This window comes from Pseudomonas sp. BNK-7 (assembly GCF_048072025.1).
Classification (GTDB): domain Bacteria; phylum Pseudomonadota; class Gammaproteobacteria; order Pseudomonadales; family Pseudomonadaceae; genus Aquipseudomonas; species Aquipseudomonas danubii.
This window is the reverse complement of record NZ_CP182252.1, coordinates 1-55,894: the sequence shown is the minus strand read 5'-3', so window position 1 is coordinate 55,894 and position 55,894 is coordinate 1. Positions and strand designations below refer to the sequence as shown.

Below are 55,894 nucleotides of genomic sequence, written 5' to 3'. Positions count from 1 at the left end.
CGTCCGTCGGGAGGCTGATCAGGGCTTTGTCGATGATGGATTGCAGTTCCGAATCGCTTCGCCTCAGGGCAAAGCTGGCGGTCGCCTGCCGGGTGTGAATCAGATCGGCAACAGCCAGGCGATTCTGGAACAGGCGGACAATGTAGTAACGCGAGGCCGGCAATGACACCACCGCGGCATCGGCGCCGCCGGTATAGACCATGTTCATGGCGTCCAGCGAGGTGCCGACTTCGATGACTTCGGCTTGCGGGTAGCGCTCGCGCACATGCTGCAGTGTCACGTGTCCGGAAGGGATGGCCAGGCGCTTGTTTGCCAGGTCTCCAGGCCGCTGTGCCATGCCTTTCTTGTCGGTCTGGGTCACGAGGACGAAGGGACTGGTCAGGAAGGAGCGAGTGAAGCGCAGGTTGTCTTCGCGTTGTGCACTGGCAGTCATGATGGCCAGGTCGGCCTCTGATTGGCGCAAGGCTTCAATCTGTTCCGGGTAGCCGCCGTTGCGAGCGGTGACCTGGAAGTCGAGTCCGGTGCGCAGTGATAGCTCGTCCAGCAGTTCAGCGGTGACACCCGAGAAAACGCCATTGGCGTCGAAGAAGGCAATGGGCGCCAGATCGTCATTGATCACCAGGCGTATGACTGGGTTGCGGGCTATCCAACGCGACTCTTCCGGCGTCAGTGCCATCCTTTGGTCCGACGTAATGAAGCCGCTACCCACCCAGCGCCGACTCAGATTGAGGAGTTTTTCCTTACCGATCGCCTCAATGCTCTGGTTGATAATCCGCAGCAGGCGCTGGTTATCCTCTTGGAGCGCATAGCCGTAGCCGCCTTGGGAAAAGTCGGCGAAGCGCTCGAACTTGAGAAAGCCGTAGTAGGAACGATTGATGCGGAAGTAGGCGCTCAGAACATCGTCCACGTACATGTCGGCATGGCCGAAGGCTGCCGCGGCTATGGCCTCGTCATGGGTGGGATAGACCATCAAGTGGGCCAAGGGAAAGCGCGACTGCAGTTGCGCGCTGTGTTCCTGGGCCACAGAAACTCGTAATCCGTCCAGGTTGGAGGGCGATTTGCGCAATTCATCCTTGCGTTTGAACAGTGCCAGTCGGGCTTCGGCGAAGGGGCGAGTAAACCTGACGGCCTCGGCAGGCTGCTCGGAGCTGTAGCTGCCTAGCAAGTCGATATTGGCAGCCTGTAAGGCTTGCATGGCCTCTGCTCGGGTGGCAAAGGACACGATCTTGATACGAACCCCGAGTATCTGCCCAATCAGAGCGCTGACGTCAGCGGTAATGCCCTCGTAGTGATTGTCGTTGTAGCTGACATTGAAGGGGGACGATTCTGTAGCCACGGCACCGATTTTCAGTTCCGACCTGTGGCGCAGCCAACGCCAGTCTTCATCGTCAAGGGCAAGGTCGTGGTGGTCGAGGCGCGCCGTGCTGTACAGCGTATTGGGCAAACTCGGAAGCTGGGCCGCTGCCGGTTGAACAGCCAATATCGCCAAGCAGATAAAAAGCCAGAAAAGTCGTGAATGCATGATCGCTTCAGATAGTGGGGGGCCAGATGGCTTGATCAACGAGTCACAGCGCAATGAGCGCCGGGCGGGTGGTACAGAACCTGAGCAACGGGTCGCCTCTTTGATCGGCTCTCCCAAGGGACTAACGAATGCAGTAGGCAATGAAATGGCTTTCCGGCATCGGGCGTGCAAACACGAAGCCCTGGGCTATGTCGCATCCCAGTTCCAGTAGGCGTTGCTGCTGCTCGCGGGTTTCCACTCCTTCGATAATCAGCGACATACCCAATGAACGGGCGAGCGCCACCGTGTAGCTAATGATGGCGCTGCTTCTGGGGTGATGCCCCATCTTGCGCACGAAAGTGCCGTCGAGTTTGATCTGACTGAAGGGCAACTCGCAGAGGCGATCCAGGGAGGAGTAGCCCGCACCGAAGTCATCCATGGCCAAGCCGCAGCCCATTACCCGCAGGCGTACCAGATTTTCCAGGCTACTGGCGGGAGCGCTGATCAGACTGGTTTCGGTGATTTCAAAGGTGATGCTGCTGGATGGAACCTGAAACAGCACGAGTAGGGTGGCAATGGATTCAGTCAGGGTCTGGGACGCCAGCTGTGATGGGTGCAGATTGAACGAGAAACTCAAGGGAATGCCTTTTTGCGCCAGTTTGCGGCGCAAGGCCAGGCCCTGGTCGAACAGTTGCCAGAACAGGCGGTCCAGCAAGCAGTGGTGTTCCATGATGTGCAGGAAGTGCGAAGGCGACAGTACTCCCAGCTGTGGATGATTCCAGCGGGCTAGCGCTTCCGCTCCTTGGAGCGACGCGTTGTCGAGTGCCACCTTGGGTTGGTAGTAGGGTTCGAATTCGCCGTTGTCCAGGCCGCGAATCACGTCCGCCAGGGTGGGTAGTTCGGACTGTTTCAGAGCAGTGAGCAGGCCGTGGCGCTGGTTCTTATAACGAGTCAGCAGGGTGGTCAGGCGCTCCAGATTGAAGGGCTTGCCCAGATCACCCAGGAAGTTCAAGCCTAGGCCCCTGATCATCGAGACGGTAGTTTGGCGCAGAATCGGCTCGATCTGGCTGCACAGGATCACGGCGTGCAGTTTGCCGCTTTGGCTGGCGTGGCGCAGGAAGGCCAAACCATCCATTCCGGGCATTTTCAGGTCACAGATGGCAATGTCCATCCTTTCGCAGTGCTCCAGCAGTGCCAGGGCTTCACTACCGCTGGCCGCTTCATGCACCTGCCCAGGCATCACTTTTTTCAGTGCAGTGACGGTAACCAGGCGTTGCAGCGGTTCATCTTCCAGGACCAGAACGTTCAAATTTTGCATTGCCGGCTCATGTCATTATTTGCCGGTCATAGTGCTAAGGCTCTAGAGTTGCAGCCATTAGGCAAATCCTCATGTGCAGTAGGAAATTTCTCATTGAAAAATCAGACTGTCTGATTCCTTAAGGAGGAGTTATTAACCCCTTGTATCCTCTGTTATTTGCCAGGAATCTGAAAATTCTGGACGACATCAAGGTGCTGTGCACGAAACTTCTACATGACATCAGCGTCTTTATACGGATACGTAAGTTGCAGCATACAGGGTGCGGTTACGTGTATTTTCCGGTCGGTCCGGCTCAACCGAAGGCCGGGTTTTTAAGGTGAAGTGACAATATGCACAGCGTATTGATAGTTGACGATCATCCCGTTGTTCGGCTCGCCGTTAAGGTCTTGCTGGAAAAGAACAACATGCGGGTGGTGGCCGAAACAGACAACGGATTGGATGCGCTGGAGTTGGTGCGCGAGCATAGGCCGGATGTGGTAATCCTCGATATCGGTATTCCCAAGTTGGATGGCCTCAAGGTGCTTTCACGTATCAAGGCTCTGGGCTTGCCCACTGAAGTGCTGGTGCTGACCTCGCAGTCGATTGAAAGCTTCTGCAGACGCTGTATTCAGCTGGGAGCTCGGGGTTTCGTCAACAAGGAGGAGGATTTGGGCAATCTGGTGGTGGCTCTGAATGCTGTGTTGGCCGGCTACACTTTTTATCCGTCGATGGCTTTGGATGTTTCCATGCCCACGGCGGAACAACAATCCGAGGCCGAGCAGATAGGCCTGCTGACTGATCGGGAAATGATCGTGTTGCAGTACCTAGCACAGGGACATTCCAACAAGGCTATTGGTGAAAAACTGTTCTTGAGCAACAAGACAGTCAGCACCTACAAGACCCGACTGTTGCAGAAGCTGGGGTTGGGGTCGCAAGTAAGCCTGGCGGAGTTTGCCAAGCGCAATGCTTTGATCCCATAAAGTGAACATGGTCAGTTACTTGTAATGTCGAGTTTTCACTTAGTTGTGTCTGGATCGCTACCGAACGACGGGGCATGCCGTGTTTGCTCGTTGTGCATGACTTAGAAAGTATCCGGGTAGACACCTGAGTGAAATGCATGGCATCTGTTTCTATTGGGTTTCAGGGCTCATCCTGGATAAGCCCTGAAAGCTCTTGTTGCCTAAGCTTTTTCTCGTGGGGTTTCAGAGGTAATCGCTGCAATCTTCACGGCTTGTTGGCTTTGTAGATGCCTGTTGATCAAGAGCGCGTTGAGCATCCCGGTCGAGTGGTCCTGATTGTCTCTTCAGCGACCGATGATGTTGTGCTGTGGTCCGTAGGGCAGCCGGGTGATGTTTTCCGCGCCTTGGGAGTTGACGATCAGAATGTCGTGCTCACGATAACCACCGGCACCTGGGCTGCCTTCGGGTAGCCTGATCATCGGCTCCATGGACACCACCATGCCGGGCTCCAGCACAGTGTCCACGTCCTCGCGAAACTCCAGCCCGGTCTCGCGCCCGTAGTAGTGATTGAGGATGCCGAACGAGTGGCCGTAGCCGAAGGTCCGATATTGCAGCAAGTCGTGTTCCAGGTAGATTTCGTTCAACTGCCGGGCAATGTCGCTGCAGCGGGCTCCGGGCTTGATCAGTTGCAATCCGGCCTCATGCACCTTGAGGTTGATTTCCCACAGTCGCAGATACGCGTCGGGACAATGCCCAAGGAACAGTGTGCGCTCCAGCGCGGTGTAGTAACCGGCGATCATCGGGAAACAGTTGAGGCTGAGTATCTCTCCCGGGCTGATGCGCCGCGAGGTCAGCGGATTGTGTGCGCCGTCGGTATTGATCCCTGATTGAAACCAGGTCCAGGTGTCCATCAATTCGGCTGCGGGAAAGGTCCGGGCGATTTCCCGCACCATGGCCTGTGTGGCGTGCAGGGCCACATCGTATTCCGATACCTGATCCTGCAGGGCATCGATGGCGGCGGCCCCGCCGATGTCGGCGATGCGTGCACCCTGGCGGATCAGTGCCTGTTCTTCGACTGACTTGAGCATGCGCATGCTCATGCACGGGGCAGCGATATCCAGGAGTTGCGCCCGAGGATAGAGCTCGGCGAAGGCCTGGTGGCTGGGCAGGGTCAGTTGATCGAACTCCAGGCCCAGCCGTGCAGCCTGCGGCAAGGCCTGTTTGACCGCGACGAAGAAGTTGCCCCGTTGCCAGTCGGTGTATACCACCTGATCATCGCAGACCGCCCGACGCCCGGGCTGCCCGCCGTCGATATTGGCGCTGATCAGCACGCTACGTTCCCGGGTCACCACCAGGGCGTACTGACGGCCGAAAGAGCAATACAGGAAGTCGGCGTAGTAGTTGATGTTGTGGTAGGAGGTGAACAGCGCCGCGTCGATATCCTGCTGGGCCATATAGGCTCGCAGCGTGCTCAGGCGCTGGGCGTACTCTTTAGGGGAGAAGGTTGAAGGGACTTTTTCACCGTTGTGGATCTGAAGGGTCTTGGGCATCTGCATGGCACGGGTCCTTGTCTGCGATGAACGATGCGCGGCGCCACACTCGGGTGGGCCATGAAACGGCATTGCAGCAGACTGGGGAGGTGTGGGCATGCGTGATACCGACCTTGATGTGGTTGTCAGCGCGGCGGTTCAGAGGGGCAGGAGAGGTTGAAACATGGGCCTCTTTCATGAAGGGCACCGCTAAACCGGGTAGCACAACCTAGTAGTTCTTATAGGTTTTGCCTGGTCGGCTCCTATCGAGCGTGGCATTCTAGGCCCTGCTGTTAAGGATCAGACAGTAAGGAGACTGAACGGATGCAAAGCAGGCTCGCGGAAGTTAACTCTCGTCTTTTGCTCGGAAACACATTGCATGAGCGGATGGCGGGGACCATGGAAGTGGCCTCGGGGTTGGGGTTCGATGCCCTGGTTTACGACTACAGTCCGGTGCCTTTTGATCAGCAGGGCGAACTGATCATTCCCAGTGCAATGGTCTGCAATACCCCAAAGGACTGGCTGGAGCTCTGGTGCGACGAGGGGTATTACCATATCGACCCGGTCCAGCAGGTGGCGCTGGACAGCATTTCTCCCTTTATCTGGTCCTACAGACCCGAAGCGGAAACCGTCTTGCGCCAGGCTATGGGGCAGCAGCACGCGCCGGTATCGAGTTACCTGCAGCATCATCAAATGTCCCATGGCATGACTGTTCCCATTCACTTGCCTGGTGGTGGTTTCGCCAGCCTGACCGGTTTGCGCTCGGGCAGTACCCAGGTGGCCTTGCATGATCTGCAACAGGTCTTGAGGGATTTCACGCTTCTTTCTCATGCTCTGCAGGAACACCTCTACCTACCGCTCAGTAAAAGCATTCGCAGCTATCCGGTTCAACTGACCAAGCGCGAGCGCGAGTGCCTGAAATGGGCGGCCGAGGGCATGACCTCTGGTGAAATTGCTGAACGCCTGCAGCGTTCCGTGGCCACCATCAACCTGCATCTGACCTCGGCGATGCACAAGTTGGGCGCCAAGAATCGGGTTCAGGCCGTGGTTCGAGCCGTTCACTATCGCTTGCTGGAAAACTAAAGCGAGCACAACCGGCCCGGTCTTATCGCTGATATGGGGGCGAGGCCGAAAATGACACAGGGTGATCGTCATCAGGGAGTGATGCGCAATGAAAGCAAGTAAACCACCACAGGAAGGTTATGCCTCCTTTGGCTCCTGGCAGACCTGGTATCGGGTGACGGGGGATCTGCAGAGTGGTCTGACGCCCCTGGTGATATTGCACGGCGGCCCGGGCTGCACTTATGACACCGTTGATGCCTTCAGGGATGTGGCGGCCAGTGGCCGGGCGATCGTTCAGTTCGATCATCTCGGCAGTGGATTTTCCACTCGCCTGGAGGACAAGCCTTCTTCATTCTGGAGCGTCGAGCTGTATCTGGAAGAGCTGAACAATCTTCTGGATCACCTGCGCATCAGTGAGGACTACGCCTTGCTCGGACATTCCTGGGGTGGGGCGCTGGCCAGCGAGCATGCCGTCTTGACCCCTGCGGGCCTGCGAGCCCTGATCATCGCCAATGCCCCGGCCGACATGCGGACCTGGCAGGCTGAAACCCTGGGTTTGCGTGAGGCCTTGCCAGAGGGGGTCTTGCAGACCTTGATCGGCCACGAGCAGGCTGGAACCCTCCATAGCGCCGAGTACGTGCAGGCCTCACAGGTGTATTTTGAGCGGCACGTGTGCCGGCTTCGGCCTTGGCCGGAAGAGGTGGTACGCATTTTTTCCAGGGGATGTTGCGCTACCACGATGGAAAGTGTGCCGCAGCGGGCTAGGAATTTCCCTCTCCTGAGCAACCTGCAGGACTGGAGCGTTGTCGAGCGCCTGCCGCGAATCAAGGTGCCGAGCCTGCTGATCTCAGGGCGTTACGACGAAGCAACCCCTGTAGTGGTCAAACCCTATCTGGACAACGTTCCGAACATTCGCTGGGCACTGTTCGAGAACTCCAGCCACATGCCCCATATCGAGGAGCGGGTTGCCTGTATGGGAACGGTGGTGAGCTTTCTGGATGAGTGTCTGTAGCACACGCTTCGCCCGCCCGTGCACCCCACTACCTTGCGTAGCGGGGCGTACTTTCAGGCGCTTAGTGCAACTTCAAGCGTGGGTCGGTGCCTCGTCCAATCCGGCTGCCGAGCATCAGCATCGCGGTGCGGAACACCCCGTACAGGGCCATTTGGTGCATGCGGTACAGCGAGATGTAGAACATCCTTGCCAGCCAGCCTTCGAGCATCACACTGCCGGTGAGATTGCCCATCAGGTTGCCCACCGCCGAGAAGCGCGAGAGCGAGATCAGCGAGCCGTAGTCGGTGTACTTGTAGGTCGGTAGGTCTTTGCCTTCGATACGCAGTTTCAGCGATTTGGCCAGCAGTGAGGCTTGTTGGTGCGCAGCCTGGGCCCGTGGCGGTACGTTGCGGTCGCTGCCGGGTTGAGGGCAGGCGGCGCAGTCGCCGAAGGCAAAGATGTTCTCGTCACGGGTGGTCTGCAGGGTTGGCAGCACCTGGAGCTGGTTGATGCGGTTGGTTTCCAGGCCGTCGATGTCCTTGAGGAAACCCGGCGCGCGGATGCCGGCAGCCCACACCTTGAGGCTGGCGGGAATGGTCTGGCCATCAGCGGTGATCAGACTGTCGGCGGTCACTTCACTGACTGAAGCGTTGGTCAGCACTTTGACCCCGAGTTTCTCCAGGGTCTTGTGCACCGGCCCGCTGATGCGCTCGGGCAGGGCCGGCAGCACCCGTGGCCCGGCTTCGATCAGGGTGATGTGCATGTTTTCCGGGAGGATCCGATCCAGGCCGTAGGCGGCCAGTTCATGGGCGGCGTTGTGCAGTTCCGCTGCCAGTTCCACACCGGTGGCACCGGCGCCGACGATGGCCACGCTGATCTGTTCCACGGCATCTGTCTGCCCGGCGTGGGCCCGCAGGTAGTGATTGAGCAGTTGCTGGTGGAAGCGTTCGGCCTGCTTGCGGGTGTCGAGGAACAGGCAATGCTGGGCGGCGCCCTGGGTGCCGAAGTCGTTGGTGGTACTGCCCACGGCGATCACCAGGGTGTCGTAGCCCAGTTCACGGGCCGGCAACAGTTCTGTGCCTTCCTCGTCATAGGTGGCAGCCAACTGGATCTTTTTCTGTTGACGATCGAGCCCGCTCATACGGCCCAGCTGGAACTCGAAGTGGTTCCATTTTGCTTGGGCAACGTAGTTGAGTTCGTCTTCGGAGGAGTTCAGTGAGCCGGCGGCCACTTCGTGCAGCAGGGGTTTCCAGATATGGGTCAGGTTGGCGTCCACCAGCATCACACTGGCGGTGCCGCGCTTGCCCAGGGTCTTACCCAGGCGGGTCGCCAACTCCAGGCCGCCGGCGCCGCCGCCAACGATGACAATACGATGAGTCATGGGGATATCTCGCAAGGCTAAAAGAAATCGGTGCAGTCAACCGAGCGAGCGCGATGCAGCTCATAGCGTCAGGTAACTGATAAAACGGCTCAACAGGCCCAGGGCGACCGTCACCACGACCACCACCACAAGGAGCATCCACGGCCGAAAGGGCCGGCGCTCGACTCGGTGCTGGGGCAGTTGCAGGTATTCTTCGACATGGCGTTGGTCGTCGGGGTTCAGGCGGCTGCTCATAAAGGGCCTCGTCAGGTAGACGTCGCAACACAGGGGAATGTTACAGCGCGATGCAATCGAGCATTTACCGAGCATAGCCGCTGCGCGTGGGGGCTCGATGACGAAGTCCCGGCGTTGGCAGGCAAGAGCGCTTTTTTACCATTGCCCGGAACATTGCGCCATGCCCAGGCGAGGCGGATTGACGGACTTTACAAACTGATGCCGACGTCGAAAACGATACTGCGGCCCAGGTTGCTACGCAGGAACTCCGGCGCATCCGGATGGGCGAACAGCACCCGGGCGAAGGTCGGTCCCACCAGGGACAGCGAGCGCCAGCCCTGGCGCAGGTATTCGGTGGGGGGCGGGAAGTGGCTGTTCAGATCCAGCACTTCACGTTTCAGGGCGGCGAAGGCGATGATGTCCAGCTCCCCGAGGTTCATCCCACGCTCCTTGTAGTTGTGGGCCTTCTTGCGCAGGGTCGGCCCCAGGCGCAGCAACAGTTCGTTAGCCGGGATGCGCTTGGGCTTGGCTTCGCGTCGTACCAGTTGGCTCAGGGAAAATGCGCTGCGCCGGCGTTGCAGTTCGTCGCGCCATTCATCATTGAGTCGGCGGCCTTCATCAAGGACGAAGAACACCTCGAAGCTGGCCTCGCGAAACAGCACATCCGGCGGCTCCTGCCCGGCGGCGCTGAATTCGTCGTTGCGATAGGGAATATTCAGGCCTTGCAGCAGGCGCTGGCAGACCCAACGCTCACGCTCCCATTTGCGGGCATTGGACAGAAACGCGTTGGCTTGTTCGGCCTGAATGGTGAGCAGGCGCAAAAAATCTGAGTCATCCATATCTCCAAGCTTAGCGCTCAAATATGACCTTAAAAACCACGCTTCTCGAAAAACCTCTGCACCCGGTGCCTGGCGGTGCTTGCTGGAGCCTGCCCAGGGGCGGTGTAGACTGTTTCCCGTCCTACCCCTCGATAAGGAGTGTGCAGTGAAACGCTGGTCAATTCTGTTGCTGGGCCTGTTGCCCCTGTGGGCCCAGGCCCTTGAAATCGGTGAGCGTCTGGCACCCTGGACCTTGCTGGATCAGTTCGATCAAGCCTACAGCCTCGATTCACAGGCGCAGATCCTGCTGGTGGCGCGCGGTATGGACGCGGCCAAGGTGGTGAACGGGGCGCTCAAGGACAAGCCCAAGGATTATCTGCAGGCGCGTCACGGGGTGTTTGTCGCGGATATCCAGCGCATGCCGGCGCTGATCGCCAAGATGTTCGCAGTTCCGGCCATGCGTGATTATCCCTACCGGGTGATGCTCGACCGCGAAGGGCGTGTGGCCTCTCGTTACCCTGCCGCCGAGGACAAGGTCTTGTGGCTGCAGTTGCAGGACGGCCAATTGGTGTCTCGGCAGGAATTCACCACCGTCGAGCAACTGAAGACTGCGCTGGAGAAAGCCCGGCCATGATCAGCGCGGCGCTGCTGTCACCGGCAAGCCTGAGTATCGGCTGGCTGCTGTATGTGCCGGTTCTGATCTGGGCGGTGTGGCGGGCGCCCTGGGTCGAGCTGTTCACCGACAGTCGCCGTCAGCATCTGCTGTTCGGAACGGTGTTTGCGTTGTTTCTGCTGTGGTTGGTGCGCCGGGATTTCGATACTGGAGTGTCTTATCACTTCATCGGCATGACGGCGGTGACCTTACTGCTGGATTGGCCACTGGCGATTGTCGGTGGCCTGATTGCGCAGCTGGGCTTGCTGGCACTGGGGCGACAGGAGCTGGCGGCAATGGGGGTCAATGGCGCCTTGCTGATCCTGTTGCCGGTGGCGGTAACCGAGGCCTGTGCCGGTCTGGTGGAGCGGGCTCAACCGCGCAATCCCTTCGTCTATATCTTCTGCTCCGGATTCTTCGCCGCGGCCCTGTCGGCGCTGTTGTGCCTGCTTTGTGGCCTGGGGCTCTTGTGGCTTGATGGGCGTTTCGCCATGCCCGAATGGCTGGAGGATTTTGTCGGCTACCTGTGGCTGATCATCTTTCCCGAGGCATTTATCAACGGCATGGTGATCAGCGCCCTGGTGGTGTTCTGCCCGGAATGGCTGGAAACCTTCAATCGCACCCGCTACCTCAGTGCGCCCTGGAAGGATGAGGACCCGCGCCCTTGATCCATATCAACTCCGAGCCTGGGGCCGCGCTGCATGCTCGGCAAAAATCTCAGGAGTGCGGTCATGAGCGTCTATCAGTGGGCCCGGCAAGAAGTGCGCGACAGTCTGCACAGTGCCCAGCAGGAAGGTTTTGAACCGGGTTTGAGCCTGCGGGCGCTGCTCAGCGCGGTGGTGCAGCAGAGCAAGGGCGTACGTAGCATCGAGGATCTGGCTGACGAGTTGCAGTTCCTCGCGGAGAACCTCGACGACGATCAGGACTACAGCTTCATGCGGCCCTGATCGGCGTCGGTGCGAGCACTCAGTGAGCGCGGGGCGGCAGTTCCTCCGAGAACAGTTCGTCCTCGGCATCCGGGCTCACTGGAATCTTGTGTTCCTCGGCGGCCCAGGCCCCCAGGTCGATCAATTTGCAACGGTCGGAACAGAACGGCCGGTTGGTGTTGGTCGCGGTCCATTCCACGGGGGCGCCACAGGTTGGGCATTCGACGGTCAGGGGTTGGCTCATGACTGGCCTCCACGCAAAGTTAGGTAAAAGTGATGCAGGCGTTCGACTTCGCTGCGCAACCAGGCGTGATCGCGGTCGTTGACCAACACATCGTCGGCGTGACGCAGGCGCTCCTCGCGGCTGGCCTGGGCCTGGAGAATTGCCTGGACCTGCTGTTCGCTGATCTGGTCGCGCTGCAAGGTGCGTTCGATCTGCAATTGTTGCGGCACATCGATCACCAGAATCCGTTGGGTCATCCGGAACTGGCCTGACTCGATCAGCAGTGGCGACACCAGGATCGCGTAAGGCGATTCGGCACGGGCCAGATGGCTGACGATCTCCTCGGCAATCAGCGGGTGCAATAGCGCCTCCAGCCAGCGACGCTGTTCGGGGACTTCGAAGATCAACTTGCGCAGTGCCGCGCGATCCAGTTGGCCGTCGGCCTGCAGCACGCTGTCACCAAAGTGCTGGGCAATCTGTTCCAAGGCCGGGCGGCCCGGTTCCACCACCCAGCGAGCGGCGTGATCGGCATCGATCACATGCACGCCCAGGTCGATGAAGTGCTGGGCGGCAGCGCTTTTGCCGCTGCCGATACCGCCGGTGAGGCCGAGGGTCCAGGGTGTGTTTACGGAGCGAGTCATTGGAAACCGACAAACTGCAAATAGAAGTCGGTCATTTGACCACCCCAGAGCAAGGCAATCCAGCCGGCAATGGCCAGAAAGGGGCCGAAGGGGATGGGCGTCGAGGTCTTGGCCCGGTTCAGGCGCAGCATGACAGTGCCGAGAATCGCTCCCACCAGAGAGGACAGGAGCAAGGTCAGCGGCAGGATTTGCCAGCCGCCCCAGGCGCCAAGCATCGCTAGCAGCTTGAAGTCGCCGTGGCCCATGCCGTCCTTGCCGGTCAGCAATTTGAACAGCCAGAACACTGACCACAGGCACAGATAGCCGAGTACCGCGCCCCACAGGGCGTCCTCCAGGCTCACCAGTACCTCGAAGCTGTTGGCAATCAGTCCCAGCCACAGCAGTGGCAACACCAGCACGTCTGGCAGCAGTTGGTGATCGGCATCGATCAGGCTCATGGCCAGTAACCCCCAACTGAGGATCAGCAGCAGGCCCGCGGGCCAGCCAAAACCGAAGTGCCAGGCGACGTACGCCGAGATCAGCCCGCAAGCCAGTTCGGTTAGTGGGTAGCGCAGGCTGATGGCGGTCCTGCAGTGGGCGCAACGACCCCGCAGCCACAGATAGCTGAGCAGGGGAATGTTTTGCCAGGGGCGGATCGGTTGTGCGCAGTGGGGGCATTGGGAGTGGGGCAGCAGCAGGTTGTAGGGCGCCGCCACAGGCTCAGGGGGCAGTCCCAGCACTTCGTGGGCTTGAGCCCGCCAATCGCGTTCAAGCATTTTCGGCAGGCGCCACACCAGCACGTTCAGAAAGCTGCCTACGAGCAGCCCCAGTACCAGGGCCGCAGTCACGAAGGCCAGGGGGTAAAGGGTCATGGCTTCAGTCAAGGACATGTTCAGATCGCTGTGCCGAGTTGAAAGATGGGCAGGTACATGGCAACCACCAGGGCGCCGACGATACTGCCCAGGATGACCATGATCAACGGCTCCATGAGGCTGGTCAGGCTGTCGACCAGGTGGTCCACCTCGACCTCATAATGTGCTGCGACTTTTTCCAGCAGATGATCCAGCATTCCGGATTCTTCACCGATGGCGGTCATCTGGATCGCCATAGTAGGGAAGACGCCGCTGGCGCGCATGGCAAAGTTCAGTTGCATGCCACTGGCCACTTGTTGGCGGATGCGTTCCACTGCTTGCCTGAAGACCTTGTTGCCGCTGGCTCCGGCCACTGAATCCAGGGCCTGGACCAGAGGCACGCCAGCCGCGAAGGTGGTGGCCAGCGTACGGGCGTAGCGGGCCACTGCGGCCTTGTACAGCAGCGGGCCGGCCAAGGGCAGGCGTAGCAGTCCCTGATCCACACGGTCCCGCAGGCGCTCCGAGCGCCGATAAACCTGCCTGATCCCTACTCCCATCAGCAGGCCGGCGCTGAGCAACCATCCGCCGTGGTTCTGGATGACATGGGAAAGGGTGATGACCCATTGGGTCAGTAGCGGCAATTGGGCGTCGAACCCGGCGAACAGGCTCTGGAACTGGGGAACTACCTTGATCAGTAGGATGCTGCTGACCAGGACGGCCACGCCGATCACCGCCACGGGATAGACCATGGCCTTTTTTACCCGGGCCTTGAGGTTCTCGCTTTTTTCCCTATGGGTGGCGACCCGTTCCAGCAGGGTATCCAGGGCGCCGGACTGTTCGCCGGCCTCCACCAGATTGCAGTACAGCTCGTCAAAGTGGCGCGGATGTCGGCGCAGCGCTGTGGCCAGGCTTGAGCCAGCCTCGATGTCGCGTTTGAGGCTGGCCAGCAGTTGGCGCATCAGCGGTTGGACGAAGCTCTCGGCAATGATTTCGAAGGCTTGCAGCAGTGGCACTCCGGCCTGCATCAGGGTTGCCAGTTGCCGGGTGAACAGGGCGATCTCCCGTGCCTTGATCCGTTGGCCCGATCGGAGCCAGGCCCTGGGCTTGCGGCGTACCCGGGTTGGCGTGATGCCTTGCCTGCGCAGCTGAGCTCGGATCAGCGCCGGGTTTGCAGCGCTCAGCTCGCCGGCCAACTTGTGGCCCTGGCCGTCGGTGCCTTGCCAGAGATAGACGCTGGCCACAGGTGCTTTTACCGCCATGGTTCAATCCTTGATGCAGGGGTGAGCTTCTTGAAGCCTAGCCGCCGGGCACCTGACGCATAGGGGCGCTAGATGACGAAATTTGTCAGTTTGTGCAACTCCTCGTACTCAAGGTCATGGGCTATCAGTGCTGCAGGCCTTGAATTCCGTGGGGGTTGAGCTTGGCACAGGGCATGCTTCAAGCCTTGCTGATTACCCACGGAGCATTCTTGCCAGGAGGCAACTCATGAAACATCAATCCGCTTTTACCCTGATCGAATTGCTGGTGGTGGTGGCCATCATCGGCATTCTCGCCACAGTGGCGATGCCGCTGTATTCCAAGTATCAGGTGCGGGCCAAGATGATGGCCGCGTTGGCCGAGGCGTCAGCGCTGAAGGTCAATATCGAGGACCTGCTTAATCAGGGAATCGACCCAACTCTGGCCCTCGCCGGTGGCACGCCCTTGACGTTGAACTGCCGAATGAGCGCCGAGGGCACTGCCGCCACCGGTGAAGGCAGTATCGGCTGTACCCTCCTCAATGCTCCGGGGGCAGTGTTGAACAAGACTCTGGTACTGAGCCGTTCGCCAGCTTCGGGATGGACGTGCAACACCACGGTGGAGGCCGACTATGCGCCCAAGGGCTGTGCCGCGCACGACACCTGAGTCCTGGCAGGCTGTTGGGTGTGGGCTTGATGAACTGCGTCGAAAAAAGCCGCAACTTGCATGCAGATTGTTGGGTGGTCATGCATTTTGCATGATGCTGATTCTTCGCGTTATCTTTAACTTATTGTTTTTTATGGGTTTTTTATGTGGTCTGGACTTGGCACAGCACCTGCAATATCCCTCATAACCCTGTTGCCAGGACACGGCGCAGGCTTTCTAAAAGAACAGGAGTTACTCGTATGAAGAAGTTCGCTATCGCTGCTGCAACTGCTACCGCTCTGACCCTGACCATGTCCAACGCAGCATTTGCGCAGACCACTCAAAGCACCCAGTCGCCTATGGTCGTGGCTGCCGGTGAAGTGACCAAGGCCAAAGAGGCCACCTCCGATACCTGGATCACCACCAAAGTGAAAAGCGATCTGGTAACCGAGAAAGGCATTCCTGGCACCGACATCAAGGTTGAAACCAACAAGGGCGTCGTCTCGCTGTCGTCCACTGTTGCCATTACCGAGGCGCAGAAAGCCACAGCAGTGGCAATCACCAAGAAAATCAAGGGCGTTCAAGCGGTCTCTGCCGACGGCCTGAAAGCCGAGTAAGACTCCAAGCTTCTCGCCTGGACAGGGAGAGGGCGCGGTAGACGAGCCAAGCGATACGTCTGCCGCTGCTTTCAAAGGTTCATGCGGAAGATCACAAGGATGTGATCATTACAGGCCCCGGCACTTTGTGTCGGGGCCTGTTCTATTGGGCGGGGAAGTGGCGCTGCTTGAGGCCGGCGCGGGCCTTACTCGCTGTCCAGGTGCAGCGGAGTGATCACCTTGCCGTCGCTTTCGGCCTGGCCGAGGTTGGCATCGATGAAGTAGACCCGGTCATCGGCCAGTTGGCCCTTGTCCACCAGGAAGTCCTTGATGCTGCTGGCCCGTTCCTGGCCCAGTTGGCGCAGCAACACGTCACTGCCGCTCCAGAACTTGATCAGCCCCTCACGCAGTTTGGCACTGCGCTCGTCGCGGCTGAGCTGGGTCCATTCGGCCGGAGGTTGCTGTTTCAGGCGGGTGCGGTAAATGCCTTCCAGCAATGGCGCTTTCTCGCCCTCGGGAACCTGCAGCAAGGACGCCTGGGCCGGCACCTTGTCGCCGCGCCGTTGCAGGATCTTGTAGTAGTTGTACTGGTACTCGCGCTCCAGGCGCTGTTCGGCGATCAGCGGACCATCGCTGCTCTGGGCGCTGGTGCCTTCGATCTCCAGGCGCAAGGTCGGACGCTCCTTGAGGGCCTTGGCCAGGGTGGTGAGGGCTGACTCGGACTCTTTGCTCAGTTCGCTGGAGCCAGGCGCGAAAGACACACTGCTCAGGTCTTCAGAGTCGCCGCCGGTGACCAGGCCGCCAATGAACTTGAAGGGGGCCTGGGCTGCTCGCAGCACCAGGTTGCGCAGGGTCTGCCAGACGATTGGCATCACGCTGAACTGTGGGTTGTTGAGGTCGCCGGAAATTGGCAACTCGATGGAAATCTTGCCGTCGGTGTCTTTCAGCAGGGCCACGGCCAGGCGAATTGGCAGGTCTACGGCGTCTGGGCTGTCGACCTTTTCACCCAGTTGCAGTTGTTCGACCACCAGTTTGTTCTCGGCCTTGAGCTGGCCCTTGGTGATCATGTAATGCAAGTCGAGGTTGAGTCGGCCCTTGCGAATACGAAAGCCGGCAAATTTTCCGGAATAGGGCGTCAGGGTGGTCAACTCCACTCGCTTGAAGCTGGTGGCGATATCCAGTGCGGCCATTGGATCGAAGGGGTTGACGCTGCCCTTGATGGTCACTGGAGCGTAGCGGTCGACCTTGCCCTTGACGTCGACTTCCGCCGGCTTGGCCTGGCGGCTGTCGATGGTGCCGATATGCCCGTTGAGTTGCTGGACTGCCGTGGCGAAGTTTGGTGTCAGGCTCAGGTCGGCGAAGTTGGCCGAACCATCGTTGATGGCGATTTTACCAATGTGAATACCCAGTGGCTTGCTGGAACTTGGGGCGGGCTTGCCCGAGGATTTGCTGCTGCCGCCTGCAGGTTGTGGAATCAGCAGGTCGTCGATATTGGTGGTGCGGTCATCGTTGATGATGAAGCGCGCATAAGGCTGCATCAGGTTGACCTGGCTGATGGTCAGGCTGTCACCGTGCTGATAGTTCAGGCCCTCCACCACCACTTGTTTCCACTTCACGAAGTCGCGGGTCTTGAGGGTGTCCAGGGTGTGCAACTGATCCACTTCGGCCCGGCCGGTGATGCTGAAGGTCAACGGTTCGACTTTCTTCAGGTCCACTGCCAGGTCGCTGCCGAGCATGCCGCTGCGCAGTTCCAGGCGAATGAACGGGCTGATGTAGGACTGGGCGACCCGCAGGTCGATGTCCTTGGTCTGCACCTTGAGCTTGGCGGTGATGGGGTTGAGATTGACTTCGCCGGTGGCGCTGACCTTGCCTTGTTTACCCAGGCCGGTATCGAGCTTTAGGGTGAAAGGCGACTGGTTGAGGCTGTCGAAGTTTTTCAGATCCAGGTTCAGCGGGCCAACGTCCAGCGCCACGGCCGGTTTGGCTTGGCGGTCGGCCAGGTGCACCTGATAGTTGCGCAGTTCCACATCCTTGAGCAGTACCTGCCAGGGCTTGCTGGGGACTGCGGGTTCCTTGGGGGTATCGGCTGTGGCTGGCTGAGGCTTGGCTGCCGGCTTGGCGGGTTGGCTGGCGAAGAGCTTTTGCCAGTCCAGTTGGCCATCGGCTTCAAGGGCGGCCCAGGTCTCCAGTTTCTGGCTGCGGATCTTGCCGACTATGACGTGCTGCTTGGCCAGGTCCACCGTCGCTTCGCTGATGTCCAGGCGCTCCAGGCGCGCTAGCGGGCGACCGTCCGGGGCTTTGATGGCGAATGGCGCAACGCTGATGGAGGTGTTGTCCAGCAGCAGTTCGGTTTCCTTGGTCAGGCTGAATTTATAGTGGGTGCTGAGGTTGACCACGCCGTCTTCCAGCACCAGCGGCACGGCGTCACGTACATAGGGCCACCAGGCTTTCATCTTGCCGTCGGTGACTTTCAAGGTGCCTTCGGAAGCCAGCGGGGTCACGCTGAAGTTGCCGCTCCAGTCGATCTGTCCACCTTCCGGGCCGGTGGCCATCAGGGTCATGTCGGCGCTGTCATCCGGCAGGGTGCTGAGGTTCTTCAGTTCAAAGTCGAGCTTGTTGTAGAGAAACTCGATGGGCTCGCTGGGGCGCAGGTCCTTGAAGTGCAGATAGCCGCCCGCCAGCTTGATGCGTTCAATGCGAACGGGAAATGGCTTGGCGTCGGGATCGCTCGGGGTCGGTTCGCTGGCAGGCAGCTTGAACAGGGCCAGGAGGTTGAGCTTGCCTTCCTTGTCGAAGAGGATCTCGGTCTTGGGCTGGTCCAGTTCGATGTCCGCCAGATGCAGAGCGCGTTTCCACAGACTGTCCAATTGCAGATTGGCGTAGAGGCGCTGAAAGGCAATCTGTTCCTTGCCCGGTTCGCCGACGCTCAGGCCCCAGAGGGTCAGTTCCAGGCTGAAGGGGTTGAGTTCGATACGCTGGATATGGGCCGGGGTCGTGGCGTAGTCGGCCAGTTGCTGGTTGGCCACCCGCAAGGCGATGCCCGGCAAAATCAGAAAGCCCAGCAGACTGTAAAGGGCGAGAGCGGTCAACAAGGCGCAGAGAGCGCGAATCAATCCTTTGGTCATGCGAGGCTTCATCTATCTGGATCGGAAGTGCCTTGGAGTATGGCACGCGTTTACGGTTCCGAAACCATCGCAGTCTTCAGGATTGTTCAGATTTTTTGCCCCTGATCAAAGTTGCAGGATCAGTGTTTTCAGCGGCGGTTGTCCGTCCTGGGAAGGGAAGTCCGCAGCAGGGGCAAGGACCTGGCAATCGCGTACTGGCCGCCCGGCTTTCTCGGCGCAGCGCAGCACTTGTTCTCGCCAGTCCTGCAACGACACCTTGGCCAGGTTGTTACAGCAGATCAGCACACCCTCTTCGGCAGTGGCCAGCAGCGCCGGCTTCAGCAGGCTCTGATAATCGCGCAGCAGGTCGACGGTGCCGAAGGCACTCTTGGCCCAGGCCGGAGGGTCCAGCAAGACCAGATCGTATTGGCGTTGTTCAAGACGCGGATAGCTGGGGAGCTTCTGTCCACGTCGCTGACTGATGGGCAGGCCCGCCAGTTGGCGGATTGCTGGGAAGTAGTCCGACTGCACGAACTGCATGCCGGGTAGCTGCGGGTTGAGCTGGCCGTTTTCCCGGCCTACCGCCAGGTTGCCTTCGGCGAAGTCCAGGTTGAGGACCTCCCGGGCGCCTCCGGCCGCAGCGCAGAGGCCGACACCGCAGGTATAGGCGAAGAGATTGAGCACGCTTTTCCCGGCACTGTGCTGCTTGACCCAGCCGCGAGCGTTGCGCAGATCGAGAAACAGCAACGGGTCCTGCCCGGCATGACGGCCACGGACACGATAATTCAACCCCCATTCGTGGCCGACCAGATCCTCCAGGGCACTGTCGTCGGCGCGGTATACCGAGTCTTCACGGTCGATACGCGAGTTGCCGCGGGAGCGATCGTTGTAGACCAGCAGGCTCGACAGGTTCAGCTGTTGATTGATGGTCTCGTGCAATTGCAGCAGGGCATCGCGTTCCAGCGTTTGGTGAAAGCTCTGTACCAGCAACTGCGGCCCATAACGGTCGACGGTCAGGCCACCGGCGCCTTCCTGGCTGCCGTGGAACAGGCGATAGCAGTCGGTGCCTTGCTGGTGCAGTTCGGCGAGCAGGTCTTGACGGTGATCGAGGGCGGCGCGCAGCGCCTGATTCAAGGAAGACATGCAGGGCGCCTTGGAGAAGAGGAATAAGGCGCCGCAGTTTACCAGCCTCCTGCCCGTTGTAGGAGCCAAGTGCTGGCGAAGGCGATCTCTCGGACTCTATGGCCAATGCCACGCCCTGGCCGCCGCCGATGATCACTTTGGCATCGCCGCAGCCAATGGCCTGGGCGCTCAAGTGCAAGGCCTTGAGGGCAGAGCCGCAGACTTTGTTCAGGGGCATGTTGGGTAGGGCGTGGGGCTGGTCGGCCAATTGCGAACTGTCCGGGCGTGTTGTGCATGAGCGGTCTTCTTCTACAGACCCATGCGTCGTTTCGCTCGATGCACCGAACTGTCCCGCACCGCCCAGCGCAGCATCGGCGTACTGCGTTTGACGCTGGCTCGAATCAGCTGGCGTTGCAGCGGGTTCTGATTGACGTCAAGCATGGAGCTGGCCCAGTCCGGCAGCAGGTCGATACCGGCCTGCATCATCAATGAGCCAAAAGGTTTGGCCAGGCGACTGGGAGCTGGAGCCGCCTGTAGCAGGCGCAGAACCTCGCGACTGCGATCGTCGCACAGCAGTTGCGGACGCATGGCCTGCAGGTAGTCGGCCACCGCCCGCCGCGAGCGGGGCACATCCCGGGCGCCGAGACGTTCGGCGATCAGCGCGATCTCGTTGTAGTAGCGGTCCTGGTCTGCCCCTGACAGGCGAGGGTTGAGGTAACGCAGGTGGGCGGCGAGAAAGTTGCTGACTTCCGCCACATGCACCCAGGTCAGCAGGTCTGGATCGCTGGCGGCGTAAGGACGGCCGTCAGGAGCGGTGCCCACGATATGCAGGTGAATAGTACGTACTTTTTCGATCAGCCATTCGGCGTCCTGACGGGAGCCGAAGGTGGTGCCGGAAATGAACTGGCCGGTGCGGCGCAGGCGGCCGATCATGTCCTGGCGAAAGTTCGAGTGGTCCCAGACCCCGGCCAGGGCCAGGGGGTGCAGGGCTTGCATCAGCAAGGCACTGATGCCGCCGATCAGCATGCTGCTGAAATCGGCGTGTACCTGCCAACTGACCGAGCCCGGCCCGAACAGGCCGGGGTCGCCCTTGGGATGCTCCAGGTCGAGTTGCCCCAGGGAGAGGCCAGACAAGCTCATGACTTGGCTTTCGATACGGCTGCGAATGAATTCCATGACAGCTCGGTGCGGGTAGTGAAAAAAGGCGCGGCCGTGGCCGCGCCGGTTTCAAGCGTTCAGGCGCTTGTCGATCAGGCCTTCCACCACACTGGGGTCCGCCAGCGTCGAGGTATCCCCCAAGGTCTCCAGTTCGTTGCAGGCGATCTTGCGCAGGATACGCCGCATGATCTTGCCCGAGCGAGTTTTCGGTAGGGCCGGGGCCCACTGAATCAGCTCCGGTTTGGCAAAGCTGCCGATTTCACGGCTGACCAGGGCCAGCAGTTGCCTTTTCAGCTCCTCGTCGGGTTCGATGCCTTGCATGGGCGTGACAAAGGCATAGATCCCCTGGCCCTTGAGGTCGTGGGGGTAACCGACCACGGCGGCCTCGGCGATGTCGTCGTGAAGCACCAGGGCGCTTTCCACTTCGGCGGTGCCGATGCGGTGCCCGGAGACGTTGATCACGTCGTCGATGCGTCCGGTGATCCAATAGCTGCCGTCCTCGTCCCGGCGCGCGCCGTCACCGGTGAAGTAGTAGCCGGGGTAAGGCGCGAAGTAGGTTTCGATCATGCGCTTGGGATCGCCGTAGACGCTGCGTATCTGTGCCGGCCAACTGGCCTTGATCGCCAGGATGCCGCTGCCGGCACCTAGGATTTCCTTGCCCTGGTCGTCCAGCAACACCGGTTGTACACCGAACATCGGCGTCGAGGCGCAGCCGGGTTTGACCTGCCGGGCGCTGACCAGGGGGCTGAGCATGATGCCGCCAGTCTCGGTCTGCCACCAGGTATCGACAATCGGGCAGCGCTGCTCGCCCACGACATTGAAATACCACTCCCAGGCTTCCGGGTTGATCGGTTCGCCAACACTGCCCAGGAGCCGCAGGCTGCTGCGGGAGGTGCGTTGCACGGGGTCGTTGCCTTCGCGCATCAGGGCCCGCAGGGCGGTGGGGGCGGTGTAGAAGATGTTCACCTGGTGCTTGTCCACCACCTCCCAGAAACGCGAGGTGCTGGGGTAGTTGGGCACGCCTTCGAAGATCAGCGTGGTGGCACCGTTGGCCAAGGGGCCGTAGAGGATATAGCTGTGGCCGGTGACCCAGCCGACGTCGGCGGTGCACCAGAAGACCTCGCCGTCGCGGTAGTCCAGTACGTACTTGAAGGTCATGGCGGCCTGTAGCAGGTAGCCGCCGGTGGTATGCAGAACGCCTTTGGGTTTGCCGGTGCTGCCGGAGGTATAGAGGATGAACAGCGGGTCTTCGGCGTCCATCGGCTCGGGGGCGCACTGGTCGCTGGCCGCGGCTACGGCCTGCTGGTAGTGAATGTCGCGGCCCTCCACCCAGTTCACCGGGTGACGGGTGCGCTCGACCACCACCACGCTGCTGACGTCCGGGCAACTGAGCAGGGCCTTGTCGACGTTGCTCTTGAGGGGAATCTGTTTGCCGCCGCGCACGCCTTCGTCGGCGGTGATCAGGGTGCGGCAGTCGGCGTTGAGAATCCGGTCGCGCAGGGCCTCCGGGGAGAAGCCGCCGAACACCACCGAATGCACGGCACCGATCCGGGTGCAGGCGAGCATGGCGTAGGCCACTTCGGGAATCATCGGCATGTAGATGCACACCCGGTCGCCTTTTTTCACGCCACGGCTTTTCAGCACGTTGGCCAGGCGGCAGACATGCCCGTGAAGTTCTTTGTAGGTGATGCGCTGTGAGTCGGCGGGGTTATCGCCTTCCCAGATGATGGCTGCCTGATCGCCGCGTTTTTCCAGATGACGATCAATGCAGTTGTAGCTGACGTTGAGTTGGCCGCCACGGAACCAGCTGGCCTCGCCGGTGCGCATGTCATGGCTGTGCACACTGTCCCAGGGGCTGCTCCAGTGCAGGAAACGCTTGGCCTGCTCGGCCCAGAACACATCTGGCTGCTCAATGGATTGGCGGTAGAGGTGGTGGTAGTCGTCCTGACTCATTTGCGCCGCCCGGCGGACGGCATCGGCTTTCGGAAAAGTGCTGATATCGAACATGACGGTTCCTTATTCTTGTTTTGCGACAAGCCATAAGGGTGCGCACAAGTGTCAGGAAGGTTCAAGGGGGGGGGGGAGGGCCGGGGCCCGGACGGGAGCCGGCGTGGCGGCTCCCGGGACAGAGAAGGTTGATCAGCCGCGGTGACGGCCGCGGAAGTAGTTGATCAGGCCTTGGGTCGAAGCATCGTCGGCCAGGGTTTCGTCGCTACCGACCAGACGGTTGTAGACGCCTTTGCCCAGTTCCTTGCCCAGCTCCACGCCCCACTGGTCGAAGGCGTTGATACCCCAGACCACGCTTTGCACGAAGACCTTGTGTTCGTACAGTGCTACCAGGGCGCCCAGGCGCCGCGGGCTGATGCGTTCCACCACCAGGGTGTTGCTCGGACGGTTGCCGGGAATCACCTTGTGCGGCGCGAGTTTTGCCACATCGGCTTCGCTCATGCCTTTCTCGCGCAGTTCGCTCTCGGCTTCGGCGCGGGTCTTGCCCAGCATCAGCGCCTGGCTCTGGGACAGGCAGTTGGCGTACAGCCACTGGTGGTGGTCAGCCACCGGATTGAAGCTAACGATCGGCACGATGAAGTCGGCCGGAATCAGCTGGGTGCCCTGGTGCAGCAACTGATGATAGGCGTGCTGACCGTTGCAGCCTACGCCGCCCCAGATCACCGGGCCGGTATCGGTGGCCACCGGGGTACCGTCCTGGCGCACGCTCTTGCCGTTGGATTCCATGTCCAACTGCTGCAAGTGCTTGGTGATGTTGCGCAGGTAGTGGTCGTACGGCAGGATCGCGTGACTTTGCGCTCCCCAGAAGTTGCCGTACCACACTCCCAGCAAGGCCAGCAGTACCGGCATGTTCTGCTCGAACGGAGCGCTCTGGAAGTGCTGGTCCATGGTGTAGGCACCGGACAGCAGTTCCTTGAAGTTGGACATGCCGATGGCCAGTGCGATCGGCAAGCCGATGGCGGACCACAGCGAGTAGCGTCCACCGACCCAGTCCCACATTGGGAAGATGTTCTCTTCACGAATGCCGAAGGCCACGGCGGCCGCATTGTTGCTCGATACGGCGATGAAGTGGCGGTGCAATTCGGCTTCGGAGCCGCCCTGGGCCAGGTACCAGGCTCGCGCCGCCTGAGCGTTCTTCAGGGTTTCGAGGGTGTTGAATGACTTTGAAGAAACGATGAATAGCGTGGTTTCTGCACGGATTTTCGCCGAAAGCTCATGGAACTCGCTACCGTCGATATTGGCCAGGTAGTGACAGCGCACGCCTTTCTGGGCATAGGACAACAGCGCCTCGGACACCAGCTCCGGGCCGAGGAACGACCCACCGATACCGATGTTGACCACGTCGGTGATGGGTTTCTCGGTGTAGCCGCGCCACAGGCCGTCGTGGATGCGCCCGACCAGCTCGGTGATCTGGTTCAGTACCTTGTGTACTTCCGGCATCACGTTGACGCCATTGACCGACAGCTTGTCGCCCACTGGACGGCGTAGTGCAGTGTGCAGCGCCGGACGGCCTTCGGAGGCGTTGACCAGTTCACCGGTCACCATGGACTTGATGGCATCGGCCAGACCGACTTCCTTGGCCAGATTCACCAGCAGATCGCGGGTCTGGCTGGTGATCAGGTTTTTCGAGTAGTCGAGAAACAGTCCGCAGCTGCTCAGGGTAAATTGGTTGAAGCGCTGTGGATCGGTATTGAACGCCTCGCGCATGCTGAAATCCTGCATGGCTTGGCGGTGGTCTTTCAACGCTTGCCAGGCGGGCAGAGCGGTAACGTCGTGAGGAGTGCGGTAGTACGCCATCGCTGCGGTTTTCCTTTTGCTTGAACTGCCTTTTTGGACACTGAGAAGCCCGGAACGTCCTGCGCGGTCTCAAGGACCTCGTTCCTTCAGTCCTGTGCTGATTCGATTAATCACCCAGGGCGATAACAGTAACTCCAGCGTGCTGTTCTGTCTTGGCTTTGTGCGCCTTGTGGCCGGTACTATTTTGTACTGGCGGGGCCAATCAGGGCTGCATGGGGGCTTTCAGCGGGAATAAACGGGGTTGGAATCGGCTGGCTTCAACGGGGACCCCATGGTTTCGTGGCTCCGCTCGTTGCCGGGGGCATCTACCGCCTGCGTGGTCTGACACTGAGCAGATCGCTTTCACCCTGGGCAAGATGGCACGCATAGGAAATTCCTGGGTCGGATCCTCGAACAGGACCTGCAGTATCAGCTGCAGGCCCCAGCCGGCGGCAGTTTGCCCGAAGGTTGGCGTTCGGGCAATCAGGCGGTCATGCCGGCGTGTCGAGGTCCAGATGCAGGTTGTCGATCAAGCGTGTTGCGCCCAGATAAGCCGCCACCAGAATCACCAGGTCACGGTCTTCGGCAGTGGCGGGACGCAGGTTTTTCGCGTGACGGATTTCCAGGTAGTCCCGTCGCAGGCCGGCCGCCTCGAGCTGCTGCTGTTGCTCGGCCAGTAGCCTCGGATAGTCACGCTCGCCATCCCGAATGGCCTGAGCGATTTGGCTCAGACTGCGGTACAGCACGGGGGCGATGGCGCGCTGCTCTGCGCTCAAGTAGCCATTGCGCGAGGACAGGGCCAGGCCGTCGGTGGCCCTCACCGTTGGCTCGCCGATGATCTGGATCGGCATGTTCAGGTCATGCACCAGGGCACGAATGACCGCCAACTGCTGGTAGTCCTTCTGGCCGAACACGGCAAGGTCCGGCTGGACCATGTTGAACAGCTTGCTGACCACCGTGGCCACGCCTTCGAAATGACCAGGGCGGCTGGCGCCGCACAGGCCTTCGGAGAGCTGTGGCACGCTGACCCGGGTCTGTCCAGCCATGCCGTCGGGGTACATCTCTTCGACGCTGGGGGCGAACAGTAGATGGCAGCCGGCTTCGAGCAGTTTCTCCTGGTCGGCGGCCAGGGTCCGCGGATACTTGTCGAGGTCTTCGCCGGCGCCGAACTGCAGCGGGTTGACGAAGATACTGGCCACCACGAAATCCACTCGCTGGGCGGCCTTGGCCACCAGGGCGGCGTGACCGCTGTGCAGGTTGCCCATGGTGGGGACGAAGCCGATTCGCTTGCCTTCGCTGCGGGCACGGGCGACCGCAGCGCGCAACTCGCGCACGGTTTTGACTGTATTCATGCAGAGAACCCGTGTTCGGCGCCTGGGAAGGTAACGGTCTTGACCGCTTCGACATAGGCACTCAACGCCGCCTGGATGCTGTCTTTGCCGGCCATGAAGTTCTTCACGAACTTGGGCGAGCGACCGCTCAGAGACAGGCCCAGCATGTCGTGGAGCACCAGCACCTGGCCGTCGGTGGCGCTGCCGGCACCGATGCCAATCACCGGGATTTTCACCGCTTGAGTGATTTCCGCCGCCAGCTCGCTGGGCACGCATTCCAGCAGCAACATGGCGGCACCGGCCTGCTCCAGGGCAATGGCATCGGCCCGCATCTGCCGCGCCTGGCTCTCGTTGCGCCCCTGGACCTTGTAGCCGCCCAGCACATTCACTGTTTGTGGGGTCAGCCCCATGTGTACGCAGACCGGAACGCCGCGTTCGTTCAGCAGGCGAACCGATTCGGCCAGCCAGGCGGCACCTTCGATCTTGACCATGTGCGCCCCGGCCTGCATCAACTGGGCCGAGCTGCTCAGGGCCTGTTCGGGGGTGGCATAGGACATGAAGGGCAGGTCGGCGAGGATCAACGCGCCGTTGTTGCCGCGTTTGACCGCCGCGACGTGATAGGCCATATCGGCGTTGCTCACGGGCAGTGTGCTGTCGTGCCCTTGCAACACCATGCCCAGGGAGTCGCCTACCAGCAGGACTTCGACGCCGGCTTCACAGCAGGTGTGGGCGAAGGTGGCGTCATAGCAGGTCAGCATGGTGATCTTTTCACCTTTCTGCTTGAGGCTTTGCAGGGTGGTCAGAGTGATGTCTGGCATGAAAAGGGGTCCTCATTTCAGGCGCTTTGGAAACTACTGCGAGTAACGCGCGTGATTCTTCGTTATTCAGGCGCACGGTCTTTTGTCGTGCTTATACAGCCTGGTTCCAAGCGATTTGAAAGCGGTACCGGGATTCGCGCTGGTGGCGTTGGACGCCTTATTCTGTGCCCAGAAGGGGCTGTGTACCAGCGGGTGCCACCGCCGTTGCACAAGCGCCTTGGCCTAGCGTTTCCTGGGGTCGCCGCGAACAAGCCTCGCTTGAATTGCGCCCTTTAACGCCGGGATGGCGGCAACGGGACGCCTATAGTCGTGATGAGGACTCTGGAAGTCAATTAGATGTGTTACCGCCTTGTTACGCCGGGAGTGTTACCGCCGTTACTGATGCGTTTCAGCGGTTATTTCAGCCGTTCCAGGCCGACAAATGGACAGGCGTCGAGCAGCTCCTGCAGGGTACGTCCGTCGGCCAGTTGCAATTCAGAGGGGGCCAGTTCCGCCAGGGGATAGAGGACAAAGGGGCGGGCCTGCATATGGTAATGAGGGACTTTGAGGCGCGGTTCGTCAATCAGGCGGTCGCCGAACAGGAGGATGTCCAGGTCCAGGGTGCGAGGGCCCCAGCGTTCATGACGTTCTCGGCCTTGCTGGTTTTCGATGGCCTGCAGCGCATCAAGCAGTGCCAAGGGCTCCAGGTCACTGTCCAGCGCCGCCACGGCATTGGTGTAGCGCGGCTGGCCGGGCAGCAGGGAATCGCTTTGATAGAAGGCCGACACGCCGTGGAAGTGGCTTGCGGGCAACTGCGCCAAGGCCTCGAGTGCGCTGCGCAGTTGTTCTTCAGGGGCAGCCAGATTGCTGCCCATGCCAATGTAGATGCGTTCCATCCATTACTCGCCTGAAGCGCTGGAGCTGCCTGCACGCTTGCGTTTGGCACCGCTGCTGCGCCGACGTTTGCGTGGTGCGCCGCTGGCGTCTTCCTTGCCGCTCAGGTCGCGGATCATGTCGCGGCGTTCGGAGTCATTGGCGTCCTGGTAGTCGGTCCACCATTCACCCAGGCCGTCAGTCTGCTCACCTGCGCTTTCACGCAGCAGCAGGAAGTCGTAGCCGGCACGGAAGCGCGGGTTGTCCAGCAACTGGTCGGCGCGCTTGCCGCTGCGCCGTGGCAGCCGTTCCTGCATGTCCCAGATTTCGCGGATCGGCATGGTGAAGCGCTTGGGAATGGCAATGCGTTGGCACTGTTCGGCGATCAGTTCGTGGGCCGCTTCCTGCATGGCCGGGATTGGCGGCATGCCGCGCTCCTGCAGGCGCAGGACCCGGGCGGGCAGGGCCGGCCAGAGCAGGGCGGCGAACAGGAAGGCCGGAGTCACGGGCTTGTTCTGCTTGATTCGCAAATCAGTGTTGATCAAGGCTTCACTGATCAATGTATGGGTGTAGGTCGGGTTGTATTCCAGGGCTTCGGCGCTGGCTGGGAACAATGGATCGAAAAGTTGCAGGTCCACCAGCATTTCGAAGGTGTCGGCCGCATAGCCGGAGAGGAACAGCTTGAGCACTTCTTCGAACAGACGTGCGGAAGGGATTTCCCGCAGCATGGGAGCCAGTTCGCGGATCGGCGTTGCGGTGTGCTTTTCGATACCGAAGTTGAGTTTTGCCGCGAATCGCACGGCACGCAGCATCCGCACCGGGTCTTCCTGGTAGCGCTGCCGAGGGTCGCCGATGAGGCGGATCAGATTGTTGCGAATGTCGTGTACGCCATTGGCGTAATCGAGGATGCGTTCGCTGACCGGGTCGTAATACAGGGCGTTGATGGTGAAGTCGCGGCGTTGCGCGTCTTCTTCAAGGGTGCCGTAGACGTTATCCCGCAGAATTCGCCCGCTTTCGTTACGGGAGGATTGATTGCTGTCTTCCTCATCGTCGTTCTGCGGGTGGTTGGCGCGGAAAGTCGCGACCTCGATGATTTCGCGGCCGAAGTGGATATGCACCAGTTTGAAACGACGGCCAATGATCCGTGCGTTACGAAACTCGGCCTTGACCTGCTCCGGTGTAGCGCTGGTGGCGACGTCGAAATCCTTCGGGGTGATGTTGAGCAGCATGTCGCGCACGCAGCCACCCACCAGATACGCCTGGTAGCCGGCGTTCTGCAGGCGTTCGACGATATTTACCGCATACCGGCTGAACTGGGCACGTTGCAGCGAATGTTGGCTGCTATTGAGCACTTCAGGGGTGCTGCGTTTATGTTGCGTACGACGCAAGGGAGAACGGAATGACTGGAACAGCTTCTTCAGCATGGGATGCACTGTTTGAAGGAATGTTCGGCCAAAACGAAGAATGACCGCATGATGGGCGGGGATTCTAGCATTTAGTCGAAGGATGGTGTAGGAAGCTGCCGCGACTTGTGCAGGCCTGCGCAAAGGTGCGATCTAGCAGGGCTGGCGTAGGTTTTTTTGGGGGAAATGCGAATTCTGGAAACCACAAGGGGAGCCGAAGCTCCCCCAGAATAGTTGTGCGTGCTCTATTTTTATTATTGGTTTCGGGCTTCTTGTTTTTGTTAAACGCCCTTGTCACTGAGGTTATCCAGAGTGACCCTCCCAATCGGGAGCCAAGAGCAAACGGATTGCTTTGATCGCTGAGTTGCAATGACCTTTCGATCCAACCAGTTCAGGCTCTGCCTTAGGGCAGTTTTTGTTGTTCTCGGCCTGGTTGTGGGGCATGCCCCAAATACAACGCCTCTCCAAAAGAATCAGTTAGCTGCGCCTCCGCCGTGTTGTTTTTATTATGCGTGAGTCGATTCGTCTTATTTTTATTGTCTTGTGCATTGCTTGTTATTGTTCTTGTACTAAACATATAGCAGTTGCCGTGCCAACTTTTGCGATCCCCAGTAAAACAAGGGGTTAGGCGTGCCGAGTGGTGTTTTTCAGGCCAAAAAAAACCGGGGCTTCGTTACCTTTAGCCCCGGCTTTTGTTACGTCCAATTACACAGGTAACAGTTTTTTTCACAAAGTCGAGCGTTACCCACACCCGGGTCAGCCTGGGTTCAGCTTTCGCTGGCTACCCCGCTTTTGCGCCGCGGGATGCCCAGGCGCTGGCGACGTTCCCAAAGGCATTTGCGGCTGACGCCCAGTTTGCGTGCCAATTCGGTCTCGGTCATGTGGTCCTGGTGTTCGAGGACAAAGTGCTGGAAGTAGTCTTCCAGGGACAGGTCCTCGGTGGGCTCGTGACTGGTGTTGCCCTGTTGCGCTGGCAGGCCGACGAAGTCATCGTCTTCGAGGTCGCTCAGCTCGATATCAATCCCCAGCAGGTCAGCGGAGATTTCCGGGCTTTCGCACAGGATTACCGCGCGTTCTACAGCGTTCTCCAGTTCACGCACGTTTCCTGGCCAGGAATAATGGCGAATAGCCTGTTCGGCGTCGGCGGCGAACTTCAGGTCCGAGCGGCCTATGCGTGCGCTCTGGCGGGCGAGGAAGGCATTGGCGATTTCAATGACGTCGGCGCCGCGCTCGCGCAAGGCGGGCAGTTTCAGGGCAATCACGTGCAGGCGGTAATACAGGTCCTCACGGAACTGGCCGATTTTCGAGAGGCTTTTCAAGTCGCGGTGAGTCGCTGCAATCAGGCGGACATCGACTTTTTGCGACTGCACGGACCCCACGCGACGGATCTCGCCTTCCTGCAGAACCCGCAGCAGGCGCGCCTGGGCCTCCAGTGGCAGCTCCCCGATTTCGTCGAGGAACAGTGTTCCGCCGTCCGCCGCTTCCACTAAACCTGCACGCCCGGCGCTGGCGCCGGTGAACGCGCCTTTCTCATGGCCGAACAATTCGGACTCGATCAGGGTTTCCGGAATGGCCGCGCAGTTCACCGAGATCATGGGGGCCTTGGCCCGCTTGGAGAGGTTGTGCAGTGCCCGGGCCACCAGTTCCTTGCCGGTACCGGACTCGCCCTGGATCAGGACATTCGAATCTGTTGGCGCCACCTTTCGGATCTTGCTGTACATATCCTGCATGGGCGGGCAGGAACCGATGATGCCGATTTCGCCGTTGTGGTTGCTGGCGCCGGCCTTGTCCGCAACGCTCCCCGTCTTGGTGGCTGGACGATCTGCCGGTGCGTTCTCGGCGCTTTGTCGGTCGCGGAGAATCCGGGCCACGGCCTGGAGCATTTCATCGTGGTCGAAAGGTTTGGCGATGTAGTCCACCGCACCCATTTTCATTGAGTCCACAGCCGAGCGCAGGCTGGCGTAACTGGTCATGATCAGTACTGGAGTGCCCTGGCCGAGCTTGATCAGTTCGGTGCCGGGGGCACCAGGCAAGCGCAGGTCGCTGACAATCAGGTCGAATGTGGGAATGCTGAAGCGTTCCTGGGCTTCCTGCACCGAGCCGGCTTCGCTGACCTGGTACTGGTTGCGTTCCAGCAGGCGGCGAAGGGCGGAGCGGATAATGGTTTCGTCTTCGACGATCAGAATATGCGGCATTGATTCAATTCTCTCGACGGTCTCAGTTCACAGCGGACGTCGCTTCGACATGACGCGGTAAGGTCACCCGAATACGGGTGCCGCGTTGGCTTTGTGGATCGGCCGGGCTGTCGATGGTGATTTGTCCATAATGCTCTTCAACGATGGAATAGACCAGTGCAAGGCCCAGTCCGGTACCTTCCCCAGGGTCCTTGGTGGTGAAAAACGGTTCGAACAATCGGTCCATGATGTTCTTGGGAATGCCGCTGCCTTCGTCTTCCACGATCAGATCGACCGTGTGTTCGAAAGCCTCGCTCTTGACGCGTACCGCGCTGCCGGGAGGAGAGGCGTCGCGGGCGTTGGACAGGAGGTTGATCAGTACCTGCGCCAGCCGCTGCGGATCACCATCGACCCAGTGGTCGGGATCGCACAGATTGAAGAACTGCACTTCGAAATTGCGCCGGTTCAAGGCCAGGAGGCCAATGGCGTCCTGGGCAACTTCGGCCAGGCAGACGGCTTCGTCGTTGTGCTGATGGCTACCGGCGTGGGCAAAGCTCATCAGTGACTGGACGATGCGCGAAATGCGCTTGGTCTGCTCGAGGATCTGCTCACTGATTTCCGTCAGCTCACCGTCTTCCTCGCGCTCCTCCCGCAGATTCTGCGCCAGACAGGCGATGCCGGTGATCGGATTGCCGATCTCGTGAGCCACCCCGGCGGCGAGGCGTCCGATACTGGCCAGGCGTTCGGAGTGCACCAGCTTGTCTTCCAGGGTCTGGGTTTCGGTCAGGTCTTCCACCAGCAACACCAGGCCGCTGTTACCCGGAGCCAACGGCTCGTCGATGGCCGCCTTGTGCAGGTTCAGCCAGCGAGTCTGGCCGTCGAGGGCCAGATGCTGCTTGTGCAAGTGCTCGTCCGGCAAGTTGATAAAGCCCTGCAGCAGGTCTTTCCATGGATTGGTGATGGTGCTCAGGCGCGATCCCACCACATGCTGAGCGGGAATGCCGGTCAACTCCTCCATGGCCTTGTTCCACATGAGGATTTCCTGATCCTTGGCCAGGGAGCAGACGCCCATGGGCAGTTCCTGCAGGGTTTGTCGGTGGTAACGGCGCAGGGCATCGAGCTCGGCGGCCAGGCCGGTCAGGCGTGAGTGGTAGTCCTCAAGGCGGCTCTCGATGAAATGGATGTCTTCGGTGACATAGTTTTCTCCGCCGGCCTTGTAGGGCAAGAAGGTTTCCACCATGTCCTGGGCGACACTCGGTCCCATCAGGCCGGACAGGTTGGCCTCGATACGGTCACGCAGACGCCGCAAGGCATAGGGGCGGCGTTCGTCAAAAGGCAGATACAGGTCGCGCAGGGCCTGTTCCACTTCCTTTTGCGCGGCCTTGGCTCCCAGCGGCTTGGCCAGTTGGGTGGCGAACTCCTGGGGCGAGGCGGCATGCAGTTCCCGTCGTTGCGGGCGCCGCACGTTGTCCACGGCGCAGGCTTCGGCGGCGCTGGTTTCCTCGGTACTGGCGTTGGTGAACAGCGAAATCAGGGTGAACATCAGTACGTTGGCTGCCAGCGAGGCGATGGCCGCCATGTGCCAGCTCGTGTCGTCGAGGACGTAGATCATGTTCAGCAGCGGGATATAGAAACCCTGCAGGTTGCCGATCAGAGGCAGCAGCATGGTCACCAGCCAGACCAGGATCCCCGCCAGCAGCCCGGCAATGAAGCCCCGACGGTTGGCGGTCGGCCAGTACAACACCGAAAGCACGCCGGGAAGAAATTGCAGGGTAGCGACGAAGGCGACAATGCCCAGGTTGGCCAGGTCCTGTTCGGCTCCCAGCAGCAGGTAGAAGGCGTAGCCGGCCATGATGATGGCGACGATCAGGGCGCGACGGGTCCACTTCAGCCAGCGATAGATGTTGCCTTCTGCGGGGGGCTGGTAAAGCGGCAGCACCAGATGGTTCAGGGCCATCCCCGACAGGGCCAGCGTGGTGACGATGATCAGGCCGCTGGCGGCCGAGAGCCCGCCGACATAGGCCAGTAGCGCCAGGGCTGGGCTGTTGGCGGCGATACCTATGCCCAGGGTGAAATATTCCGGATTGGTGGTGGCGCCGAGCTTGAGTCCGGCCCAGAGAATCAGCGGCACCGCCAGGCTCATCAGCAGCAGGAACAGCGGCAACCCCCAGCTGGCGCTGACCAGGGCTCGGGGGTTGAGGTTTTCGGTAAAGGTCATGTGGTACATGTGCGGCATGACGATCGCCGAGGCGAAGAACACCAGCAGCAGGGTGCGCCACGGGCCCTCTTGCAGTGGAGTGTGCAGCGCGGCGAGGGCGGTCTGGTTCTGCAGCAGCCAGAGTTCCAGCTGTTGCGGACCATCGAAGACCCCGTACAGCGCATATAGGCCGACGCCGCCGATGGCGATCAGCTTGATCACCGATTCGAAGGCAATGGCGAACACCAGGCCTTCATGTTTCTCCCGGGTAGCGATGTGCCGTGAACCGAAGAAAATCGTGAACAGGGTGATCAGCGCGCAGAAGCTCAGCGCTACTCGATGTTGCACCGGTTCATGGGTGAGGATGCCGATCGAGTCGGCCACTGCCTGGATCTGCAGGGCCAGCAAGGGCAGGACTCCTACCAGCATGAAGATGGTGGTCAGGGCGCCGGCCCAGGTGCTGCGGAAACGGAAGGCGAACAGGTCCGCCAGGGATGACAGTTGATAGGTGCGGGTGATCTTCAGGATCGGATAGAGCAGCACCGGCGCCAGCAGGAAGGCCCCGGACACCCCCAGGTAGCTGGAGAGGAACCCGTAGCCGTACTGATAGGCCAGGCCCACCGTGCCGTAGAAGGCCCAGGCGCTGGCATAGACCCCCAACGACAGGGTGTAGGTCAGCGGGTGGCGAATGATCGAGCGCGGAATCATGCCGCGCTCACTGATCCAGGCCACCCCGAACAGCACCAGCAAGTAGGCGGCGCTGATCAGGATCATCTGGGTCAGGCTAAAGCTCATCGGCATCTTTTTGGCTCTGCAGGATGAAGGTCACGACGATCAGAATCAGCCAGAGCAGATACGGGCGATACCAGGCGCCAGTAGCATCGATCCACCAATCCATGATGGCGGGGGAGAACAGATAGATCCCCACTACCAGGAGCAGGACCAAGCGATAGATGTACATCTCGGCCTCTCTTTATTGTGTGCGTGCCCGAAAACGTGCGGCGATGGTAACGGATGGGCGCCAAGCTGCAAGGGGCGTCAGCTCAATTGGGCTTCCGGCACGCTCAGTGTGCGTGGAATCAAGCTTGCATCCCAGTGCGCAGTACCCCAGCGCATGATCTCTGCCACGCTGGCATCGGCCAGTTCGCTTGGCGCTGTCTGCCCCAGGGCCCGCAGCGCTCGCAATAGCAAGGGCGGCGCCTGATCTTCGCTCAGTGGTGGCGAGCGGTAGGACTTGCCCAGTTTGTGGCCGTCCGGCTGAGTGATCAGCGGCACATGCAGGTAACGCGGCTGAGGCAGCCCCAGCAATTCCTGCAAGTACAACTGACGCGGTGTGGAGTCCAGCAGGTCAGAACCACGGACGATGTCGGTGATGCCTTGCCACGCGTCATCCAGCACCACGGCCAGTTGATAAGCATAGAGGCCATCCCGGCGCTGGATCACGAAGTCCCCCACGTCCCGGCCCAGGTGCTGGCGGTACTCGCCCTGGACCCGGTCGGTGAAGCGGTACTCCAGCTCCGGCACGCGCAGGCGGATCGCTGCATGCTCTCGGGCATGGCCGAGGTTGCGGCACAGGCCCGGGTAGATGCCGTGGTAGGGCTCCAGCTGTTTGCGTGAACAGGTACAGGCATAGGCCAGGCCCTGGTTGAACAAGCGGTTGAGCACCTCGGCATAGGCAGTGTGGCGTTCGCTCTGACGGACCATGTCACCGTCCCATTCGAAACCGTAGCATTCCAGGGCCTTGAGGATCGCTGCCTGGGCGCCGGGTTCTTCCCGGGGCGGATCGAGGTCTTCCATGCGCACCAGCCAGCGGCCGCCGACAGCTCGGGCATCCAGATAGGAGGCAAGGGCTGCAACCAGCGAGCCGAAATGCAGGTAGCCGCTGGGGGTGGGGGCGAAGCGTCCGATGTATGAAGAAGGAGATGTGGAGGCAGTCATGGGCAGGATGCTATCGGGGCTGGCCCCGGAGTGATGACAGGAACGGAGGGATTGCTTTCGCGAGTGAGCTCGCTTCTACAGCGCAAGGCGGAAACGAAAACGGAGCGTGTATACGCTCCGTTTCAGGTTCAGGCCGGCGATTACTTGCCGACTTGTTTTTCCTTGATTTCCGCCAGGGTCTTGCAATCAACGCACATATCGGCGGTTGGGCGGGCTTCCAGCCGGCGGATGCCGATCTCGACACCACAGGATTCACACCAGCCGTATTCTTCGTCTTCGATCAGCTGCAGGGTCTTGTCGATCTTCTTGATCAACTTGCGCTCACGATCACGGGCGCGCAGTTCAAGGCTGAACTCTTCTTCCTGGCTGGCACGGTCGGCCGGGTCAGGGAAGTTGGCCGCTTCATCTTTCATGTGATCAACAGTGCGGTCGACTTCCTGCATCAAGTCCTGTTTCCACTTGTTCAGGATCTTGGTGAAGTGCTCACGCATGGGCTTGCCCATGTACTCTTCGCCCGCAGTTTCAACATAAGGTTCAAAACCGCTGATCGATTGAATCTGTTGCTTTGCTTGGGTGGGCATGAATGGACCGCCTCTACTCTTGTAATCCATTGCGCAGGATTGCTCCATCTCCGACACTTGCCGGCCCTGCGGCTGCAAGCGGGCGAACTTACCAGATCAAACCAGAGCGCGCTACTCCCGGTTGTCGAGCCTGTGTCCAGTCGCAGTCCGTAGACACGGGAAAACTCTGGCATGGCTTGCAGATCGGTCCGCTCAATCATTGATTTTAGTCAAATCTGCGGTTTCTGTTTGCACCAGTTGGCGCAAGGCAACAGACCGCATGGATAGGGTTGGGTTCTCCCGAGCTTCACTGGATGGGTAGAATCGGACTTTTGCTCCCCCTCGAATAAAGGAAGGCTAATGGCTCTGCCCTACAGTGCGCGCAGTCGCGCTATCGAACCTTTCCATGTCATGGCCCTGCTGGCCCGCGCCAATGAGTTGCAGGCCGCTGGACATGATGTGATTCACCTGGAGATCGGCGAGCCGGACTTCACCACCGCCGAGCCGATCATCAAGGCCGGGCAGGCGGCCTTGAGCGCCGGCAAGACTCGTTACACCGCGGCGCGAGGTATCCCGGAGCTGCGTGGGGCAATCTCCGGTTTCTACCAGCAGCGTTATGGCCTGGATATCGACCCCGAGCGGATCATGATCACTCCCGGAGGTTCTGGTGCGTTGCTGCTGACCAGCAGCCTGCTGGTGGACCCGGGCAAGCACTGGCTGCTGGCTGACCCGGGCTATCCGTGCAACCGGCATTTCCTGCGTCTGGTGGAAGGTGCTGCGCAGTTGGTGCCGGTAGGGCCGGATGTGCGTTATCAACTGACTCCTGACTTGGTGGAGCGTTACTGGGATCAGGACAGCGTCGGCGCCCTGGTTGCTTCCCCGGCGAACCCTACCGGGACTGTGCTCAGTCGTGATGAACTGGCGGGCCTGTCCGCTGCGATCAAGGCTCGCAACGGACATCTGGTGGTGGACGAGATCTACCACGGCCTGACCTATGGCACTGATGCCGCCAGCGTGCTGGAAGTGGATGACAGCGCTTTCGTCCTGAATAGTTTTTCCAAGTATTTCGGCATGACCGGCTGGCGCCTGGGGTGGCTGGTGGCACCGCCTGCGGCTGTGGGTGAGCTGGAGAAACTGGCGCAGAACCTCTACATCAGTGCGCCGAGCATGGCCCAGTACGCTGCTCTGGCCTGTTTCGAGCCGCAAACCATCAGCATGCTTGAGGAGCGTCGTGCCGAATTCGGGCGCCGCCGGGATTTCCTGCTCCCGGCCTTGCGCGAGTTGGGCTTTGGTATCGCCGTGGAGCCTGAAGGAGCCTTCTATCTGTACGCTGATATCAGCGCTTTTGGTGGTGATGCCTTTGCTTTCTGCCGGCACTTCCTGGAGACCGAGCACTTGGCCTTCACTCCCGGCCTGGACTTCGGTCGTCACCAGGCGGGACACCATGTGCGTTTCGCCTACACCCAGAGCCTGGAGCGCCTCCAGGAAGCGGTGCAGCGTATCTCCCGTGGCCTGCAGAGCTGGCAAGGCTGATGCGCTTCGATCCTCCCTTGGAAGAAGGGCGTCTGCTGCGTCGCTACAAGCGTTTCCTGGCAGACATCGAAACCGCTGCGGGCGAACAGATGACGATTCACTGTCCCAATACCGGCTCGATGTTCAATTGCATGGTTGAAGGCGGGCAGGTGTGGTTCAGCCGTTCCAACGACCCCAAGCGCAAGCTGCCGGGCACCTGGGAAATCAGTGAAACGCCTCAAGGTCGTCTGGCCTGCGTCAATACCGGGCGGGCCAACAGCCTGGTTGAAGAGGCGTTGAGGGCGGGGCTGATCAATGAATTGAACGGCTTCACCGGGTTGAAGCGCGAGGTGCCTTATGGGCAGGAGAACAGTCGCATCGATTTTCGCCTGGATTACCCGTGCGGTCCGGCCTATGTCGAGGTCAAGAGTGTCACTCTGGGGTTCGATGGTTGCGCAGTGGCGGCGTTCCCCGATGCGGTGACCCAGCGCGGCGCCAAGCACTTGCGTGAACTGGCAAGCCTGGCTCGGGAGGGGGTACGTGCGGTTCAGCTGTATTGCGTCAATCTCTCGGGTATAGAAGCAGTGCGTCCGGCAGAGGAGATTGATCCGGGGTATGCCGTAGCCCTGAGGGAGGCGGTAGCGGCCGGTGTCGAGGTGCTGGCTTATGGCGTTCGCCTGACGGCACAGGAAGTCTCTATCGATCGGCGCCTAGAGGTGCTGTTTTAGGGTTAAAGATCGACCCAGATGCCCTGACTGTCTTCCCTGCAGTCGATAGCCCTCAGGAACTGCCCGGCGCATGGCCCTGCCACACATTCGCCACTCTCGATCAGAAACAGTGCGCCATGGGTGGCGCACTGGATCAGGCTGGCGCTGGGATCGAGGAACTGATCAGGTTGCCATTCCAGGGGGACTCCTCGGTGCGGGCACTGATTGGCATACACGTAGGCCTGCCCCTCGCGGCGCACGGCAAAGAGCTTCAAGCCCGCAAGCTGGAAACCCCGGCTACCGGCCTCGGGAAGGTCACTCCCGGCGCAAAGAAATTTCATGTCTATCCTCTTGGTCCCAAGGCTCTGCGCTAAGGCTGTCACAGTTTTTCCGTGGCGGCAGGATGAAACATGTCGACGCTTGACTGCTAAATGAAAACAATTATCAAATGGCCGCCTCGCCCGACACGGGGTGCTTGCTCATTTCGATGCCTGCTCTGCCTGGCATGTCACATGGACAGCTGCTTCGCGGGCCCCACGTCTATAAAGGAAATGTACTTATGCGCCTGAGTGCCAGCGCCATTGCGTTCTGTGCCGGAATGCTGGTGAGCCAGTGGGCCACCGCCGATGAGTTGCCGCAGCGTTGGGTCAGTGCTGGTGGGGCCTTGTCTGAGTGGGTAACAGCTCTGGGCGCGGAGTCGAAGCTGGTAGGGGTCGACACCACCAGCCAGCACCCGGCATCACTCAAGGCGCTGCCCAGCATTGGCTATCAACGGCAGCTATCGGCGGAAGGCATCCTGAGCCTGCGGCCGCAGATTCTGGTGGGTACAGAGGAAATGGGCCCGCCACCGGTGCTGTCACAGATTCGTAGCGCCGGGGTCAGGGTCGAGCTGTTTTCTGCCCAGGCCGATCTTCCTACCTTGCAGCACACTTTGCGGCATCTGGGGCAACTACTGGACCGCGAGGCGCAAGCCGCAGAGCTGTTTCAGGGCTATCAAAAGCAGCTTGAACAGCAACACGCCTGGGTCAGTGAGGCACAGAAGGCCCAGGCGGCGCCGGGAGTATTGCTGCTGCTGGGACATGCTGGTGGTAAACCGCTGATTGCCGGCAAGGACACTGCGGCGGACTGGCTCCTGCAGCAGGCCGGTGGGCACAACTTGGCGACCCATACCGGCTACAAGCCGTTTTCGGTGGAGTCCTTGGCCGGCTTGAGTCCGCAAGTCCTGGTGTTTTCCGATCGCAGTCTGAGCGGCGACGCGGCCCGTGCTGCGCTGTTCAAGGAAAACCCGGTGCTGGCGTCTACTGCGGCGGTCAAGGCTGGGCGGGTGGTCGAATTGGATCCGACCCTGCTGGTGGGGGGCTTGGGGCCTCGGTTGCCGGATAGCCTGAAGCGCCTGGCGGCAGCGTTCTACCCCCAGGCCAAGTCGGCCCAATGAGTCGTCTGGTCAAACCTAGAACGCTGTTTCTCGGGTTGGGAGCCCTGTGCCTCCTGGCTATTTGGCTGTCACTGGCCTTGGGGCCGGTCAGCCTGCCCCTGTTCGATACCTTACGCGCCGCCCTGCGCTTGCTTGGAATACCGATCAATGGGCAGGGGCTGGAGCAGGCGGAGCTGATCCTCGGGCAGATCCGCCTACCGCGGACCTTGCTCGGCCTTGCGGTGGGTGGAGTGCTGGCGCTGTCCGGCGTGGCCATGCAGGGACTGTTTCGCAATCCCCTGGCGGATCCGGGGCTGGTGGGGGTGTCCAGTGGAGCAGCGTTGGGCGCGGCGATCGCCATTGTTGGCGGCTCGATGTTCGGCGGTGTACCGGAAGCCATTGGCCCTTACCTGCTTTCACTCTGTGCCTTTCTGGGTGGCCTGGGAGTTACGGCACTGGTCTATCGTCTTGGCCGGCGCAATGGCCAGACTCATGTAGCAACCATGTTGCTGGCGGGAATAGCCTTGACGGCTCTGGCCAGCTCGGCTGTGGGCTTGTTCACCTACCTGGCGGATGATGCCACCTTGCGAACCTTGACCTTCTGGAACCTGGGCAGCCTGAACGGTGCCAGTTACCAGCGGTTGTGGCCGCTGCTGCTGGTGACGGCTGCGGTAGCTCTGTGGTTGCCTCGTCGGGCCACGGCATTGAATGCGCTGCTACTGGGCGAGTCCGAGGCCAAGCATTTGGGGATCGATGTCGAAGGACTCAAGCGTGAGCTGGTGTTCTGTACTGCCCTGGGCGTGGGAGCTGCCGTGGCTGCAGCGGGGATGATAGGTTTTGTCGGACTGGTGGTGCCCCATCTGGTGCGCCTGCTGTCGGGGCCGGATCACCGCACCTTGCTTCCGGCATCGATCCTGGCGGGGGCCAGCTTGCTGCTGTTGGCTGACCTGGTGGCGCGTCTGGCGCTGGCACCAGCCGAATTGCCCATCGGTATCGTCACCGCTTTTATCGGCGCCCCGTTCTTTCTGTACCTGTTGTTGCGAGGGCGCGCCTGATGCTGCGAGTCGAGAATCTGCATGTCCGCCGTGGTGGTAAAGATGTTCTGTCCGGCGTGGACCTGCAATTGTTGCCGGGCCAGGTATTGGGGGTGCTTGGACCCAATGGCGCCGGTAAAAGCAGTCTGCTCGGAGCCATGAGTGGAGAGTTGGCGGCCCACCAGGGCCGAGTGTCGCTGGATGGGCAAGAGTTGGCCCAGTGGCAGGGTACATTGCGGGCGCAACGTCTGGCGGTGTTGCCTCAGGCGTCGAGTCTGGACTTCGCTTTTCGGGTCGAGGAAGTGGTGGGGCTTGGGCGCTTGCCCCATCAGAGTGGTCGCGTGCGTGACGCGCAGATAGTCAGTGCCGCGCTGGAGGCGGCCGATGTGATGCATCTGTCGGGGCGCAGCTACCTGGCGTTGTCGGGTGGAGAGCGGCAGCGGGTGCATCTGGCGCGGGTCCTGGCGCAATTGTGGCCAGGACAGAGTGGGCACAACCTGTTGCTGGATGAGCCCACGTCTGCCCTCGACCCGTTGCATCAACACATCACCTTGCAGGCCGTCCGGGAGTTTGCCGATCGCGGCGCGGCGGTGCTGATTATCCTCCATGACCTGAATCTGGCGGCGCGCTACTGTGATCGGGTATTGCTGCTTGAAGGCGGACGCCCGCATTCATTGGGGACGCCAGCCGAGGTGCTGCGTTCCGAGCCGTTGCAAGCGGTGTTCGGCCTGGAGGTTCTGGTGCAGCAGCACCCTGAACGCGGGCATCCGTTGATCATTGCCCGTTGATCTGACACACGGAGAGACCTGATGCGTGCACTCTCGCTACTGCTGGCCTTGTTGCTGGCGGCCTGTCACAGCATGCCGGAAACGCTGCCGCCCCCGGTTGCGCGGGAGCCAGGCAACATTATTGATCTGCACAATGGTGAGGCGCTGAGCCCAGGCGAGCTGGTTGAACGCCTGGCACAGGCGCCCAGGCTGATAGTCGGTGAGCAGCATGACAACGCCGATCATCACGCGTTGCAACTCTGGCTCTTGCGCTCTATGTCCGCGGAGCGGCAACAGGGCAGTCTGTTGTTGGAAATGCTCAATCCGGATCAGCAATCAAAAGTCGATGAGGTCAAGCGGTCCCTGGATGGGCGGCGTTTGCCTGAAGGACTACCCGCTACGTTGGCCTGGCAACCGGGTTGGGACTGGAGTCTCTACGGTCCGCTGGTGGGGTATGCGTTGAAGCAGCCCTATCCCTTGCTGGCAGCCAATCTGAACACTCAGGACGTGCGCGGGATTTATGCACAGGCGCCTGTTCTGTCCGGGGCGCGGAGCAATGCCCGCCCGGTGACTCAGCTCTTGTCCGCGCAAATTCGCGAGTCCCACTGTGGCCTACTGCCCGAAAGCCAGGTGCCGTCCATGCTGGCGGTGCAGCAACAGCGGGATCGGCGCATGGCCGAGCGGCTGCTGGCAGCACCGACTCCAGCCTTGCTGTTTGCCGGATCTTTTCATGGGCGCCGGGATCTTGGGGTGCCCTTGCATATGGCTGATCTGGATCAGGGGCAGGAAGTTGTGGTGCTGATTCTGGCGGAGCAGGGAAGTGAGGTTTCCCCGGCATCGGCCGATTACGTCTGGTACACGCCACCCCAGCCACCCAAGGATTACTGTGCGCAATTGAAACCTTGAATGGCTCACTTTTTCACCGGCAAAAAAAGACCCGGCAAGAGCCGGGTCAAATAACCGTGATTAGCCTGATGAGGAGATAATCTGAGAGTCCGAACCACTGGTCTTCCAGGTTATCGACTGATCTCGCGACCAGTTGTGTTAATCATAACGATTCTCATTTCGAAGTCAACAAGGCTTTTTCAGTTTTCGCATATTTCGCTAAACGCTTGTTTGGATCCTCTGCTGGTTCAATCTTGGCTCGGGCTGCTCAAGGCCATGAGACGGGTCACTTCCTTGTTCAGCAGGTCGATGCGCCGTGCCATGCTCTCGATCAGGCTGTGGGCGATGCGTGGATTGCTCTGGGTCAGGCTGAGGAACTGCTCCTTGGGAATCAGCATGATCGTGCTCGGCTCGCTGGCGATCACACTGGCGCTGCGTTTCTCTCCGGTGAAGACCGCCATCGCGCCAAAAATCTCATCCTTGGGTACATCGCCAACTTTGTGGCCATCGACAAAGGCTTGGGCGTGCCCTTCGAGAATCACGAACACATGATCCGCCTCATCCCCCTGAGCAATCAGAACCTCGCCGGAAGCTACCCGTTTGAAGCCGTTGTTGCTGCGTAATTCCGGAGGTTTCAAGCGAGCTACTGCGTCAGAGAGTAGGGCGGTCTGGCCAATCAGGTATTGCAGCAACAGTTCCGAGCGCTGTTCGTCGGCGTAGATATGCCGGAACACGTCGGTCCGCAAATAGGGGGTCAATATCAGTGGTGTGTCGCTGCTCAAGTGCCACTGTGGCTGCTCGATACCTCGACGCAACCCCACCAGATCCCCTTCATGCAGGTAAAAAAGTGGTCGTTCGTCAACGCTGGCCTGGATCACGCCGCTGTCGAGGAGGAACAGTTGGTGACCGGGCAGTGCGCTGGACAGGTCCGCTACAGCTTCAAATTCCAGGGCTGAACCGCTGGGTGAAAGTCCCGCCAGTAGTTGCGTCGGGATACTTTGCAGACGATTGATCAAGGCATCGGCGTAGGCCGGTTGCTCCCCCATCAGATACATAAGGTTCTGCCAGTCAGTTTTTGTGGCGAGAGGAAATGGCGTCCAGCTGTTTGTTCAACGCCTCTTTGCGTTCAGCAGGAAGGTCGTTCCAGTGCATGTCCATCAAGGCTCCTTCAATGGCGTATAGCAGGACTTTAGAGGCGCGAAAACCGCGGGTGCGCACCGCCCGATAGGCGTCTACCGCGCCCAGGCGGCGCAAGTCCGAAGCACTATGGATGCCCACTGCATGCAGCCATTGTGCGGAGGTCTTGCCAAGGTTCTTCAAATGTTGCAGTTCATCATTCATTAAGCCTCCTGGCGATGGCCGAATGGTGAGTGGGCAGCCTCAAAGGAGTGTAGCGCTCAGTAGAAAACGCGCTGTTCTTTGGTCGGGTTTGGCGCAAATGCTTCTAAGGAGGGGGGCATCAGGGCGAGGCAGCGAGGGCGCTCGGGCCTTGCAGGGTAAGGGAGCAATGGGGATGTCTCGGGTCCGGCGCGCAGTTGGGCGCCGGACAGAGCAGTGCAGGGGTTTTCAGCGGGTGTTGTACCGCAGGCGGGTACCGAAGTTGACCGACATGAGGATTTCGTCGGCAGTCAGTTCTACCGGGAAGTAGGCGCCAGAGATTTGCGCATGGGCCAGGCTGGCGCCTTCCATGGTGGCATTGCGCAGGTCCAGGCCACGCAGATCGGCGGAACGGAAGTAGGCGTCAGTGAAGTCGATGCCCTGAGCGTTCAACTGTCGCAGGTCGAGGCCGCGGAAGTCACCGCCACGCATGTCGATGGGTTGATCCTTTGGACGTTCGCGGTTGAAACCGACGATGTCGTCTCTATGCAGCAGGGCGTAAAGCGGAGTATCCAGAAGTTTCGGTTGGCTCATGGCGACGTCACCAGTGTTGGATTTATGACGCCAGTATAGTGCCACTATTTTTCAGCCGTGAAGTCTTTGCACTTCACGGCTGAAATTACTGCTTACAGGCCTGGGAGGCGCTGACGAATGTTGGCAACCAGGGCATCCAGGCTACCGCTTTCGTTGGTTTCGATGCGCTTGCTGCGTAGCAGCTCTTCGTCGGTCAGGGCCTCACGCGTGGCTTGCTGGGTGGCGATCACTTCCAGAGTGGCATCGGAAGGATCGTTCTGATCGGCTTGACGTTGAGCCAACCAGCTGGCGACCACTGCCTCGGGTGCGTTGCAGTCGATGATCAGGCAAGGGGTGCCGGTGGCTTCGGCCACCTTGGCTGCGGCATCCCGCTGCGCGCGCTTGAGGTAGGTAGCGTCGATCACGACTGGGAAACCAGCGCGCAGAATAGTTTCGGCAATTTCATGCAGGCGGGTGTAGGTGGCGCTGCTGGCTTCGCTGCTGTAGATACCGGCGTGAGGGTCGTTCGGCACTTGTTGCTCGCCGAACAGACGCTTGCGTTCCACATCGGAGCGCAGGCGAACGGCGCCCAGTGCCTCCACCAGACGCATGGCTACGCGGCTTTTGCCAACGGCCGAGACGCCCGAGGTGATCGCCAGGAAGCGTGATGGAATGGTGCTGTAGCTTTCCGCGAGGTTGGCGTAGTTGCGGTATTGGCGCAGGGTGGTGGCGCGCTGCACCGGAGTGGCATCGGCCGGCATGCTGAACAGGCTGACTTTGGCGCGTACCAGAGCACGGTAGGCTTTGTAGAAGTTCAGCAGTTCCAGGCCCTGATAGTCACCGGTCAGTTCCAGGTACTGGCTGATGAAACGCCGCGCCAGGCTTTTCAGGCCGCGATCTTCCAGGTCCATGGCGAGGAAGCCGGTGTCGGCATAGACGTCAGTGAAACGGAAGGGTTCGTTGAATTCGATGCAGTCGAAAATCACCACCTTACCGTCGATAAGAGTGGCGTTACCCAGGTGGATATCACCGTGGCACTCACGGATAAAGCCTTCGCTCTTGCGTTGGGCCAGCAGTGGCTTGAGGCGTTCGAAACTAGCCTCGGCCCAGGCCTCCAGGGCTTCGAGCTGCTGCAGGTCGGCCTTATCGCTGAGGAAGGGGCGTATCTGCTCGAAGTTCTGGCGTACTGGCGCCATTACGCTTTCCGGTGTACCGGCTTCGTGGGCGGCCGGGACCTTGGGGGCGCTGAGGTGGAACTCGGCGATCTGCTTGGCTAGCTCGTCGATGTGCGCGGTGGTCAGTTCGCTATTGGTTTGCAAGGTGCTGAGCAATTGGCTCTGAGGGAACTGGCGCATTTTCAGCGCGTATTCGATGACCGGGCCGTTGCCGCCCAGCTCTGGAGCTTCGGCGCTACCGGTGATCGGCAGGACTTCCAGGTACAGGTCCTGGGTCAGGCGCTGGTTCAGGCGCAGCTCTTCACCGCAGAAATGCTCCCGGGCATCCAGGCTGGTGAAATCGAGGAACCCGAAATTCACCGGCTTCTTCACTTTATAAGCAAAGGGACCGGTGAGCAGTACCCAGGAGATGTGGGTTTCGATGACCTGAAACCCTTCTACGGGATGAGGATACAAAGCGGGGTTTTGCAGGGCGGCGATCAGTGACTGGCTCACGGGTGATCCTTTAGAGTCGGGAAAATCGAGGGCGTCATTATGGCCGTTGGGAGGGGTAACGCAAACCTCGGGTGGCGCATGTTGAGGATGAATAAAGTGCGTATAATCCGCCGCCATGACTCGTACCCGATCCTCTCGTTCCGCTAAAAAAACTCCCTCTGGTGGCCTGCGCCCCTGGCTGGGCTGGGCGCTCAAGCTCAGTTTGGTCGGCTTGGTAGTGCTCGCTGGCTTTGCGGTTTACCTCGATGCTGTGGTCCAGGAAAAATTCTCCGGCAAGCGCTGGACTATCCCGGCCAAGGTCTATGCCCGTCCGCTGGAGCTGTTCGTCGGACAAAAGCTCAGCAAGGAGGACTTCCTGACGGAGCTCGATGCCCTGGGCTATCGTCGCGAAAGTGTCGCCAACGGTCCCGGTGCTGCTGCGGTCAGCGGCAACACTGTCGATCTGAATACCCGTGGCTTCCAGTTCTATGAAGGATTGGAGCAAGCGCAGCCGGTTCGCGTGCGTTTCTCCGGTGACTATGTGGCGGAGCTGTCCGGCAGTAAGGGCGCCAAGCTTGCGGTCGTGCGGCTGGAGCCGCTGCTGATCGGAGGCCTGTACCCGAAAAACCTGGAGGACCGGATCCTGATCAAGATCGATCAGGTTCCCCCCTACCTGCTGGAAACCCTGGTGGCGGTGGAAGACCGTGACTTCTATTCGCACTTCGGGGTGTCACCGAAGTCGATTGCCCGGGCGATCTGGGTCAACACTTCGTCGGGCCAGATGCGCCAGGGTGGCAGCACCCTGACCCAGCAGTTGGTGAAGAACTTCTTCCTGACCAATGAACGCAGCCTGTCGCGAAAGCTCAATGAAGCCATGATGGCGCTGCTGCTGGAGCTGCATTACGACAAGCGCGAGATTCTCGAGGCCTATCTCAACGAGGTTTTTGTCGGCCAGGATGGTCAGCGAGCGGTGCACGGTTTCGGTTTGGCCAGCCAGTTCTTCTTCAGCCAGCCGCTATCCGAACTCAAATTGCATCAGGTAGCGCTGCTGGTGGGGATGGTCAAAGGTCCTTCCTATTACAATCCGCGGCGTTATCCGGAGCGTGCTCTGGAACGGCGCAACCTGGTGCTCGACCTGCTTGAGCAACAGGGTGTGGCCACTGCCGAGCAGGTTGAAGCTGCGAAAAAAATGCCATTGGGCGTGACCAAGCGCGGCAGCCTGGCGGACAGCTCGTTCCCAGGCTTCCTCGACCTGGTTAAGCGCCAGTTGCGAGAAGATTATCGCGACGAAGACTTGACTGAAGAAGGGCTGCGAATCTTCACCAGTTTCGATCCCATCCTGCAGATGAAGGCTGAGGCTTCGGTCAACGATACCTTCAAACGCCTGGCTGGACGCAAGGGCTCGGAAGACGTTGAAGCGGCCATGGTGGTGACCAATCCGGAAACCGGTGAAGTCCAGGCCATGATCGGCAGTCGTCAAGCCAGCTTCGCCGGTTTCAATCGGGCATTGGACGCAGTGCGTCCAATCGGCTCGCTGATCAAGCCTGCGGTCTACCTGACGGCTCTGGAAAAGCCCAGCCAGTACACCCTGACCAGTTGGCTTTCCGATGAGGCTTTCTCGGTGAAGGGCGCTGACGGCCAGGTGTGGAAGCCGCAGAACTACGACCGTCGTTCCCATGGCACCGTTTTCCTGTACCAGGGCCTGGCCCATTCCTACAACTTGTCCACCGCACGGCTTGGCTTGGAAGTGGGCGTACCCAACGTCCTGAAAACCCTTGGGCGCCTGGGCGTTACCCGGGAGTTCCCAGCGTTCCCCTCGATGCTGCTGGGAGCCGGTGGCATGAGCCCGATCGAAGTGGCGACCATGTACCAGACCCTGGCCAATGGCGGTTTCAATACGCCAATGCGTGGGATTCGCAGCGTGTTGACGGCCGAAGGCGAACCGCTCAAGCGTTATCCGTTCCAGATTCAGCAGCGATTCGATGCGGGGTCTATCTACCTGATCCAGAGTGCGATGCAGCGTGTGATGCGCGAAGGCACGGGTAGCTCGGTTTACAACGTATTGCCCAAGACCCTGGCGCTTGCGGGCAAGACCGGTACCAGTAACGACTCCCGTGACAGCTGGTTCGCGGGCTTCAGCCAGGACCTGCTGGCGGTGGTCTGGCTGGGTCGTGACGATAATGGCAAGACGCCGTTTACCGGCGCCACGGGTGCCTTGCAGGTGTGGACCAGTTTCATGCGCAAGGCCGATCCGCTGCCGCTGGATATGCCGCAGCCGGACAACGTGGTTCAAGCCTGGGTCGATTCGCGTACCGGACAGGGCTCCGATGCCAACTGTCCGGGGGCTGTACAGATGCCGTATATTCGCGGCAGCGAACCGCCTCCCGGCGCCTCCTGCGGTGGTGAACCCCCGGCAGGTAGCGATGTGATGGATTGGGTCAAGGGCTGGATGAACTAAGCGATGAGGGTTTGACGTGAACAAGTGGTGGGTTCCAGCTATTACAGCTCTGGCGTTGCTTAACGGTTGCGCCAGTGTGCAGCGCGGCTCCATTCCCGTCGTGGACTCCGGCACGGCCGTGTCCAACAGTGAGCGGATTTCTGCCTCCGGAGGCTTTCGACAGACGACGATCAAGCGTCCGGCGCAAGCTCAAGCACAGGCGATTCCGGAGGACTCCGGGGTGGTGGTGATGGTTCCGGGTGGTGGCGCAACGGCTTCGGCGCCGATCAGCAGCTCGCCGATTACTCCGGGGCCTATTACCTCCGGGCCTATTACCCCGGGTCCGGTGGACGGCTCCGGCTATCAGCCGGCGCCGATTAACCAGGGCAGCTACAACATGCCTTCCACGCCCAGTGGCATCCCTTCGGCACGTGCCGGTGGCCTGTCTGCTGATGAGCAACTGGACGGTCCGGTGCTAGCGTTGCTAACCACTGCGCAACAGCAGCAGTCCAGTGGTGACCTGAACGGTGCTTCTTCCAGCCTCGAGCGGGCGCAGCGTGTTGCTCCACGTGAGCCGCAGGTGCTGTACCGCCTGGCTCAGGTGCGCATGGCCCAGGGTGATGCGCCGCAAGCCGAACAGTTTGCTCGTCGCGGTCTGAGTTTTGCCAATGGTCGTCCCGATCTTCAGGCGAGTTTGTGGGAGTTGATCGCCCAGGCACGGGAGAAACAGGGTGATGCAGCTGGTGCCGCCCAGGCACGGCAGAAAGCCCGAGTCTCGCTGTGATGGATGTGCGTTTTCCCAAGATCGCCGAGCAGTTGCTGCTGATCGAGCGTGAGTTGCGCGTGCAGGGGCTGTGGGACGAGATAGCACCCAGTGCCGAGGCTCTGGCCAGTACTCAGCCTTTTGCCGTGGATACGCTGGATTTCGAGCAGTGGCTGCAGTGGATCTTCCTGCCGCGCATGAAGATGATCCTGGAGCAGGATCTGCCGCTGCCCAATGCCTCCGGTATCCAGGAAATGGCCGAAATGGTGTTCTCCACCCGGCCGATGCAGGGGCGCGATCTGCAGTTGCGAATGTTGCTCAAAGAGTTCGATCAACTCATCGCGGCCACCCGCTGAATCCGAGACTGCCAGGTATGCCTGGCAGTCGCCTTCGGATGCCAGGCACCGTCCTCCTCAGCTCTTCCTAGCGCTCTTCTTGCCGTTCTGCCGGCAGTCTTGACCAGTCCCTGTCTATAGGCCGATGACCAAAGTCAAGGTGCGCATTTCTGAGTTGCTTGTCGAATATTGCGCAATCGAAGTGCAGACACTGGTTGTTTTTAGGTTTTTTCTTGCGTTCTCATGCGCTTAGTTCGAATTAACTACATAGACGACTTGACTTGAAGGGGACGAAACAGAAGAATCCAAAGTCCGCTGTAGAGGGACTGCCAGAAGCAGACCCACTCAGCAGATCATGAGGCGCACATCCGCGCCGAAGTGCTACACCCGCAACGCGTTACCTCGCGCTGGGTGGGAAAACCCCGCAACACTTTGGGGCGCTCCCAATACTTGCTCAGTCAGTGCTGACGTAGTCGGCGACCACCGTCGCTCATGCTCTGCTGAGAAGTAAACCTATTAAGACCCGCTCCCTTTTGAGGGCGGTATTCTGGCGTTTTAGAGGTGAACAACGTGGAGCTTTTATCTGGCGGTGAGATGCTCGTCCGCTTTTTGCGTGACGAAGGCGTCAAATATATCTACGGGTACCCAGGTGGTGCTCTCCTTCATGTTTACGATGCCCTGTTCAAAGAGCCGGAAGTGACTCACATCCTGGTTCGTCACGAACAAGCAGCAACCCATATGGCTGACGGCTATGCCCGTGCCACCGGTAAAGCCGGTGTGGTACTGGTGACTTCCGGCCCGGGCGCGACCAATGCCATTACCGGTATTGCCACCGCCTATATGGACTCGATTCCAATGGTGATCATTTCCGGTCAGGTGCCTAGCACCATGGTCGGTACCGATGCGTTCCAGGAAACCGACATGATCGGTATCTCCCGGCCGATCGTGAAGCACAGCTTCATGATCAAGCATGCTTCGGAAATCCCGGAAGTCATGAAGAAAGCCTTCTACCTGGCGCAGTCCGGTCGTCCCGGTCCGGTAGTGGTCGATATCCCCAAGGACATGACCAACCCGGCTGAAAAGTTCGAATACGTTTTCCCCAAGAAAGCCAAGCTGCGCTCCTACAGCCCAGCTGTCCGTGGTCATTCCGGGCAAATCCGCAAGGCGGCAGAGATGCTCCTGGCGGCCAAGCGACCTGTGCTTTATGCAGGCGGCGGCGTGATCCTTGGTGGCGGCTCCGCACCGCTCACCGAACTGGCCAAGATGCTCAATCTGCCAGTGACCAATACCTTGATGGGCTTGGGCGCCTATCCGGGTACTGACCGACAGTTCGTCGGCATGCTCGGCATGCACGGCAGCTACACGGCAAACCTGACCATGCACCACGCTGACGTGATTCTTGCGGTAGGCGCGCGCTTCGATGACCGGGTTATCAACGGTGCACCGAAGTTCTGCCCGAACGCCAAGATCATTCATGTGGACATCGACCCTGCTTCCATTTCCAAGACCATCAAGGCTGACGTGCCTATCGTGGGGCCTGTGGAAAGTGTCCTGACCGAAATGGTCGCGGCGCTCAAGGAAATCGGCGAGACCCCGAACAAGGACACGGTTGCCAGCTGGTGGAAGCAGATCGACGAGTGGCGTGGTGATCGCGGCCTGTTCCCTTACGACAAGGGCGACGGCAGCATCATCAAGCCGCAAACGGTGATCGAAACCCTGTGCGAAGTGACCAAGGGCGATGCCTTTGTCACCTCCGACGTGGGCCAGCACCAGATGTTCGCGGCGCAGTATTACAAGTTCAACAAGCCCAATCGCTGGATCAACTCCGGCGGCCTGGGCACCATGGGCTTCGGTTTCCCGGCAGCCATGGGCGTCAAGTTGAGCTTTCCGGATAATGATGTCGCCTGCGTCACCGGCGAGGGCAGTATCCAGATGAATATCCAGGAGCTGTCCACCTGCCTGCAGTACGGTCTGCCGGTCAAGATCGTTAACCTGAACAACGGTGTGCTGGGCATGGTGCGCCAATGGCAGGACATGAGCTACGGCAGCCGTCACTCGCACTCCTACATGGAGTCGCTGCCTGACTTCGTCAAGCTGGTTGAGGCCTATGGGCACGTGGGCATGCGTATCACTGATCTGAAGGATCTGAAGCCGAAGATGGAAGAAGCGTTCGCCATGAAGGATCGCCTGGTATTCCTCGATATCCAGGTCGACACCAGCGAGCACGTCTATCCGATGCAGATCAAAGACGGCTCTATGCGCGATATGTGGCTGAGCAAGACGGAGCGTACTTAATCATGCGGCACATCATTTCCTTGCTTCTGGAAAACGAACCGGGCGCTTTGTCTCGCGTAGTCGGTCTGTTCTCTCAGCGTAACTACAACATTGAAAGCTTGACCGTGGCGCCGACCGAAGACCCGACCCTGTCGCGTCTGACCCTCACCACGGTTGGTCATGATGAGATCATCGAGCAGATCACCAAGAACCTGAACAAGTTGATCGAGGTGGTGAAGCTGGTGGACCTGTCGGAAAGTGCTCACATCGAGCGCGAACTGATGTTGGTCAAGATCAAGGCCACTGGTGCACAGCGTGCCGAGGTCAAGCGCACTACCGATATTTACCGTGGGCAGATCGTTGATGTCAGCGCCAGCGTGTATACCGTTCAATTGACCGGTACCAGCGACAAGCTCGACAGTTTCATTCAATCGATCGGCACCGCGTCGATTCTGGAAACCGTACGCAGTGGTGTCACCGGGATTGCCCGTGGCGACAAAGTACTGAGCATCTAACTCAAATTAGCGAATGGCCGGAACGGCCTGATATAGGGGAAATTCATGAAAGTTTTCTACGATAAAGACTGCGACCTGTCGATCATCCAGGGCAAGAAAGTTGCCATTATCGGTTACGGTTCCCAGGGCCACGCTCAAGCTTGCAACCTGAAAGACTCCGGTGTTGACGTGACTGTAGGCCTGCGCAAAGGCTCGGCCACTGTTGCCAAGGCTGAGGCTCATGGCCTGAAAGTGACCGACGTTGCTGCAGCCGTTGCCGGCGCCGACCTGGTCATGATCCTGACCCCGGACGAGTTCCAGTCCCAGCTGTACAAGAACGAAATCGAGCCGAACATCAAGAAGGGCGCCACCCTGGCCTTCTCCCACGGCTTCGCGATCCACTACAACCAGGTTGTTCCACGTGCTGACCTCGACGTGATCATGATCGCGCCGAAGGCTCCAGGCCACACCGTGCGTTCCGAGTTCGTCAAGGGCGGCGGTATTCCTGACCTGATCGCTATCTATCAGGACGCTTCCGGCAATGCCAAGAACGTAGCCTTGTCTTATGCAGCTGGCGTGGGCGGTGGTCGTACCGGCATCATCGAAACCACCTTCAAGGACGAGACTGAAACCGACCTGTTCGGCGAGCAGGCTGTTCTGTGCGGCGGTACCGTTGAACTGGTCAAGGCCGGTTTCGAAACTCTGGTTGAAGCTGGCTACGCGCCGGAAATGGCCTATTTCGAGTGCCTGCACGAACTGAAACTGATCGTTGACCTCATGTACGAAGGCGGTATCGCCAACATGAACTACTCGATCTCCAACAACGCCGAGTACGGCGAGTACGTGACTGGTCCAGAAGTTATCAACGCCGAATCCCGTCAGGCCATGCGCAACGCTCTGAAGCGCATCCAGGACGGCGAATACGCGAAGATGTTCATCAGCGAGGGCGCTACTGGCTACCCATCGATGACCGCCAAGCGTCGTAACAACGCTGCTCACGGTATCGAAATCATCGGTGAGCAACTTCGTTCGATGATGCCGTGGATCGGTGCCAACAAAATCGTCGACAAAGCCAAGAACTAAGTTCGAGTCTTGTCAGAGAAAACGCGGCCTAGGCCGCGTTTTTTCGTTTGGACGGGTAGGTTCTGGTATAAAGCTGGATCCTTTGTGGCCGAATCACGGCCCTTGGGTATCTGTCGAAACTTTTCACACCGTTGCAAGGTATTTGTCCATGAGCGAACGTCCCGAAGAGCCAAACCAGGCCTCTGACGCCGAAAGCCTGCTACCGATCGATGAGCATGTCGAAGAAGGGCATGACGCTGAAGGCCGTAAAGTCCGGCATCGTGGTATCTATCTTCTGCCGAATCTGTTCACCACTGCGAACCTGTTCGCGGGGTTCTATTCCATTATCAGCTCCATGAGTGCCCAGAGTGCGCTGAGTGCCGGGGACACGGCGGGGGCGAGCAAGTACTTTGCCTTTGCCGCTATTGCGATCTTTGTCGCTATGGTCCTTGACGGTTTGGATGGGCGGGTTGCCCGCATGACCAATACCCAAAGTGCTTTCGGCGCCGAGTACGATTCACTGTCGGATATGGTTGCATTTGGCGTAGCGCCAGCATTGCTTGCCTTCGGTTGGGCTCTTGGCGATATGGGTAAGGTCGGCTGGATGGTCGCCTTTATTTATGTGGCGGGTGCTGCACTGCGCCTGGCACGTTTCAACACTCAGGTGGGAACTGCTGATAAGCGTTATTTCATTGGCCTGGCCAGCCCTGCGGCGGCAGGTGTGGTGGCGGGTATTGTCTGGGCTTTCAGTGACTACGGTATCCAGGGTTCGAAGATGTCGTTTCTGGTGGCGCTGATGGTGGCGGCGGCAGGCATGTTGATGGTCAGCAATATCAAGTACAACAGCTTCAAGGACCTGGATCTGAAAGGGCGGGTACCTTTTGTAGCGATTCTGGCAGTAGTGCTGGTGTTTGCCGTGGTGTTCAGCGATCCGCCACGTATTTTGCTGCTGGTGTTCCTGGCTTATGCAGCTTCGGGCCCTATCCAGTACCTGTTGCACCTGCGTCGTCGCAAAAGCGCCGAGTGATGTAATTTCCTCCATACTCCGCAGTCTATTGGTACATCTGTCCTCCAATACTGCGGAGTTGCCATGTTGTTCAAATTCCCCAAAGCGTCCGACTGCAATGAGTCGGATGTCACGCCTGAATCTCTTTATCTCTCTCGACGCAGCTTGCTGGGTGGTGCGGTAGCAGGTATGGCCTTTGCCGGTTTGCCACGTTGGGCAGTTGCGCAGGATATGGCGCGTTACGCCGACGTAGAGCCTGGCCGTGCGCCTGCGTGGTTTTCTGACAAGCTGACCAACACCCAGTGGCAAGCCGTAACAGTCAAGGGAGAGGCGATCACGCCTTTCAAGGATGCGACCCACTACAACAACTTCTATGAGTTCGGTACGGACAAGGGGGATCCGGCGGCCAACGCGGGGGCGCTCAAGACCGAACCATGGAGTGTGGTGGTTGATGGTGAGGTCGCCAAGCCTGGACGCTATACCCTCGAAGATTTCATGAAGCCCTACTCCCTGGAGGAGCGTATTTATCGACTTCGCTGTGTAGAAGCCTGGTCGATGGTGATTCCCTGGATAGGCTTTCCAATCTCAGCGTTGCTCAAGCAGGTGGAGCCAACCAGTAAAGCCAAGTTCATTCGTTTTGAAACACTGCAGGACCCTAAGAGCATGCCGGGTCAGCGTTCAGGTTTTGCCTTGATCGACTGGCCTTATGTCGAAGGCTTGCGTCTTGATGAGGCGATGAATCCATTGGCGATTCTTGCGGTAGGGATGTATGGGCGTGAGCTGCCTAACCAGAATGGTGCGCCTCTGCGACTGGTGGTGCCTTGGAAGTATGGCTTCAAGAGTGTGAAGTCGATTGTGCGTATCAGCCTGGTCAGTGAGCAGCCGAAGACCACATGGCAGAGCATTGCGGCCAACGAATATGGTTTTTACGCAAATGTGAACCCGACTGTTGATCATCCTCGGTGGACTCAGGCGCGGGAGCGTCGTCTGCCGAGTGGGCTGTTCAGTCCTAACGTAAGAGAAACGCAGATGTTCAATGGCTACTCGGACGAGGTTGCTTCTCTATATAGCGGTATGGACCTTCGGAAGAATTACTGATGCGTTATTCGTTCTGGCGTGTCGTCGTCTTTATTGCTGCGGCTGTCTGGCCCCTGTATTGGCTGTATGAGGCCTGGGCTTCGGTGTTGGGGCCAGACCCCGGCAAGGTTTTGGTTGATCGTCTGGGCTTGGGTACTTTGGTGTTGCTGTTGATCACTTTAAGTATGACGCCGTTGCAGCGTCTTACTGGGTGGGCGGGTTGGATAGCGGTGCGCAGGCAGTTAGGGTTGTGGTGTTTCGCCTATGTCGTGTTGCACTTGTGTGCCTATGGCGTATTCATTCTCGGTTTGGATTGGTCGCAGTTGGGCGTAGAGCTGCGCAAGCGGCCATATATCTTTGTCGGTAGTCTGGGCTTCGTCTTTCTATTGCTGTTGGCGGTCACGTCCAATCGTTACAGTCAGCGCCGACTGGGCGCACGCTGGAAAAAGCTGCATCGGTTGGTGTATTTCATTCTCGGGCTTGGATTGCTGCATATGCTCTGGATTGTCCGGGCCGATCTGAAGGAGTGGGCGGTGTATGCATCTATAGGTGCGTTATTGCTGTTGTTGCGCGTGCCGTCAGTCATGCGCCGGATTCCCCGGGTTCTTGCTAAAAAAGCATCTTCTGCAACAAAAGCGTAATTAGCCC

52 protein-coding genes and 1 pseudogene (1 of these 53 cut by a window edge) are annotated in these 55,894 nt (G+C 59.8%); 23 read left to right on the top strand and 30 right to left on the bottom strand.

The window, feature by feature from the left end; genetic code table 11:
• Both ACMGF8_RS00265 and ACMGF8_RS00260 read right to left on the bottom strand, forming a co-directional pair.
• Positions 1–1,522 carry the 5' portion of a transporter substrate-binding domain-containing protein gene (locus tag ACMGF8_RS00265; RefSeq protein WP_416758335.1) on the bottom strand. The gene continues 2,126 nt to the left of window position 1, outside the view, so the window shows 1,522 of its 3,648 coding nt (coding positions 1–1,522); the start codon lies at positions 1,520–1,522; the stop codon falls past the left edge of the window.
• Between the two features lie 121 nt (positions 1,523–1,643).
• Positions 1,644–2,819 (bottom strand): EAL domain-containing protein, encoded by a 1,176-nt coding sequence (locus ACMGF8_RS00260; protein WP_416758333.1) that lies wholly within the window; start codon positions 2,817–2,819, stop codon positions 1,644–1,646.
• A gap of 329 nt (positions 2,820–3,148) precedes the next feature.
• On the opposite strand from ACMGF8_RS00260, the gene ACMGF8_RS00255 reads away from it, so the two are divergent.
• A complete protein-coding gene (locus tag ACMGF8_RS00255; protein ID WP_102865465.1) occupies positions 3,149–3,778 on the top strand; it encodes a response regulator transcription factor in 630 nt (209 codons plus the stop codon).
• A gap of 323 nt (positions 3,779–4,101) precedes the next feature.
• On the opposite strand, the gene ACMGF8_RS00250 is transcribed toward ACMGF8_RS00255, so the two are convergent.
• On the bottom strand, positions 4,102–5,313 hold the full coding sequence (locus tag ACMGF8_RS00250) for a M24 family metallopeptidase (RefSeq protein ID WP_102865466.1): 1,212 nt from the start codon (positions 5,311–5,313) through the stop codon (positions 4,102–4,104).
• Between the two features lie 297 nt (positions 5,314–5,610).
• On the opposite strand from ACMGF8_RS00250, the gene ACMGF8_RS00245 reads away from it, so the two are divergent.
• Positions 5,611–6,369 carry a LuxR family transcriptional regulator gene (locus tag ACMGF8_RS00245; protein ID WP_102865467.1) on the top strand — a complete coding sequence of 253 codons (759 nt, stop codon included), beginning with the start codon at positions 5,611–5,613 and terminating at the stop codon, positions 6,367–6,369.
• A gap of 88 nt (positions 6,370–6,457) precedes the next feature.
• Positions 6,458–7,360 carry a proline iminopeptidase-family hydrolase gene (locus ACMGF8_RS00240; RefSeq protein WP_115580959.1) on the top strand — a complete coding sequence of 301 codons (903 nt, stop codon included), beginning with the start codon at positions 6,458–6,460 and terminating at the stop codon, positions 7,358–7,360.
• Positions 7,361–7,421: 61 nt separating this feature from the next.
• Here the strand turns inward: ACMGF8_RS00240 and ACMGF8_RS00235 are convergent, their stop codons facing one another.
• The 3 genes from ACMGF8_RS00235 to ACMGF8_RS00225 all read right to left on the bottom strand — a co-directional run bounded on the left by ACMGF8_RS00235 (position 7,422) and on the right by ACMGF8_RS00225 (position 9,772).
• Positions 7,422–8,720, bottom strand: a complete 1,299-nt coding sequence (locus ACMGF8_RS00235; protein ID WP_102865469.1) for an NAD(P)/FAD-dependent oxidoreductase — start codon at positions 8,718–8,720, stop codon at positions 7,422–7,424.
• 60 nt (positions 8,721–8,780) lie between these two features.
• Complete coding sequence (locus ACMGF8_RS00230) at positions 8,781–8,954, bottom strand: DUF3094 family protein (protein WP_043274580.1); 174 nt, start codon at positions 8,952–8,954, stop codon at positions 8,781–8,783.
• A 188-nt stretch (positions 8,955–9,142) separates the two neighbouring features.
• Entirely contained in the window at positions 9,143–9,772 is a 630-nt protein-coding gene (locus ACMGF8_RS00225; protein ID WP_102882240.1) for a DUF1780 domain-containing protein, read from the bottom strand.
• 145 nt (positions 9,773–9,917) lie between these two features.
• Between ACMGF8_RS00225 and ACMGF8_RS00220 the strand changes: the two genes are divergently transcribed.
• The 3 genes from ACMGF8_RS00220 to ACMGF8_RS00210 all read left to right on the top strand — a co-directional run bounded on the left by ACMGF8_RS00220 (position 9,918) and on the right by ACMGF8_RS00210 (position 11,350).
• Entirely contained in the window at positions 9,918–10,385 is a 468-nt protein-coding gene (locus ACMGF8_RS00220; protein WP_102882239.1) for an FAD/FMN-containing dehydrogenase, read from the top strand.
• On the top strand, positions 10,382–11,071 hold the full coding sequence (locus ACMGF8_RS00215; RefSeq protein ID WP_102865472.1) for an energy-coupling factor ABC transporter permease: 690 nt from the start codon (positions 10,382–10,384) through the stop codon (positions 11,069–11,071). The genes ACMGF8_RS00220 and ACMGF8_RS00215 overlap by 4 nt, the downstream gene beginning before the upstream one ends.
• A gap of 63 nt (positions 11,072–11,134) precedes the next feature.
• Positions 11,135–11,350, top strand: a complete 216-nt coding sequence (locus ACMGF8_RS00210; protein WP_102865473.1) for a hypothetical protein — start codon at positions 11,135–11,137, stop codon at positions 11,348–11,350.
• 19 nt (positions 11,351–11,369) lie between these two features.
• Here the strand turns inward: ACMGF8_RS00210 and yacG are convergent, their stop codons facing one another.
• From yacG to ACMGF8_RS00190, 4 genes are read right to left on the bottom strand one after another with little or no spacing between them, the layout of a single operon-like run.
• Positions 11,370–11,573, bottom strand: a complete 204-nt coding sequence (gene yacG, locus ACMGF8_RS00205; protein ID WP_102865474.1) for a DNA gyrase inhibitor YacG — start codon at positions 11,571–11,573, stop codon at positions 11,370–11,372.
• Positions 11,570–12,193, bottom strand: coding sequence for a dephospho-CoA kinase (coaE, locus tag ACMGF8_RS00200; RefSeq protein WP_102865475.1), 624 nt, complete (start codon positions 12,191–12,193; stop codon positions 11,570–11,572). Before coaE ends, yacG begins: the two co-directional genes overlap by 4 nt.
• Positions 12,190–13,062, bottom strand: coding sequence for a prepilin peptidase (locus ACMGF8_RS00195; RefSeq protein WP_416758327.1), 873 nt, complete (start codon positions 13,060–13,062; stop codon positions 12,190–12,192). The genes coaE and ACMGF8_RS00195 overlap by 4 nt, the downstream gene beginning before the upstream one ends.
• 2 nt (positions 13,063–13,064) lie before the next feature.
• Positions 13,065–14,282: a type II secretion system F family protein gene (locus ACMGF8_RS00190; protein ID WP_416758325.1), complete on the bottom strand. Its 1,218-nt coding sequence runs from the start codon at positions 14,280–14,282 to the stop codon at positions 13,065–13,067.
• Positions 14,283–14,508: 226 nt separating this feature from the next.
• Between ACMGF8_RS00190 and ACMGF8_RS00185 the strand changes: the two genes are divergently transcribed.
• Positions 14,509–14,925, top strand: a complete 417-nt coding sequence (locus ACMGF8_RS00185) for a pilin (protein ID WP_102882235.1) — start codon at positions 14,509–14,511, stop codon at positions 14,923–14,925.
• 239 nt (positions 14,926–15,164) lie between these two features.
• Positions 15,165–15,521 (top strand): BON domain-containing protein, encoded by a 357-nt coding sequence (locus ACMGF8_RS00180; protein WP_102865479.1) that lies wholly within the window; start codon positions 15,165–15,167, stop codon positions 15,519–15,521.
• Positions 15,522–15,706: 185 nt separating this feature from the next.
• Here the strand turns inward: ACMGF8_RS00180 and ACMGF8_RS00175 are convergent, their stop codons facing one another.
• From ACMGF8_RS00175 to dksA, 15 genes and pseudogenes are all read right to left on the bottom strand, one after another.
• A complete protein-coding gene (locus ACMGF8_RS00175) occupies positions 15,707–18,625 on the bottom strand; it encodes a DUF748 domain-containing protein (protein ID WP_207166567.1) in 2,919 nt (972 codons plus the stop codon).
• A 105-nt stretch (positions 18,626–18,730) separates the two neighbouring features.
• Positions 18,731–19,747, bottom strand: coding sequence for a class I SAM-dependent rRNA methyltransferase (locus ACMGF8_RS00170; protein ID WP_115580955.1), 1,017 nt, complete (start codon positions 19,745–19,747; stop codon positions 18,731–18,733).
• A 115-nt stretch (positions 19,748–19,862) separates the two neighbouring features.
• A pseudogene (locus ACMGF8_RS00165) lies at positions 19,863–19,970 on the bottom strand (hypothetical protein); the annotation flags it as partial.
• Between the two features lie 65 nt (positions 19,971–20,035).
• A complete protein-coding gene (locus ACMGF8_RS00160) occupies positions 20,036–20,902 on the bottom strand; it encodes an oxygenase MpaB family protein (protein WP_115580954.1) in 867 nt (288 codons plus the stop codon).
• Positions 20,903–20,953: 51 nt separating this feature from the next.
• The gene (gene acs / locus ACMGF8_RS00155; RefSeq protein ID WP_207166566.1) at positions 20,954–22,891 is read right to left on the bottom strand and encodes an acetate--CoA ligase; all 1,938 of its coding nucleotides are present in this window, start codon (positions 22,889–22,891) and stop codon (positions 20,954–20,956) included.
• Between the two features lie 132 nt (positions 22,892–23,023).
• Positions 23,024–24,688: a glucose-6-phosphate isomerase gene (gene pgi, locus ACMGF8_RS00150; RefSeq protein ID WP_102882229.1), complete on the bottom strand. Its 1,665-nt coding sequence runs from the start codon at positions 24,686–24,688 to the stop codon at positions 23,024–23,026.
• Positions 24,689–25,158: 470 nt separating this feature from the next.
• Positions 25,159–26,019 carry a pantoate--beta-alanine ligase gene (panC, locus tag ACMGF8_RS00145; RefSeq protein WP_102865485.1) on the bottom strand — a complete coding sequence of 287 codons (861 nt, stop codon included), beginning with the start codon at positions 26,017–26,019 and terminating at the stop codon, positions 25,159–25,161.
• Complete coding sequence (gene panB / locus ACMGF8_RS00140) at positions 26,016–26,816, bottom strand: 3-methyl-2-oxobutanoate hydroxymethyltransferase (RefSeq protein ID WP_207166565.1); 801 nt, start codon at positions 26,814–26,816, stop codon at positions 26,016–26,018. Before panB ends, panC begins: the two co-directional genes overlap by 4 nt.
• A 395-nt stretch (positions 26,817–27,211) precedes the next feature.
• A complete protein-coding gene (gene folK, locus ACMGF8_RS00135) occupies positions 27,212–27,691 on the bottom strand; it encodes a 2-amino-4-hydroxy-6-hydroxymethyldihydropteridine diphosphokinase (RefSeq protein ID WP_102865487.1) in 480 nt (159 codons plus the stop codon).
• Positions 27,692–27,694: 3 nt separating this feature from the next.
• Positions 27,695–29,092, bottom strand: a complete 1,398-nt coding sequence (locus ACMGF8_RS00130) for a polynucleotide adenylyltransferase PcnB (RefSeq protein ID WP_102865488.1) — start codon at positions 29,090–29,092, stop codon at positions 27,695–27,697.
• A gap of 746 nt (positions 29,093–29,838) precedes the next feature.
• The gene (locus ACMGF8_RS00125) at positions 29,839–31,266 is read right to left on the bottom strand and encodes a sigma-54-dependent transcriptional regulator (RefSeq protein ID WP_102865489.1); all 1,428 of its coding nucleotides are present in this window, start codon (positions 31,264–31,266) and stop codon (positions 29,839–29,841) included.
• A 22-nt stretch (positions 31,267–31,288) separates the two neighbouring features.
• Positions 31,289–34,243 carry a sensor histidine kinase gene (locus tag ACMGF8_RS00120; protein WP_162884092.1) on the bottom strand — a complete coding sequence of 985 codons (2,955 nt, stop codon included), beginning with the start codon at positions 34,241–34,243 and terminating at the stop codon, positions 31,289–31,291.
• Positions 34,227–34,403, bottom strand: coding sequence for a hypothetical protein (locus tag ACMGF8_RS00115; RefSeq protein WP_003176118.1), 177 nt, complete (start codon positions 34,401–34,403; stop codon positions 34,227–34,229). Before ACMGF8_RS00115 ends, ACMGF8_RS00120 begins: the two co-directional genes overlap by 17 nt.
• A 77-nt stretch (positions 34,404–34,480) precedes the next feature.
• Complete coding sequence (gluQRS, locus tag ACMGF8_RS00110; protein ID WP_102865491.1) at positions 34,481–35,380, bottom strand: tRNA glutamyl-Q(34) synthetase GluQRS; 900 nt, start codon at positions 35,378–35,380, stop codon at positions 34,481–34,483.
• A gap of 140 nt (positions 35,381–35,520) precedes the next feature.
• Entirely contained in the window at positions 35,521–35,961 is a 441-nt protein-coding gene (gene dksA, locus ACMGF8_RS00105; RefSeq protein ID WP_011063504.1) for an RNA polymerase-binding protein DksA, read from the bottom strand.
• Positions 35,962–36,300: 339 nt separating this feature from the next.
• Here dksA and ACMGF8_RS00100 point away from each other — a divergent pair, with 339 nt between their 5' ends.
• A complete protein-coding gene (locus ACMGF8_RS00100; protein WP_102865492.1) occupies positions 36,301–37,473 on the top strand; it encodes a pyridoxal phosphate-dependent aminotransferase in 1,173 nt (390 codons plus the stop codon).
• Positions 37,473–38,180: a DNA/RNA nuclease SfsA gene (gene sfsA, locus ACMGF8_RS00095; RefSeq protein WP_102865493.1), complete on the top strand. Its 708-nt coding sequence runs from the start codon at positions 37,473–37,475 to the stop codon at positions 38,178–38,180. The genes ACMGF8_RS00100 and sfsA overlap by 1 nt, the downstream gene beginning before the upstream one ends.
• 2 nt (positions 38,181–38,182) lie before the next feature.
• Here sfsA and ACMGF8_RS00090 read toward each other — a convergent pair whose 3' ends face one another.
• Positions 38,183–38,500, bottom strand: coding sequence for a Rieske (2Fe-2S) protein (locus tag ACMGF8_RS00090; RefSeq protein ID WP_102865494.1), 318 nt, complete (start codon positions 38,498–38,500; stop codon positions 38,183–38,185).
• A 218-nt stretch (positions 38,501–38,718) separates the two neighbouring features.
• Between ACMGF8_RS00090 and ACMGF8_RS00085 the strand changes: the two genes are divergently transcribed.
• The 4 genes from ACMGF8_RS00085 to ACMGF8_RS00070 are packed head-to-tail and all read left to right on the top strand — an operon-like array spanning position 38,719 to position 42,280.
• Positions 38,719–39,594 (top strand): heme/hemin ABC transporter substrate-binding protein, encoded by an 876-nt coding sequence (locus tag ACMGF8_RS00085; protein WP_416758316.1) that lies wholly within the window; start codon positions 38,719–38,721, stop codon positions 39,592–39,594.
• Positions 39,591–40,628 carry a FecCD family ABC transporter permease gene (locus tag ACMGF8_RS00080; RefSeq protein WP_102865496.1) on the top strand — a complete coding sequence of 346 codons (1,038 nt, stop codon included), beginning with the start codon at positions 39,591–39,593 and terminating at the stop codon, positions 40,626–40,628. Before ACMGF8_RS00085 ends, ACMGF8_RS00080 begins: the two co-directional genes overlap by 4 nt.
• On the top strand, positions 40,628–41,395 hold the full coding sequence (locus ACMGF8_RS00075) for a heme ABC transporter ATP-binding protein (protein WP_102865497.1): 768 nt from the start codon (positions 40,628–40,630) through the stop codon (positions 41,393–41,395). Before ACMGF8_RS00080 ends, ACMGF8_RS00075 begins: the two co-directional genes overlap by 1 nt.
• 21 nt (positions 41,396–41,416) lie before the next feature.
• Entirely contained in the window at positions 41,417–42,280 is an 864-nt protein-coding gene (locus ACMGF8_RS00070; protein WP_416758313.1) for a ChaN family lipoprotein, read from the top strand.
• A 227-nt stretch (positions 42,281–42,507) separates the two neighbouring features.
• Here ACMGF8_RS00070 and ACMGF8_RS00065 read toward each other — a convergent pair whose 3' ends face one another.
• The 4 genes from ACMGF8_RS00065 to ACMGF8_RS00050 form a co-directional block, all read right to left on the bottom strand.
• The gene (locus ACMGF8_RS00065; protein WP_102865499.1) at positions 42,508–43,314 is read right to left on the bottom strand and encodes a Crp/Fnr family transcriptional regulator; all 807 of its coding nucleotides are present in this window, start codon (positions 43,312–43,314) and stop codon (positions 42,508–42,510) included.
• Between the two features lie 13 nt (positions 43,315–43,327).
• A complete protein-coding gene (locus ACMGF8_RS00060) occupies positions 43,328–43,600 on the bottom strand; it encodes a TfoX/Sxy family protein (RefSeq protein WP_011063495.1) in 273 nt (90 codons plus the stop codon).
• 225 nt (positions 43,601–43,825) lie between these two features.
• Positions 43,826–44,170 carry a pentapeptide repeat-containing protein gene (locus tag ACMGF8_RS00055; protein WP_102865500.1) on the bottom strand — a complete coding sequence of 115 codons (345 nt, stop codon included), beginning with the start codon at positions 44,168–44,170 and terminating at the stop codon, positions 43,826–43,828.
• A 92-nt stretch (positions 44,171–44,262) separates the two neighbouring features.
• The gene (locus ACMGF8_RS00050; protein WP_102865501.1) at positions 44,263–45,819 is read right to left on the bottom strand and encodes an AAA family ATPase; all 1,557 of its coding nucleotides are present in this window, start codon (positions 45,817–45,819) and stop codon (positions 44,263–44,265) included.
• A 115-nt stretch (positions 45,820–45,934) separates the two neighbouring features.
• On the opposite strand from ACMGF8_RS00050, the gene mrcB reads away from it, so the two are divergent.
• The 9 genes from mrcB (at position 45,935) to msrQ (ending at position 55,887) form a co-directional block, all read left to right on the top strand.
• Positions 45,935–48,256: a penicillin-binding protein 1B gene (mrcB, locus tag ACMGF8_RS00045; protein WP_416758310.1), complete on the top strand. Its 2,322-nt coding sequence runs from the start codon at positions 45,935–45,937 to the stop codon at positions 48,254–48,256.
• Between the two features lie 16 nt (positions 48,257–48,272).
• Complete coding sequence (locus tag ACMGF8_RS00040) at positions 48,273–49,019, top strand: tetratricopeptide repeat protein (protein WP_102865503.1); 747 nt, start codon at positions 48,273–48,275, stop codon at positions 49,017–49,019.
• Positions 49,019–49,354 (top strand): YqcC family protein, encoded by a 336-nt coding sequence (locus ACMGF8_RS00035; protein ID WP_102865504.1) that lies wholly within the window; start codon positions 49,019–49,021, stop codon positions 49,352–49,354. Before ACMGF8_RS00040 ends, ACMGF8_RS00035 begins: the two co-directional genes overlap by 1 nt.
• A gap of 549 nt (positions 49,355–49,903) precedes the next feature.
• The gene (locus tag ACMGF8_RS00030) at positions 49,904–51,628 is read left to right on the top strand and encodes an acetolactate synthase 3 large subunit (protein ID WP_042940970.1); all 1,725 of its coding nucleotides are present in this window, start codon (positions 49,904–49,906) and stop codon (positions 51,626–51,628) included.
• Between the two features lie 2 nt (positions 51,629–51,630).
• On the top strand, positions 51,631–52,122 hold the full coding sequence (gene ilvN / locus ACMGF8_RS00025) for an acetolactate synthase small subunit (RefSeq protein WP_016964842.1): 492 nt from the start codon (positions 51,631–51,633) through the stop codon (positions 52,120–52,122).
• A 45-nt stretch (positions 52,123–52,167) separates the two neighbouring features.
• Positions 52,168–53,184, top strand: a complete 1,017-nt coding sequence (gene ilvC, locus ACMGF8_RS00020) for a ketol-acid reductoisomerase (protein WP_007959661.1) — start codon at positions 52,168–52,170, stop codon at positions 53,182–53,184.
• 148 nt (positions 53,185–53,332) lie between these two features.
• Entirely contained in the window at positions 53,333–54,190 is an 858-nt protein-coding gene (gene pssA / locus ACMGF8_RS00015; protein WP_102865505.1) for a CDP-diacylglycerol--serine O-phosphatidyltransferase, read from the top strand.
• A gap of 63 nt (positions 54,191–54,253) precedes the next feature.
• Positions 54,254–55,267, top strand: a complete 1,014-nt coding sequence (msrP, locus tag ACMGF8_RS00010; protein ID WP_416758306.1) for a protein-methionine-sulfoxide reductase catalytic subunit MsrP — start codon at positions 54,254–54,256, stop codon at positions 55,265–55,267.
• Positions 55,267–55,887, top strand: a complete 621-nt coding sequence (gene msrQ, locus ACMGF8_RS00005; RefSeq protein ID WP_213665036.1) for a protein-methionine-sulfoxide reductase heme-binding subunit MsrQ — start codon at positions 55,267–55,269, stop codon at positions 55,885–55,887. The genes msrP and msrQ overlap by 1 nt, the downstream gene beginning before the upstream one ends.
• Positions 55,888–55,894: the final 7 nt, after the last annotated feature.

Excerpts from the sequence above, each read along its gene's own strand:
- ACMGF8_RS00195 (WP_416758327.1), bottom strand. The coding sequence starts at position 13,062 with ATGTCCTTGACTGAAGCCATGACCCTTTACCCCCTGGCCTTCGTGACT.
- ACMGF8_RS00080 (WP_102865496.1), top strand. The coding sequence starts at position 39,591 with ATGAGTCGTCTGGTCAAACCTAGAACGCTGTTTCTCGGGTTGGGAGCC.
- ACMGF8_RS00185 (WP_102882235.1), top strand. The coding sequence starts at position 14,509 with ATGAAACATCAATCCGCTTTTACCCTGATCGAATTGCTGGTGGTGGTG.
- ACMGF8_RS00260 (WP_416758333.1), bottom strand. The coding sequence starts at position 2,819 with ATGCAAAATTTGAACGTTCTGGTCCTGGAAGATGAACCGCTGCAACGC.
- ACMGF8_RS00090 (WP_102865494.1), bottom strand. The coding sequence starts at position 38,500 with ATGAAATTTCTTTGCGCCGGGAGTGACCTTCCCGAGGCCGGTAGCCGG.
- ACMGF8_RS00125 (WP_102865489.1), bottom strand. The coding sequence starts at position 31,266 with ATGCCGCATATTCTGATCGTCGAAGACGAAACCATTATCCGCTCCGCC.
- ACMGF8_RS00060 (WP_011063495.1), bottom strand. The coding sequence starts at position 43,600 with ATGAATGATGAACTGCAACATTTGAAGAACCTTGGCAAGACCTCCGCA.
- ACMGF8_RS00160 (WP_115580954.1), bottom strand. The coding sequence starts at position 20,902 with ATGGAATTCATTCGCAGCCGTATCGAAAGCCAAGTCATGAGCTTGTCT.
- ACMGF8_RS00100 (WP_102865492.1), top strand. The coding sequence starts at position 36,301 with ATGGCTCTGCCCTACAGTGCGCGCAGTCGCGCTATCGAACCTTTCCAT.
- ACMGF8_RS00070 (WP_416758313.1), top strand. The coding sequence starts at position 41,417 with ATGCGTGCACTCTCGCTACTGCTGGCCTTGTTGCTGGCGGCCTGTCAC.
- sfsA (WP_102865493.1), top strand. The coding sequence starts at position 37,473 with ATGCGCTTCGATCCTCCCTTGGAAGAAGGGCGTCTGCTGCGTCGCTAC.
- dksA (WP_011063504.1), bottom strand. The coding sequence starts at position 35,961 with ATGCCCACCCAAGCAAAGCAACAGATTCAATCGATCAGCGGTTTTGAA.
- ACMGF8_RS00170 (WP_115580955.1), bottom strand. The coding sequence starts at position 19,747 with ATGTCTTCCTTGAATCAGGCGCTGCGCGCCGCCCTCGATCACCGTCAA.
- msrQ (WP_213665036.1), top strand. The coding sequence starts at position 55,267 with ATGCGTTATTCGTTCTGGCGTGTCGTCGTCTTTATTGCTGCGGCTGTC.
- ACMGF8_RS00240 (WP_115580959.1), top strand. The coding sequence starts at position 6,458 with ATGAAAGCAAGTAAACCACCACAGGAAGGTTATGCCTCCTTTGGCTCC.
- ACMGF8_RS00230 (WP_043274580.1), bottom strand. The coding sequence starts at position 8,954 with ATGAGCAGCCGCCTGAACCCCGACGACCAACGCCATGTCGAAGAATAC.
- ACMGF8_RS00245 (WP_102865467.1), top strand. The coding sequence starts at position 5,611 with ATGCAAAGCAGGCTCGCGGAAGTTAACTCTCGTCTTTTGCTCGGAAAC.
- ilvN (WP_016964842.1), top strand. The coding sequence starts at position 51,631 with ATGCGGCACATCATTTCCTTGCTTCTGGAAAACGAACCGGGCGCTTTG.
- pgi (WP_102882229.1), bottom strand. The coding sequence starts at position 24,688 with ATGGCGTACTACCGCACTCCTCACGACGTTACCGCTCTGCCCGCCTGG.
- pssA (WP_102865505.1), top strand. The coding sequence starts at position 53,333 with ATGAGCGAACGTCCCGAAGAGCCAAACCAGGCCTCTGACGCCGAAAGC.
- ACMGF8_RS00250 (WP_102865466.1), bottom strand. The coding sequence starts at position 5,313 with ATGCAGATGCCCAAGACCCTTCAGATCCACAACGGTGAAAAAGTCCCT.
- ACMGF8_RS00210 (WP_102865473.1), top strand. The coding sequence starts at position 11,135 with ATGAGCGTCTATCAGTGGGCCCGGCAAGAAGTGCGCGACAGTCTGCAC.
- panC (WP_102865485.1), bottom strand. The coding sequence starts at position 26,019 with ATGAATACAGTCAAAACCGTGCGCGAGTTGCGCGCTGCGGTCGCCCGT.
- ACMGF8_RS00235 (WP_102865469.1), bottom strand. The coding sequence starts at position 8,720 with ATGACTCATCGTATTGTCATCGTTGGCGGCGGCGCCGGCGGCCTGGAG.
- coaE (WP_102865475.1), bottom strand. The coding sequence starts at position 12,193 with ATGACTCGCTCCGTAAACACACCCTGGACCCTCGGCCTCACCGGCGGT.
- ACMGF8_RS00190 (WP_416758325.1), bottom strand. The coding sequence starts at position 14,282 with ATGGCGGTAAAAGCACCTGTGGCCAGCGTCTATCTCTGGCAAGGCACC.
- ACMGF8_RS00225 (WP_102882240.1), bottom strand. The coding sequence starts at position 9,772 with ATGGATGACTCAGATTTTTTGCGCCTGCTCACCATTCAGGCCGAACAA.
- ACMGF8_RS00175 (WP_207166567.1), bottom strand. The coding sequence starts at position 18,625 with ATGACCAAAGGATTGATTCGCGCTCTCTGCGCCTTGTTGACCGCTCTC.
- panB (WP_207166565.1), bottom strand. The coding sequence starts at position 26,816 with ATGCCAGACATCACTCTGACCACCCTGCAAAGCCTCAAGCAGAAAGGT.
- ACMGF8_RS00180 (WP_102865479.1), top strand. The coding sequence starts at position 15,165 with ATGAAGAAGTTCGCTATCGCTGCTGCAACTGCTACCGCTCTGACCCTG.
- ACMGF8_RS00075 (WP_102865497.1), top strand. The coding sequence starts at position 40,628 with ATGCTGCGAGTCGAGAATCTGCATGTCCGCCGTGGTGGTAAAGATGTT.
- ACMGF8_RS00215 (WP_102865472.1), top strand. The coding sequence starts at position 10,382 with ATGATCAGCGCGGCGCTGCTGTCACCGGCAAGCCTGAGTATCGGCTGG.
- folK (WP_102865487.1), bottom strand. The coding sequence starts at position 27,691 with ATGGAACGCATCTACATTGGCATGGGCAGCAATCTGGCTGCCCCTGAA.
- ilvC (WP_007959661.1), top strand. The coding sequence starts at position 52,168 with ATGAAAGTTTTCTACGATAAAGACTGCGACCTGTCGATCATCCAGGGC.
- ACMGF8_RS00065 (WP_102865499.1), bottom strand. The coding sequence starts at position 43,314 with ATGTATCTGATGGGGGAGCAACCGGCCTACGCCGATGCCTTGATCAAT.
- ACMGF8_RS00120 (WP_162884092.1), bottom strand. The coding sequence starts at position 34,243 with ATGCCGATGAGCTTTAGCCTGACCCAGATGATCCTGATCAGCGCCGCC.
- ACMGF8_RS00255 (WP_102865465.1), top strand. The coding sequence starts at position 3,149 with ATGCACAGCGTATTGATAGTTGACGATCATCCCGTTGTTCGGCTCGCC.
- ACMGF8_RS00055 (WP_102865500.1), bottom strand. The coding sequence starts at position 44,170 with ATGAGCCAACCGAAACTTCTGGATACTCCGCTTTACGCCCTGCTGCAT.
- ACMGF8_RS00115 (WP_003176118.1), bottom strand. The coding sequence starts at position 34,403 with ATGTACATCTATCGCTTGGTCCTGCTCCTGGTAGTGGGGATCTATCTG.
- acs (WP_207166566.1), bottom strand. The coding sequence starts at position 22,891 with ATGTTCGATATCAGCACTTTTCCGAAAGCCGATGCCGTCCGCCGGGCG.
- yacG (WP_102865474.1), bottom strand. The coding sequence starts at position 11,573 with ATGAGCCAACCCCTGACCGTCGAATGCCCAACCTGTGGCGCCCCCGTG.
- ACMGF8_RS00130 (WP_102865488.1), bottom strand. The coding sequence starts at position 29,092 with ATGCTGAAGAAGCTGTTCCAGTCATTCCGTTCTCCCTTGCGTCGTACG.
- ACMGF8_RS00085 (WP_416758316.1), top strand. The coding sequence starts at position 38,719 with ATGCGCCTGAGTGCCAGCGCCATTGCGTTCTGTGCCGGAATGCTGGTG.
- msrP (WP_416758306.1), top strand. The coding sequence starts at position 54,254 with ATGTTGTTCAAATTCCCCAAAGCGTCCGACTGCAATGAGTCGGATGTC.
- ACMGF8_RS00035 (WP_102865504.1), top strand. The coding sequence starts at position 49,019 with ATGGATGTGCGTTTTCCCAAGATCGCCGAGCAGTTGCTGCTGATCGAG.
- gluQRS (WP_102865491.1), bottom strand. The coding sequence starts at position 35,380 with ATGACTGCCTCCACATCTCCTTCTTCATACATCGGACGCTTCGCCCCC.
- mrcB (WP_416758310.1), top strand. The coding sequence starts at position 45,935 with ATGACTCGTACCCGATCCTCTCGTTCCGCTAAAAAAACTCCCTCTGGT.